The 57671-nt window shown below is 34.4% G+C and carries 57 protein-coding genes (1 of these 57 running past the window's edge); 5 read left to right on the top strand and 52 right to left on the bottom strand.

All coding sequences use genetic code 11. The annotated features are described in order from the left end of the window. The 34 genes from H8707_RS02030 to H8707_RS01865 form a co-directional block, all read right to left on the bottom strand. Positions 1–650: the 5' portion of an APC family permease gene (locus H8707_RS02030; protein ID WP_262428486.1), read on the bottom strand. The gene continues 712 nt to the left of window position 1, outside the view; 650 of the gene's 1362 nt are visible here — the first part of the coding sequence; it begins with the start codon at positions 648–650; the stop codon falls past the left edge of the window. Positions 651–752: 102 nt separating this feature from the next. After that, a complete protein-coding gene (gene alr, locus H8707_RS02025) occupies positions 753–1919 on the bottom strand; it encodes an alanine racemase (RefSeq protein WP_262428485.1) in 1167 nt (388 codons plus the stop codon). Positions 1920–2024: 105 nt separating this feature from the next. Then, a complete protein-coding gene (locus H8707_RS02020) occupies positions 2025–3677 on the bottom strand; it encodes a M20/M25/M40 family metallo-hydrolase (RefSeq protein WP_262428484.1) in 1653 nt (550 codons plus the stop codon). 159 nt (positions 3678–3836) lie between these two features. Next, positions 3837–4769, bottom strand: coding sequence for a zinc-binding metallopeptidase family protein (locus tag H8707_RS02015; RefSeq protein ID WP_262428483.1), 933 nt, complete (start codon positions 4767–4769; stop codon positions 3837–3839). 6 nt (positions 4770–4775) lie between these two features. Further along, complete coding sequence (locus tag H8707_RS02010) at positions 4776–5171, bottom strand: M20/M25/M40 family metallo-hydrolase (RefSeq protein WP_262428482.1); 396 nt, start codon at positions 5169–5171, stop codon at positions 4776–4778. A gap of 135 nt (positions 5172–5306) precedes the next feature. Continuing rightward, a complete protein-coding gene (locus H8707_RS02005; protein ID WP_262428481.1) occupies positions 5307–5477 on the bottom strand; it encodes a hypothetical protein in 171 nt (56 codons plus the stop codon). Between the two features lie 65 nt (positions 5478–5542). Further along, a complete protein-coding gene (locus H8707_RS02000; protein WP_262428480.1) occupies positions 5543–6658 on the bottom strand; it encodes a M20 metallopeptidase family protein in 1116 nt (371 codons plus the stop codon). A 39-nt stretch (positions 6659–6697) separates the two neighbouring features. Continuing rightward, positions 6698–7759, bottom strand: a complete 1062-nt coding sequence (gene orr / locus H8707_RS01995) for an ornithine racemase Orr (protein ID WP_262428479.1) — start codon at positions 7757–7759, stop codon at positions 6698–6700. Continuing rightward, the gene (locus tag H8707_RS01990) at positions 7756–9132 is read right to left on the bottom strand and encodes a GlmL-related ornithine degradation protein (RefSeq protein WP_262428478.1); all 1377 of its coding nucleotides are present in this window, start codon (positions 9130–9132) and stop codon (positions 7756–7758) included. The genes orr and H8707_RS01990 overlap by 4 nt, the downstream gene beginning before the upstream one ends. Then, positions 9122–11332, bottom strand: coding sequence for a D-ornithine 4,5-aminomutase subunit OraE (gene oraE, locus H8707_RS01985; RefSeq protein WP_262428477.1), 2211 nt, complete (start codon positions 11330–11332; stop codon positions 9122–9124). The genes H8707_RS01990 and oraE overlap by 11 nt, the downstream gene beginning before the upstream one ends. After that, complete coding sequence (locus tag H8707_RS01980; RefSeq protein ID WP_262428476.1) at positions 11332–11697, bottom strand: ornithine aminomutase subunit alpha; 366 nt, start codon at positions 11695–11697, stop codon at positions 11332–11334. The genes oraE and H8707_RS01980 overlap by 1 nt, the downstream gene beginning before the upstream one ends. Positions 11698–11706: 9 nt before the next feature. Next, positions 11707–13131: a 2-amino-4-oxopentanoate thiolase subunit OrtB gene (gene ortB, locus H8707_RS01975; RefSeq protein WP_262428475.1), complete on the bottom strand. Its 1425-nt coding sequence runs from the start codon at positions 13129–13131 to the stop codon at positions 11707–11709. After that, a complete protein-coding gene (gene ortA / locus H8707_RS01970) occupies positions 13124–13438 on the bottom strand; it encodes a 2-amino-4-oxopentanoate thiolase subunit OrtA (RefSeq protein WP_262428474.1) in 315 nt (104 codons plus the stop codon). The genes ortB and ortA overlap by 8 nt, the downstream gene beginning before the upstream one ends. A 93-nt stretch (positions 13439–13531) precedes the next feature. After that, on the bottom strand, positions 13532–14581 hold the full coding sequence (ord, locus tag H8707_RS01965) for a 2,4-diaminopentanoate dehydrogenase (protein WP_262428473.1): 1050 nt from the start codon (positions 14579–14581) through the stop codon (positions 13532–13534). A gap of 148 nt (positions 14582–14729) precedes the next feature. Continuing rightward, positions 14730–16142 (bottom strand): sigma-54 interaction domain-containing protein, encoded by a 1413-nt coding sequence (locus tag H8707_RS01960; RefSeq protein ID WP_262428472.1) that lies wholly within the window; start codon positions 16140–16142, stop codon positions 14730–14732. A gap of 106 nt (positions 16143–16248) precedes the next feature. Beyond that, on the bottom strand, positions 16249–17886 hold the full coding sequence (abc-f, locus tag H8707_RS01955; RefSeq protein ID WP_262428471.1) for a ribosomal protection-like ABC-F family protein: 1638 nt from the start codon (positions 17884–17886) through the stop codon (positions 16249–16251). Positions 17887–18172: 286 nt separating this feature from the next. Further along, a complete protein-coding gene (locus tag H8707_RS01950) occupies positions 18173–18817 on the bottom strand; it encodes a V-type ATP synthase subunit D (RefSeq protein ID WP_262428470.1) in 645 nt (214 codons plus the stop codon). Positions 18818–18821: 4 nt separating this feature from the next. Next, positions 18822–20210: a V-type ATP synthase subunit B gene (locus H8707_RS01945; RefSeq protein ID WP_262428469.1), complete on the bottom strand. Its 1389-nt coding sequence runs from the start codon at positions 20208–20210 to the stop codon at positions 18822–18824. Continuing rightward, positions 20203–21966, bottom strand: coding sequence for a V-type ATP synthase subunit A (locus tag H8707_RS01940; protein ID WP_262428468.1), 1764 nt, complete (start codon positions 21964–21966; stop codon positions 20203–20205). The genes H8707_RS01945 and H8707_RS01940 overlap by 8 nt, the downstream gene beginning before the upstream one ends. Before the next feature lie 101 nt (positions 21967–22067). Then, the gene (locus H8707_RS01935; protein ID WP_262428467.1) at positions 22068–22376 is read right to left on the bottom strand and encodes a V-type ATP synthase subunit F; all 309 of its coding nucleotides are present in this window, start codon (positions 22374–22376) and stop codon (positions 22068–22070) included. Then, a complete protein-coding gene (locus H8707_RS01930) occupies positions 22369–23373 on the bottom strand; it encodes a V-type ATP synthase subunit C (protein ID WP_262428466.1) in 1005 nt (334 codons plus the stop codon). Before H8707_RS01930 ends, H8707_RS01935 begins: the two co-directional genes overlap by 8 nt. Before the next feature lie 10 nt (positions 23374–23383). Further along, positions 23384–23941 carry a V-type ATP synthase subunit E gene (locus H8707_RS01925; RefSeq protein WP_262428465.1) on the bottom strand — a complete coding sequence of 186 codons (558 nt, stop codon included), beginning with the start codon at positions 23939–23941 and terminating at the stop codon, positions 23384–23386. Positions 23942–23962: 21 nt separating this feature from the next. Beyond that, entirely contained in the window at positions 23963–24442 is a 480-nt protein-coding gene (locus H8707_RS01920) for a V-type ATP synthase subunit K (protein WP_262428464.1), read from the bottom strand. A 17-nt stretch (positions 24443–24459) separates the two neighbouring features. Continuing rightward, positions 24460–26406 carry a V-type ATP synthase subunit I gene (locus H8707_RS01915; RefSeq protein ID WP_262428463.1) on the bottom strand — a complete coding sequence of 649 codons (1947 nt, stop codon included), beginning with the start codon at positions 26404–26406 and terminating at the stop codon, positions 24460–24462. After that, complete coding sequence (locus H8707_RS01910; RefSeq protein ID WP_262428462.1) at positions 26393–26719, bottom strand: hypothetical protein; 327 nt, start codon at positions 26717–26719, stop codon at positions 26393–26395. Before H8707_RS01910 ends, H8707_RS01915 begins: the two co-directional genes overlap by 14 nt. 221 nt (positions 26720–26940) lie before the next feature. Continuing rightward, positions 26941–27579, bottom strand: coding sequence for an undecaprenyl diphosphate synthase family protein (locus tag H8707_RS01905; protein WP_262428461.1), 639 nt, complete (start codon positions 27577–27579; stop codon positions 26941–26943). Between the two features lie 83 nt (positions 27580–27662). After that, the gene (locus H8707_RS01900) at positions 27663–28865 is read right to left on the bottom strand and encodes a dipeptidase (protein ID WP_262428460.1); all 1203 of its coding nucleotides are present in this window, start codon (positions 28863–28865) and stop codon (positions 27663–27665) included. A gap of 11 nt (positions 28866–28876) precedes the next feature. After that, complete coding sequence (locus tag H8707_RS01895) at positions 28877–30535, bottom strand: ABC transporter substrate-binding protein (RefSeq protein WP_262428459.1); 1659 nt, start codon at positions 30533–30535, stop codon at positions 28877–28879. A gap of 16 nt (positions 30536–30551) precedes the next feature. Further along, positions 30552–32156, bottom strand: coding sequence for an N-acyl-D-amino-acid deacylase family protein (locus H8707_RS01890; RefSeq protein ID WP_262428458.1), 1605 nt, complete (start codon positions 32154–32156; stop codon positions 30552–30554). Positions 32157–32167: 11 nt separating this feature from the next. Continuing rightward, positions 32168–33013, bottom strand: coding sequence for an ABC transporter permease (locus H8707_RS01885; RefSeq protein WP_262428457.1), 846 nt, complete (start codon positions 33011–33013; stop codon positions 32168–32170). Between the two features lie 4 nt (positions 33014–33017). Then, positions 33018–33980: an ABC transporter permease gene (locus tag H8707_RS01880; RefSeq protein WP_262428456.1), complete on the bottom strand. Its 963-nt coding sequence runs from the start codon at positions 33978–33980 to the stop codon at positions 33018–33020. Further along, positions 33965–34954, bottom strand: a complete 990-nt coding sequence (locus H8707_RS01875; protein ID WP_262428455.1) for an ABC transporter ATP-binding protein — start codon at positions 34952–34954, stop codon at positions 33965–33967. The genes H8707_RS01880 and H8707_RS01875 overlap by 16 nt, the downstream gene beginning before the upstream one ends. Beyond that, on the bottom strand, positions 34942–35931 hold the full coding sequence (locus H8707_RS01870) for an ABC transporter ATP-binding protein (RefSeq protein WP_262428454.1): 990 nt from the start codon (positions 35929–35931) through the stop codon (positions 34942–34944). The genes H8707_RS01875 and H8707_RS01870 overlap by 13 nt, the downstream gene beginning before the upstream one ends. Before the next feature lie 321 nt (positions 35932–36252). Further along, positions 36253–37653, bottom strand: a complete 1401-nt coding sequence (locus tag H8707_RS01865) for a dipeptidase (protein ID WP_262428453.1) — start codon at positions 37651–37653, stop codon at positions 36253–36255. 166 nt (positions 37654–37819) lie between these two features. Here H8707_RS01865 and H8707_RS01860 point away from each other — a divergent pair, with 166 nt between their 5' ends. After that, on the top strand, positions 37820–38749 hold the full coding sequence (locus H8707_RS01860) for a DUF4349 domain-containing protein (RefSeq protein WP_262428452.1): 930 nt from the start codon (positions 37820–37822) through the stop codon (positions 38747–38749). Positions 38750–38789: 40 nt separating this feature from the next. On the opposite strand, the gene wrbA is transcribed toward H8707_RS01860, so the two are convergent. The 9 genes from wrbA to H8707_RS01815 all read right to left on the bottom strand — a co-directional run bounded on the left by wrbA (position 38790) and on the right by H8707_RS01815 (position 48139). Next, a complete protein-coding gene (gene wrbA / locus H8707_RS01855; RefSeq protein ID WP_262428451.1) occupies positions 38790–39398 on the bottom strand; it encodes an NAD(P)H:quinone oxidoreductase in 609 nt (202 codons plus the stop codon). A 548-nt stretch (positions 39399–39946) separates the two neighbouring features. After that, positions 39947–40444 (bottom strand): flavin reductase family protein, encoded by a 498-nt coding sequence (locus tag H8707_RS01850; protein ID WP_262428450.1) that lies wholly within the window; start codon positions 40442–40444, stop codon positions 39947–39949. A gap of 31 nt (positions 40445–40475) precedes the next feature. Continuing rightward, positions 40476–41018, bottom strand: coding sequence for a TIGR01440 family protein (locus tag H8707_RS01845; RefSeq protein ID WP_262428449.1), 543 nt, complete (start codon positions 41016–41018; stop codon positions 40476–40478). Positions 41019–41364: 346 nt separating this feature from the next. Beyond that, a complete protein-coding gene (locus H8707_RS01840; protein ID WP_262428448.1) occupies positions 41365–44571 on the bottom strand; it encodes a DEAD/DEAH box helicase in 3207 nt (1068 codons plus the stop codon). Next, the gene (locus H8707_RS01835) at positions 44565–44693 is read right to left on the bottom strand and encodes a hypothetical protein (RefSeq protein WP_262428447.1); all 129 of its coding nucleotides are present in this window, start codon (positions 44691–44693) and stop codon (positions 44565–44567) included. Before H8707_RS01835 ends, H8707_RS01840 begins: the two co-directional genes overlap by 7 nt. Before the next feature lie 37 nt (positions 44694–44730). After that, the gene (locus tag H8707_RS01830) at positions 44731–45315 is read right to left on the bottom strand and encodes a LysM peptidoglycan-binding domain-containing protein (protein WP_262428446.1); all 585 of its coding nucleotides are present in this window, start codon (positions 45313–45315) and stop codon (positions 44731–44733) included. A gap of 90 nt (positions 45316–45405) precedes the next feature. Next, complete coding sequence (locus H8707_RS01825) at positions 45406–45735, bottom strand: tRNA-binding protein (RefSeq protein WP_262428445.1); 330 nt, start codon at positions 45733–45735, stop codon at positions 45406–45408. Between the two features lie 15 nt (positions 45736–45750). Further along, positions 45751–46872 (bottom strand): ArsR/SmtB family transcription factor, encoded by a 1122-nt coding sequence (locus H8707_RS01820; RefSeq protein ID WP_262428444.1) that lies wholly within the window; start codon positions 46870–46872, stop codon positions 45751–45753. After that, on the bottom strand, positions 46862–48139 hold the full coding sequence (locus H8707_RS01815; protein WP_262428443.1) for an MFS transporter: 1278 nt from the start codon (positions 48137–48139) through the stop codon (positions 46862–46864). The genes H8707_RS01820 and H8707_RS01815 overlap by 11 nt, the downstream gene beginning before the upstream one ends. 423 nt (positions 48140–48562) lie before the next feature. On the opposite strand from H8707_RS01815, the gene H8707_RS01810 reads away from it, so the two are divergent. Continuing rightward, complete coding sequence (locus H8707_RS01810) at positions 48563–49141, top strand: GerMN domain-containing protein (RefSeq protein WP_262428442.1); 579 nt, start codon at positions 48563–48565, stop codon at positions 49139–49141. A 104-nt stretch (positions 49142–49245) separates the two neighbouring features. Next, complete coding sequence (ytaF, locus tag H8707_RS01805; RefSeq protein ID WP_262428441.1) at positions 49246–49863, top strand: sporulation membrane protein YtaF; 618 nt, start codon at positions 49246–49248, stop codon at positions 49861–49863. Between the two features lie 27 nt (positions 49864–49890). On the opposite strand, the gene H8707_RS01800 is transcribed toward ytaF, so the two are convergent. Together H8707_RS01800 and H8707_RS01795 are read right to left on the bottom strand one after the other, a co-directional pair. Further along, positions 49891–50091 (bottom strand): DUF3006 domain-containing protein, encoded by a 201-nt coding sequence (locus tag H8707_RS01800; protein ID WP_262428440.1) that lies wholly within the window; start codon positions 50089–50091, stop codon positions 49891–49893. Between the two features lie 8 nt (positions 50092–50099). Next, on the bottom strand, positions 50100–50981 hold the full coding sequence (locus H8707_RS01795) for a ComEC/Rec2 family competence protein (RefSeq protein ID WP_262428439.1): 882 nt from the start codon (positions 50979–50981) through the stop codon (positions 50100–50102). A 180-nt stretch (positions 50982–51161) separates the two neighbouring features. On the opposite strand from H8707_RS01795, the gene H8707_RS01790 reads away from it, so the two are divergent. Further along, entirely contained in the window at positions 51162–51593 is a 432-nt protein-coding gene (locus tag H8707_RS01790; RefSeq protein ID WP_262428438.1) for a YaiI/YqxD family protein, read from the top strand. 42 nt (positions 51594–51635) lie between these two features. Here H8707_RS01790 and H8707_RS01785 read toward each other — a convergent pair whose 3' ends face one another. The 7 genes from H8707_RS01785 to H8707_RS01755 form a co-directional block, all read right to left on the bottom strand. Then, complete coding sequence (locus tag H8707_RS01785) at positions 51636–53063, bottom strand: hypothetical protein (RefSeq protein ID WP_262428437.1); 1428 nt, start codon at positions 53061–53063, stop codon at positions 51636–51638. Beyond that, positions 53050–53604: an RNA polymerase sigma factor gene (locus H8707_RS01780; RefSeq protein ID WP_262428436.1), complete on the bottom strand. Its 555-nt coding sequence runs from the start codon at positions 53602–53604 to the stop codon at positions 53050–53052. Before H8707_RS01780 ends, H8707_RS01785 begins: the two co-directional genes overlap by 14 nt. Positions 53605–53733: 129 nt before the next feature. Beyond that, positions 53734–54495, bottom strand: coding sequence for a DeoR/GlpR family DNA-binding transcription regulator (locus tag H8707_RS01775; RefSeq protein WP_262428435.1), 762 nt, complete (start codon positions 54493–54495; stop codon positions 53734–53736). A gap of 280 nt (positions 54496–54775) precedes the next feature. After that, complete coding sequence (locus H8707_RS01770; RefSeq protein WP_262428434.1) at positions 54776–55216, bottom strand: GNAT family N-acetyltransferase; 441 nt, start codon at positions 55214–55216, stop codon at positions 54776–54778. A gap of 360 nt (positions 55217–55576) precedes the next feature. Continuing rightward, positions 55577–56053 (bottom strand): hypothetical protein, encoded by a 477-nt coding sequence (locus H8707_RS01765; protein WP_262428433.1) that lies wholly within the window; start codon positions 56051–56053, stop codon positions 55577–55579. Next, the gene (locus tag H8707_RS01760) at positions 56041–56379 is read right to left on the bottom strand and encodes a YtrH family sporulation protein (protein ID WP_262428432.1); all 339 of its coding nucleotides are present in this window, start codon (positions 56377–56379) and stop codon (positions 56041–56043) included. Before H8707_RS01760 ends, H8707_RS01765 begins: the two co-directional genes overlap by 13 nt. 88 nt (positions 56380–56467) lie before the next feature. Then, on the bottom strand, positions 56468–57133 hold the full coding sequence (locus H8707_RS01755; RefSeq protein WP_262428431.1) for a GGDEF domain-containing protein: 666 nt from the start codon (positions 57131–57133) through the stop codon (positions 56468–56470). A 185-nt stretch (positions 57134–57318) separates the two neighbouring features. Here H8707_RS01755 and H8707_RS01750 point away from each other — a divergent pair. Beyond that, positions 57319–57671: copper amine oxidase N-terminal domain-containing protein (locus H8707_RS01750; protein WP_262428430.1), on the top strand; the 353-nt coding region annotated here is incomplete at its 3' end.

The raw sequence follows: 57671 nt of genomic DNA, 5'->3' as shown, positions 1-57671 counted from the left end.
CCATCATATGCCCATAAAACTCCCAACAATGCCACACCAAATCCTCCTGCTGCAGTTCCTCCTACCAATGAAAAGTTAACTGCACCTGGTATTTCACCTTTAAACAATCCAAACAAAACAATAGCAAATATAGGAACTAATTTCCCTACAGTAGCTACAACCTGAAGCTTCATGGTTGCTTTCGTAGATAACATCTGAATACCGGCAAAAAATAATACCATAAATATTGCTAAAACTTTAAGCCCTGTATTTGAAAGCGGAACGAAATAAGAAGCAAATGTAGCAAAAGCTATCGCACTTGCTGAAGCTCCGGTCGGAGAACCTATAAGCATATTAATCCAACCATACATAAAACCGACCTTTTCTCCATACAGTTCGTTAAGATAAGTATACATTCCACCTAGTTTTGGAATATATGCAGCTATTTCTGCCATCGTCAATGCACTACACAAGGAAATCAAGCCACCGGCTATCCACAATATAAGTGACATCCCGGTTGAACCGGTATTCATCAGTATGGTGGCAGGCTTTAGAAATATGCCGGTACCAATTACAAATGCTATTGAGTGGATTGTCGCCTCAAATAATGTAAGATTCCTTTTCAAATGTCCTTCTTCCTGTTTGATGTCGTTTTTCTTCTGTTCTGACATAATTATACCCTCCTTAATAAATTTATTTGATGCATTTATTTCATTTATCCCCTAATGAGTTAAGGAAATAATTGAAAGCAATAATATTTAGAAAACCTTCTGCTATATTTCTAACAGATAGTCAACTACCTCTTCTACTTTTCCATCTTTTATATAAACTCTTGGAAGTCTTTTATTCATCATGCAGAATACTTCAGCGGGGATGCCTCCTATTTTCATAGCTATTTCTTCTATCGTGATTTCTTTATCCCCGCTTTTCCCCATGAGTACCACTTCATCGCCCACTTTTACATCCAATTCTGTAACATCTATCATCAATTGGTCCATGCATATACGTCCGACTACAGGTACTATAGTATTTTTTACTATAACACTGCCCTTATTGCTGAGCGATCTACTGTATCCATCTGCATATCCAATAGGTACCGTGGCTATTTTAGATTTTCTTAAGGTTTCATATGTTAAGCCATAGCTTATTTTCTCCCCTTTTTCTATTTCTTTTACATTGGAAATTTGAGCTTTTAAAGATAGAATATTCGTTAGATGAACCGTATCTCTATCTTCATCGGGAGAAGTATAAACCCCATACAATATTATCCCCGCTCTTACCATATCGTAGTCTAGTTCTCTGTATCTCATTATGGCGGCACTGTTGCTTACATGTCTTAAGGGTATCCTTAGCCCAAGTTTTTTTAATCCATCAACTATATAATCGAATTTTTTTGCTTGATTAAATGTGTAGGAAGGATCGTTGTCAGATGCAGCAAAATGAGTAAATATCCCCTCTATTTTTATATTATTCATACTATATATTTTCTGGATTGCCATTATACTTTCCTCTGTAGGCATAAATCCCAGTCTGTTCATTCCGGTTTCGATTTTTATATGAATCAAAGCATCTTTATTGAGTTTTTTAGCCAGCTCAGAAGCTAATTTTGCTTGTTCAACCATATAAACAGTAATATCAATATCTTCCTCGATAGCTTTTTTCATCAGATAATCCGGAGTATACCCCATTATTAAAATCTTTGCCCCTTCAATAGATTTCCTTATATGAAGTGCTTCAGATAAAGTAGCTACTCCAAATTTATCCACGCCTTGTTTCATAAGTTCATTTGCAATCTGTATAGCTCCATTTTCATATGCATCTGCTTTTATTATTGCCATTAAGTCGGTCCCTTTATTCAACGCTTTTCTAATCTGGTTATAGTTACAAGCAAGGTCGTTTAAATTGATCTCTAACCAAGCAGGTCTTGTCAATTCTTTCAAAATACCACCTCTATATACTAAAGTTACCGCTCATTATTATATTGTGGAATGAACTAAAGTTTATTAAATTACTATTAAGCAAATACAATTTGGTTATTTATTATTTTATTTTAAGAGGTTCATAATAGTTTTATACACAAGCACAGGAGTCACTTCGAAAGAATATCTTTTCTCAAGTCTTTCTGTGAATTTATGTGCATCTTTTCCAAATGTTCCTATATCAAGTACAGGTAAATCCAATTTTTGCATGTCTTCTAACGGTAGATTATATTTGGTGCCGAACCCAGGCATGTTATTCTTTAATGCAGCTATAATTTCAGGGTCTTTAGGTGCTGCTCCGTAGCTTAAATCAGATATATAAGGGAAAAATTTCTTATATACAAGTTTATATTCCGATTCAGTCGTATTAACAGCATCTTCAACTGCTTCCAGTAATGCTTTTTCCTTAGGTTGTTTCCCTTCCACATAAATGTGAGGATAATATGGCGGAGCAAAGTAGACTATAACTACAGGCTCCCTGTCAGACCAAAGATTATGAACTAATTCAACAAGCTTAAGTGAAAAATCTCTATTATCAATGGAATCGTCCTTAAGCATTTCTTCAGTAAGTTTTGCAATCTTTTCATCCAACTCATTTCCTATTTCTTCTTTTACTTTTTTGTATAAATCATCATAGGACATAACCCTTGCTTTCCAATCAAATCTCTTGTATTCCCTATCTGTCAATTTACAGAATCTTTCATACTGCTCATTTAAACTATCAATTGTAGACTGGAAAGCTTCCATTGCAGCATCTTTCATCTTTTCCAACACTTCATCCGGTGTACTGCTGTGGGTTGCATAGTTGAAAAATAATGTTGAAGTCTTTGATGTCTGCACAGAATATTCAGTTTTCAAATCCCTTTGCTTTAAAGTAATCGGAGGAAGCGTAACTTCTCCTTCGACTATGTCACAGAAATCCGTATTCAAGTTTATTCTACTTGTTATTGCTGAAGCTATTTGGTTTGAATCTATTCCTTTAAACGCTTCACCAACATGTGTTTCTTTTCCTACTACATAAAAGGAAGGCATCAATTTTCCTACAGTTCCTACATAAACATATTTGTTTTCATCGCCTTCAAATTCAGATGTCATATAATCCGTATCCAGAAGCGCAAGATATTCCAGCCCTTCCTTTTCTTGAAGTTTCACCAGCTCAGGTATTACGGACAGCATTCCTTTAGAATTGCTTTCTTCATCGCAAACAGCAGCATAAATTAAATTGCCTTCAAAATTCTCTATATCTTTTGATATCTCTTCCATGATTGCCATTATTACAGCGTCTCCGGCTTTCATATCAAATAATCCACGTCCAAAGAGATACTTCCCGGACTCTAAATCCCTTCTTGCCTCATCTGGCAATGTATGAGCTATTTCCTTAAACTTTTCTGTAAGCTCATAAGGCTTGCCTGCATACTCTTTAAGGCTGCCGTAATCGGAAATTCCTACGGTATCGGTATGTCCTATTAAGATAACGGTTTTTTTGCTGCTTCCTTTCTTCCCTCTTAATAGCGCAACAACACTTTTTCTTCCAAGTTTATCATCCTCGGCATCGACGAATCTTAAATCTTCAGGGTGATCTTTGTAATAATCCATTTCGGATAATATATCATATACCTTTTGGCTTACATCAAGTTCCCCTTTCGTATCTACTACGCTAACCTGATTCGTTAATTCTACTGCAAGTTGTTCAATTCTTTCTGAACTTATGTTTTTCAACCTTATTCCTCCTACTATTTATTTTATTTAATAATCCTTAATACAAATATCTGATTATTTTTAATATCTAATATACCCAAAATAAAAGGTTACTATTTATAAGTTAATAAGAATTATTATTCTACTTTTGTAGACTCATTTTTATATAGCAAAGATAATTTAATTATTTAACATATTTCGTACAACTAAGTCAATTAATTGAGGGGTTTTATAAAACAAATCCTCTTTCCAAACCCTTTCAGTATATTTGTGCAAGTCTCTGCCAAATGGTCCAACATTGATAACCGGCATTGATAACTCTTTGATTATTTCTAATGGAATATAATAAATATCGTTCCACATTAACATATTGTTAGATATATAATCAATATCTTCTTGGTCGGAAACAAACATTGCATAACTTAAATCTGATATCCCTGTAAAATAATTTTGTACTGTATATTCTTCATTAAAGTTTTCTTTAGCATATAATTTTAGCTTTTTAATGGTTTCATTAATTTTTTCTGACTTTTCACCTAATAAGCTATTATTTGTACTTGGATAATATGGCGGTGCTATTGCCAAAATAACACATGGGTTTTTATCCCTTACAAATTCTAAAGTTTTTTCAATAATTGCATTAGAAGCATCTATAGTAGATATTTTGTTAGAATTAAACTTATCTTTAATATCAGCCATCAGATTGGAATATGCAATTTCAAATTCATTGCCTGAATCTCTTAAAGCTTCTTCATATAATTCTGAATAGAATTTTACACTTGCTTCCCATGGAAGTTTATCATATTCAGTTCCTGCTATTTTATTATAAGTTTTGTAGCTTTCATTCATATCATCTATCACTTGGATAAATGCACTATTGCAAATCTCTTTTAATTCATCCATTATTGACATAGGTGATCTCTTAAGAGGCAATATGCTCATATACCCTGTAGAAGCAATAGGCAGTGATACATCATAAACTTGTTTTCTATCCTTATGATATAACCAAGTTGGTGGCGGATTTGTTGTTGTCCCGACTTTTTCTATAAAATTTGGATTAAGTTCAGTTCTTCTTATGATCTCAGATAGTAAATTTATAGGGTTTAAGCCCAAATATATCTAACCAACATGTGCAAGCTTACCTCGTACATATACTACCGGCATAATTTTGCCTATGGAACCGTCATAAATTGTAGGCTTTAAATCATTTCCTCTTTCATGTGGTTCTGAATTAAGCATCAATATATAATTTAGATTATATTTCTCTTTTAAATCCTTTAATAAATAAGTTGCTCCCCTCATTCCAGCTGATAGGTTTTCTTCATCAGGTACTGAAATCAGGACAATATTTCCGTTAAAATCTTCTTCCTTACTGTACTCTTCAATAAGTGACAGTTGAATTGAGCCCCCGCCCTTCATATCACTGCAGCCCCGTCCAAATAGCCATTTATCACTCATTAAATCATCATAAGCCTGCTTTGGCAATTCCATTTTATTTTGCTTGAAAGCTTCCATCAATTCATATGGCTTTAAGCTTAAATATTCTAATATACCATAATCCTTTGTTTCTACAACGTCATGATGATGAATAAATACAATAGTGTCATCACCCTTGCCTTTTAGTAGACACCAAGGAATTTTTCTATCCAGCTAATCTCCAGGAATATCAAACAAACCACAATACTCAGGATGTTTCTTAAAATAGTCTAGCTTTAAAAAATAATTTTCAAAAAATTTTTCAACATTGTGTTCTTCTTTAGAATTCGTATCGCTTCTGGTGCCTACAAAAGCCAGAAGATTTTCTTCAATAAGATTCTTCATATACTCTTTATCTTTAACCATCATATTCTCCTTTATTTAATCAATACAATGTTAACAAAATTTTATTATAACTCAATTATACCCACAAAAAGATCCACTGCAACTTCTATTAACTCATTACGAAAATCATATTCAAAAGTATGAACATCCGAATAATCTTCGCCATTTCCTAAATAACAATAAGCACCCTTAGTCTCTTTTAAAAAGTGCCCAAAATCATCGGAGCCACGAAATGCTTCCTTCAGTTCAATCAATTCAAAGTCCTTCTCTTTTGCAACTTTTCTTATCTTATCAGAGCTTTCCTTATAATTAGCTGTTTCAGGAAACTCGTCATAATATTCGAAGCTAACTTTTAATCCATATTTTCCAGCTTGATCCTTAGCAATATCTTCTAGGTTTTTTTGTAATGCCATCAGTTCATTCTCATACAAAGCTCGAATGGTTAATAAAAGATCCCCTCTGCCTGCACTTACTCCAAATGCTCTTTCACCTATATCGACTTGAACAACGGTACATAATACCAATCCTTTATTTTTCTTATCATTTATCAAGTCAGGAATGGAATCGATTATTTTAGCTATTGCAAAAGAAGGATTTTTTCCGCGTTCCGGTTCGCTGGCATGTGAAGGCGCCCCTTCCATATGGATAACCATACCTTTCGAAGCGCAATTAACTGTTCCATCCTTAACATTTACAGATTTAAAAGGTCCAACGTTCATATTGTGAAATGCAAATATTTCATCTATGTTATTTTCTTTGATAAATACTGCAGCTTCCTTAGCTCCGGCTCCTATTTCCTCAGCATGCTGGAACAGGAAAAAAACATTTTTATCTGCTCCTTTCTGGTCTACTTCCAATGCTAACCCCGCAAGAGCAGCCGCATGTCCGTCATGTCCGCATTTATGTGATACTCCCTTTATCTTTGAATTGTATGGAATGTCAAGATTCTCATCTATTGGAAGAGCGTCGAAGTCAGCTCTGAAAGCTATATTCTCCTTTGCATTTTTAGCTCTGTATACAGCATAAAACCAGCGGCCTCTATCCACTATTTCAAGCTTTGTATGCTCCTTTAAGAAATCAATTAAATGTTGTTTTGTCCATACTTCTTGGTTTGAAAGTTCAGGATGTGCATGTAATTCATGACGTAATTCAACTGCAAGATCATAATTTTTTTTATCCATATATACCCTCCTTATAATTGTGATAAAAATCAGATTCTATTAGATTATCTTTTTATCAACGTAAGCACTTGTCATAGTCTTTAATATGCTGCCGTATTTAAGTTTAAACTTTATTATATCTCCGGTTTGATAATTTGTTTCACTATCTGTCACATCGACAATTAAATGATCGGAACTTGCTCCCAATATAATTATTTTTTCGTCTAACGGAATAATGCTTGTATCATCCAGATCTTGTTTTCCTACAGCGCAAATTGCTCTTTCACGAATTCCCCTATCTACATAAGAGGGAGTATTCCCAAAGGCATCCATTCCAATTTTACCTGTTGGTACTGAAGGTTTTGTCTTAGCCTCAATAATCTCCGCTTCAAGGATAAATGCATCATTATAAGTATTATCTATTCTTTTTCCATAGGCTGTTTCAGTCCCGCAGACTAAGGACTCCCCGAGTCTCAAATTATTGACCCCATTTAACGCTTTGCTGCCCAGTAGATAAACTGAACTGGAATTTCCTCCGGAAATAATCTGAAGCTTTATACCATATCTTCTTTCTATTTCCTTTCCGATATTTACAAGTCTTCCTATGTTATTTTCATCAGGTATGACCCCTCCATAACATGTTAAATTAGTGCCTATGCCCAATAATTCAATTCCTTTTAGATCTTTTATTTTATCAATTGTTGAAAAAATCTCTTCACCACAATATATACCCTCTCTTAAATCACCTAAATCCACCATTAGAATCACGCCATGAATTTTCCCTTGTTTAATAGCCGATTTTGAAATCGCTTCCAAAACCTTAACTTCCGAATTTAAGGATATATCCGCATATTCAACAACCTCATCTGCCTGCGAAAGCATAGGTAATCTTAATAGTATTTTAGGAAGGTCAAATTCTTTTAGCTTTATAATATTTTCTATTCTTGAATCCGCCAAATATTTTACTCCGCCATCAATAATTGCCTTTGTTATATCTTTATTAGCACAAAATACCTTGGTTACACCTGCCACTTCAATTCCATTTTTTGCAGCTAAGTTTACAAGGGTTTCAGTATTGTGTTTAATTTTTTTTGTATCAATTATAAGTCTTGGATAAGTCATTTTGACTCCTCCTTAAATCCTAAACTATTCTTCAATAGTCTAAGAGCCATTTCAGGATACTTCTTAGACATTACCCCTAATGAAGCCATTATATAATCGTTATCAATTAAAATTGTAGCTTCTGTATTTGGCAATAATTCTGTATCATTAGCGTTTTTAGCTATTTGTTTTAAAATTTCTACTCTTTTAGGCAATCTGGTCAGAGCTCCTCCGGTACCGATTATATATTGAGTCCTCGTCAAATCTTTACCCTCTGCAATTGTCTTTTTGCCCCCAGGTCCATATATTTGTCTAATATGTCCGCAGTGTCTTTTTATAGCTGTTAATGTAGCATGAAGTGTAAGAGCTTCAACAAATTCTTTCTCTTCATCGGATTCAGGAATTGGCTTATGATTGTTAATAAGATTATCAAGCTTTTCAGCGCTAATTTTTAGTTCTTTTTCCAATTCTTCTTTACCTATTAAATCAACTATATTATGCATATTCACATATACACCCAAATCGCCTTCAACTGTCCTTTTTGCTTTTGGCTCCGGACTTAATAATATCCTAGATATTTCTTCGCTTTCATCAGTAACAGAATGTATATCCGTTGTAGCGCCACCTACATCTATTGTAACTAAATCTCCGATATCTTCATACAAAAGCTTGCTTGCTTCCATAACCGCTCCCGGAGTAGGCATTATATTTCCGGTAACCATTTCTCTGATTTTTTCCATTCCCGGAGCATGAATGATATGTTTTTCGAAAACATTTTGTATTACTGCTCTGGTGGGTTCAATATTCAATTCATCTATTCTGGGATAAACGTTATCTACTATATATAGCTCAATTCCTTTATCCTCAAAAATATCCTTCACATCTTCTCTGTTTTCGATATTTCCTGCATAAATTACAGGAGCATTTATTCCTGCTTCAGCAATCATTTCACTGTTATGAAGTGCAGTCTCTCTCTCTCCGTAATCTACCCCGCCGGCAATCAAGATTATATTTGGCTTTATATCAATAATTTTTCTAATGTCTGATTTCCTAAGCTTACCGGAAGTAATCATCTTTATATTGGCTCCGGCACCTAACGCCGCTTCTTTTGCAGCCCTTACTGTCATATCATATACAAGACCATGCACCGTCATCTTCAAACCGCCGGCTGCAGAAGACGTTGCTATGAGCTCATCATATTCTATATCATCTGAATTTAAATTCCGTTTTAAGTCTTCTATCGCATTTCTAAGTCCTATATTTACATCTTCTTCATTAACTGTGGTAGGGGCTTGACCCTGCCCTAAAAATTTAGGGCATGAGTCAAAACTGCCAAAAGCATTCATTACCGTAGTTGTTGATCCGATTTCAGCTACAAGTAAATTAACTAGCATGCATTTCACGTCTCTTCTTTACTAAGAATGTGGCTACCTGTTCTCCCTTGGTTCCCCTACCGAACCCGGCATCTACTCCGGTTTTAACAGCCAATTCATTAGAAACTTGAGTACCGCCTGCTATTACAATTACCTTGTCTCTGATTCCTTTTTCTATAGCTATTTCATTTAATTTCTGCATATTCTTATAGTTGATATCATCATGAGATATAATGGCTGAAGCTAATATTGCATCAGCTTTCAATTCTATAGCGGCATCTACCAATTTTTCTACAGGAACGGATGTCCCAAGCATATGACATTCTATACCATATTTTTCAATTCCGCCATGCTTGATATCTATAATCTCTCTTAATCCAACTGAGTGCTCATCTTCCCCTACAGTAGCTGCAACTATCTTCATTGGATGAGCCTTGATATCATTCCTGATTTCATCTTCAGTCATTATCTCAGGTTTTGGAGGTATAACTAATTTATCCAAATCAATTGTAAAGTCCACTCTGCCTTTGATCTCTACTCTTGTACCTTCCGCTTCTTGCATTATTTCTTTGTGGATTACTTCCACATCCACAAGTCCTAATTTCTTTCCTATTTCAATAGCTGCAAATTCTGCAGTTCTCTCATCAGTTGGCAGGAACATAGTAGTGTGGACAATACCATCACCCATCCATTCCATTTCAGGTTTTATCTTAGAAGACTTTCTTAATTCTTCAACTTCTTTAAGCCTTACATTTACATTATCTGTATCATCCAATTCATCAATATAAATAATCTTTGAAGGATCCTCAAAGGTTCCCCCGCCTATTAATTTTGCAGGGTCATCAACCAAACTCGGATCATATTGTTGAACGTTGTTGTAGCCAAAGTGCGCTGTAACCGGCGCCATATAATCTTCGTCTCTTTCATATACCGTGCCTACACCTACGCCGGCATCACTCTTTCTGATGATGCCGTCTCCGTTCCTTTCAGGATACTGTCCGGAGTCAACAAAAAATCCTTCTTCTACAGCCTTAAAATATCCGCCTACTTCTAATATTTCTTCCATGAACAGAACTGCTCTTTCTTTTAGTTCACGTACCTTTGTTCCTAATTCACCATCTCTTTTAATTTCAACCATTTCCTTAAGCCCATCCATGCCTGTAAAAGCCTGTTTAGCAGTATCTACAGCTTCAATATTGTAAATATGCCATGGGACATTTCTTCCCTCATCAGGTGTAATGGTTGATTGAATATCAGCACTGGTCAATTCCGAAATTAGCAGATTCAATACATGTGTTACCGTTGCTTCTCTTGTGGAAGACTCCATATATTTTGTATTTTGTTGTGCGCGCATTCTATATTCTCTAAACAATTCTCTTAATGCTACCGCATATGGTAAATCTATTCTCATACATGGCGCAGGCGGTGCTGTCGGCGGCACCGTTGAAAGGCAAATATTTTCTTTTTTCATGCCGACTTTAACGGAAAATATGGAATTAATAGCATGCTGTACCATTAGTTCCGGCATTACTTTCCATGCTTCTCTTGCAGTTGCATTGGCATTATGAGCGCCGTCGATTTGGGCCATGTCTGCCCAAGCCATTACACTCTTAGCTTCAGCTGCATCTACAAATGACCTCACCATGTTAATATTTCTGTAAAGAACATTATATTGCGGATCTTGATGAGCTCCGTTAACCCCTTCTTCAGCAAACATTACTGCAATTTCCGGTCCGGCAACGCCTGATACGTAACTATGATAGTTTATCGGTCTGCCGACTTCATCTTCTATAGCATCAATTGCCTTTCTTTGGGCTCTAACTTGTTTTCTCGTTATGGGGATACCGCCAACTCCTTGAGGAGTTCCTTCGATTAATCCGTCAAAATGGGATTGTCCGGCAGTTCTGATAACCATCAAGTGATCTGCACCATGCCAAGCGGCCATTCTCATTCTTCTTATATCATCCTCAAATCTACCTGATGCTATCTCCGTAGTAATAACCGGTGATGGCTGAGGATCTATATTGGAAAAGTATTTTGCAGCAGGCAATGGTTGACTTTGCTTTAAAGGGTCTGATGTTTCATAGAATTCAAATTTACCCATCTGTCGTTTCTCGTTTGCTCCGTCTCTCCAGTGCCAGCCTCTTCTTCTGGGTCTATAATGTTCAAGATCATTTAATATCTCTTCAATATCCAGTTTTTCATTTCTCTTCAGTTCCATTAATTGGCGCCTCCCTTAAACAAGCTGACCACTTCATCCCAACTATCGCCGTCAACTAATGATAATCCTGCATCCCTATAATCAATATTTTTAGCCTTTGCCAATTTATATACTATATGTCCTGCACCCTTGCCTATCAGTCCTCTATCAATTGCATTTTCAACTATCGCCGTTGATTCAGGACTTGAGAAACCCATTCTTAACAAGACACTTCTTTCTATAGAAGGTGTTGTATGCTTCTCGGCTAACTCAATAATCGGATCAACTATTTTACCAGCCAGTTCCCAGAATCTACTTTCCAACTCTTCTTCAGATAGATTCTTAAGATGCTGCCTTCTAATATCAAAATCGTCTTCTCTACTCATATTTTCCTCCTATGCATCAATTGAAACCTTTAAATCCGTAAGTGCTTTTCTAACAAATTCTTCATTGGATTTAGTTTCAGCTATTAAAAATTCTATATCATTTTTATTTACCTTAGTTGTACCTGTGTTTTTGACACTATGTTTAATTAATGATAATTTTAACTTATCAACATCTAAATCTTTGATTTGTACATAACTAGGATCTTTAGGCAAAATAATGTTTTTGCCCGGAACTTCTTCAGTAGGATCACCTACTAAAATCTCAATGCCATTTTCCCTTGCAAAAGTTAACTGCGGAAGTATGTGCTTACCAGCTCCGGTATATTCCGTTTCTTGAACTACGATAATTTGGTCTTCATCCATTTCTTGAGCAAGTTTAAAGGCAGCTGATAATGCAGTATTTCCAGCAGGACCTCTCTCTAGTCCTTCTACCTGAGCTAATAATTCAGTCATATAAAATACAGTACCTTGATTCATAGTAACATATCTATCTAAATATCTTAATGGTCTTGCTGCTGATCTAGGAACATCGGATCTATCCGGCCATGTAGCATATGGAACTCCGAATCCTGTATGACCCGTTGTAAATGATTTTCTGTTGAATTGAGTATCACTGGCCATATGAAGTCCTGATAAATCAACACTTGCACCTATTACTCGGGTATCTGTTGCACCAGCTTTTAATAAACCTCTTGCTGTGCCTGTAAGATTTCCGCCGCCTGCATTAGTTACAACAACAACATCAGGATCTTTTCCTTCTCTTTCCCTAAACTCCAATGCCAATTCATAGCCAAGGGTCTCTACTCCCGCTATAGCAAACGGAGTATATAATGAAGCATTGAAATATCCTGTATCTTCAAGCAATAATAAGAATGAATAGAAAAGCTCAGGTCCTACAGTAAGTTGCACAACTTCCGCACCGTATGCTTCGCAGGCTCTTGCTTTTTCAATTATTTCCGGTTGCCCTACACCTCTTGAATCATAGCACTCTTGAACTATAATAGATTTTAAGCCTTTCATAGAACATTGAGAAGCTACAGCTGCTCCATAGTTTCCGGAAGTTGCTGCAATGGCTCCTTTATAACCCAATTTCTTTGCATGATAAATTGATGTTGCTGCACGTCTTGCTTTAAAACTTCCGGATGGATTTGCTGCTTCATCTTTTACAAATATTCTTGCTCCTTTACCTTTTGGAGCGCACTTTCTAGCTAATGCGGTTAAATTCCTTAATTCGTAAAGAGGTGTATCTCCAACGCCTACTTCTTTTTGAATCTCTTCAATCTCTTGGATAGAATAACCGGTCTCCCTCATCATTTTTTCATAATCGAAGGCTAAACCACCTAATTCGAATTGATCAAAATCAATTCCTACAGCCTTCTTCATGATCTCGCCTTTTCTTGCCGTTACGGCTTCATAGCTCCTATCCTTAGTCATTTAGTCCACCCTCTCTGCTTAATATTTCCTTTGCTTGTCGTCCTATATAAAGGATTTCCGGTACTGCTTTCCCAAAATTATGTTTCCAGTAAGGATTTTTTTCAATTAATGTTCCTGTTACTTTACGTCCAATATATGTTTCAACTTCAACTTCATCTCCGAAGTTAGCATCTTCATTTAATAAAAATCCTTTATCCCACATTTCAAGAGGTACTTTTTGAGTATCCTCTGGTATTCCGGGGGCTCTTTCTCCGGCATTAAGCACTATTTTATGAATACGAACCCAATCTCCACGTTTTGCATCCATTGTCAAACATCCTTTCTATTTAAATTCACAGTTCACAATAGCACATTTCATTCTAATATAACTAAAAAACTCTATTTACTTTATAAGATATTACTAGTCTTCTATAAGATCCCTCATATCTCCCATAATTGCTCTTGGCACAGGTAGATCGATCATAGTTTTTAATCCGGGCCTTGAATTAATAACTTGCGGAATCATATTTACACACATTGCTATTGTACCAATTCCACCGGGAACTTCCGGATTAATTGCCATACTTATATCTGGATTCCCTTTAATTTTGATATAATCTCCTGTTTCAACGCCTTCCAATTGAGGTTCAACTTGTTGTGGATGAATCATTTCAATCTTCAATTCTCCATCAACATAACCATATCCTAACATATTAACTCCGGCAACATCTCCCGCTTGGACTTCAGCGTTAGGAGCTTTTCTGTATACATTAGATACTATAGGTGATTTTGATAATTTAACTTTATCAGACAATTTCCACCCTAAAGCATCGGTTATCATATTAACGGATTCGGCAAAGCCTACATGCCCTGCTAATTTCCCCGACTCATTCTTTTCATTAAAATCTTTTACAGTTAAACCAACACCTTGTTCATGCATTACTGCAGGTCCAAATGGGGATAGGTTATTAACTCTCTTTGCCTCTATATGTTCTACATCATAGCATGCTCCAGTCAATGTAATTACAAGTAAATCCATTATCAATCCCGGATTAATACCGGTTCCAAGTACTGTAACACCGTTTTCTTTAGCTATCTTATCCAGCTTCTTAGACAATTCAGGTTCTTGAGCTTGTGGATATGCCATTTCTTCTGCAGTAGTTATTACGTTAATTTTCTTTTCCATTACAAATTTACATTTGTCAAATACGTCTTTTGTAAATGAATCAGTGCAGATTAGAACTACATCAGCAGCCTTTTCTGTTATTATGTCTTCATAAGAGCCCATTATTACATCTTTTCTATTTCCTTTTTCCATTCCTAAGTGCTCATACATACTCTTTCCTATCTTTTCTCCTCTTGCTACAGCTCCTACTATATCAACGCCTTTCTTAGTTAATAGTAGTTCTGCCATTCCTTTACCCATTGATCCTAAACCCCAGATGATAATCTTAACATTGTCCTTTCTCATATACAAACACCTCCAAATTTTTGTTATAATTTATATTATTGCAAATAGCATGCCAAATATTTATAACTTTATAAATACCCATTATGGGACAAAATGATACCCGCGATACATAAAAAATTGCAATAATATTTGCATATTGGTGCAAATATTATTGCAATCGATTGCTCTTCTTCAACTTATGCTGCAAGGTTTGCCTTTTAATCCCAAGATGCTTTGATGTTTTTGTAATATTATAATTATATTTTTCAAGCGTATTCTTAATCAATTCATTTTCAATATTATCTAATATTTCCGGAAGTGATTTCTCATCCAATTGATAGTCTAGATTTAAAGGATATAATCTATCGGTGGAAATAAATTTCGATGACACAAAATAATCCTCAGTTAATATAACATCATCAAAAGAAGCAAAATTCATTGCGCTTTCTATAAAATTCTCCAGCTCTCTTACATTCCCCGGCCATGCATATTCTTTAAATTTATTGATTACATCCCCTGAAATACTTTCAATATTTTTATTCAAAACTTTATTATATTTTTTTATAAAATAATTACATAACATTTCTATATCATTTATTCTTTCCCTTAGAGGTGGAATAAATACATTTATAACGCTTAATCTATAGTACAAATCTTTTCTCATAGTGCCCTGTCTAATGCAATCATTAGGGTCTTCATTTGTCGTTGCTATTATTCTTACATCTATAGGAATATCTTTTGTACCACCTACTCTTCTTATATATCCCTCCTGCAATACCCTAAGTAATTTAGCCTGTAAGGATAAAGACATAGAGTTAAGTTCATCAAATAATAATGTCCCTCCATTGGCCTGTTCAAACAATCCTTCACGTTCTACTGCGCCGGTAAACCCTCCTTTTGCAGTCCCAAATAATAAACTCTCAAGCAAGGATTCCGGTATTGCAGCGCAACTCTGTGCAATAAAAGGCTTATTTCCTCTAATCCCGCTATAATGTATGCTTTGAGCAAATAATTCCTTACCAGTACCGGTTTCACCATAAATAAGCACACTGGAAGAAGAATCACCTGCCCTCTCAGCTATTCTTTTAGCCGATTTAAACCCGTCGCTATCACCTATAATGTCATCAAAATGATATCTCCTAATTTTATTTTTGGTATTTGTATCACCTTTAATGCCTGATTCCTTCTGAATTTTAATTAATCTTTCAGAAAGATCCATTATTGTAGTTATGTTTTGGGCCAATTCAACAGCTCCAATTATTTTTTCATTATGTTTTAAAGGGAGAGTGGAACTCATTGTCGTTATGCTTTTACCCTTATAATTCAGATATGTTTGTATATTATTTATTATTGGTTCACCTGAATTGGCAACCTTAACAAGGGTGGATGTTCTTTCATTTAAACTCGGGAATATATCAAAAATATCTCTATCCATTACCTGATCTATTTTTAATCCTTCCAATTCTCCCATCTTCTTATTATAGACAATAGTTCTTCCATTCGCATCTATCGCATGAACTCCAGAATACCCGTAGTGCAAAATATTTTGCATCAATATTGAATCAATATTAACCTCTTGCATAATATCACTCCACATTAATTTAATTTCTCCATATTTTAATTTTTATTTCTCAATTATTAATAAAATTGCTAAATATATAGTTTGAACCATCCGGTTTAAAAATAATTCAACATTTAAGTTTTTTCAACTTCCTAAGTATCTCTTGATATTCCTTATCCAAGTGATCTACATCATCCCTCTTTGATGGCATTGAAAGTTTGCCTATGATTTCCGAAAGCTTATTTTCTAATATAAATATCTCCTGTTCTTTTCTCTCCTTATTATAATCATATACCCTATTTATGACTTTTAAATATTCATCTAAATTGCCATTGAATATTTTTATCTTTTTATTTTCAATAGTCATTATATGGTCTGCGATTGTTCTTACAAAACTCCTATCGTGGGATACAAAAAATATCGTCCTATTATATGCCCTCAGAGCTTCTTCCACTATTTCCATGGAGTTGATATCCAGATAATTTGTTGGCTCATCTAAAATTAAAATATTTATATCCTGTAACATAAGTTTTGCAAAGGATACCTTCACCCTCTCTCCTCCACTTAGCAGACTGACTTTTTTATATACATCTTCTTTCCTAAACAAAAGCCTTGCGAGAAGAGTCCTTGTAAAAGTTTCATCATAGATACTTGTGTCCATTACATTTTCCAGTATAGATTTTTCATCGTCTAAAATATTCATATCTTGACTAAAATATCCTACTTTTGCGCCCTTTGCTACTTTGATACCATCTTCGCTATCCATAATCATTTTAATCAAGGTGCTTTTACCACAGCCGTTATCCCCTATGAGAGCCACCTTCCAGCCATTGTAAATATTAAGTTCTGCATCTTTAAAGATGATTTTCTTATCAAATGCCTTGCTTATCTTTCTCCCCTCAATGATTATTTTACTATGAAGTCTACTTACATCTTGAATATCAAAGTTAATGATGCCCTGCTCTTTTGGTTTTTCTTTTACTTCTAAATGCTCTACCCTTTTTCTTAAGTTTTTAACCGCATTATCCAAACCCTTTTTTGCCTTTTGTCCACCCATCTTATGGAGTCTTGCCTCAGAATTGCCCATCCTTTTTGGAGCCCCTTTTATGGATGCTGCCTTTTGTCTTGTATTTGCTATCACTCCTTCCAACCTTTTCTTTTCACTTATATATTGTTCATATTCAAATTCAGCACGTATCTTTTCTTCTTCTTTTAATTCCCTATATTTTGAGAAGTTTCCATTATATATTTTTATTTTCCCAAAACTTACTTCTATTATTTTATTACATACTTTATCCAATAAAGTTCTATCATGTGATATTATTACCAATGCCCCATTAAAATCTTGAAGTCCCTTTTCTAATAACTCTATTCCATTTATATCCAGATTAGAGGTAGGCTCATCTGCAAATAACATATCCGCCCTTTTATCAAAAACCGATGCTAGCTTAAATCTGGTCTTTTCTCCTCCACTCATATCCTCATTCCAAGTATTTGAAATATTGAATCTTGAGGCCATTTCATCACTAATATTTATTGCTTCGGATTCTTCAAGCTGAGATACAAATGCGTAGTCGCAATTAAGTTTAACACAGCCTTCGTCAGGCTCAAGCCTTTTCATCAAAATATTTATAAGAGTGGTCTTGCCCACTCCATTTACACCGACAATTCCGATTTTATCATCTGAATATATTTTTAAATCTTCAATATCAAGTAAAAGCCTATCTCCAAAATATTTTTTTATATCATTACATTCTATCAACAAAACAAAATCCCCTCCTATATCTCTTGGAGAGGATAGCATTAACTAATAAAACCAATAAAAAACATTATAATAAGGTTAAATTAATTAAGGAACTATCCACTCATATTTTATGCATCACAAAAAAACCCTATAGGCAAGTTGATACATATTAAAAAAATAATTTTAGTGGATTATTATATAATCATTTTCCCCAATACCTTAACCTTTAATTTATTTGTACTGTTTGTATTATTTATTATATTAATTTATTTTAATTATGTCAACTAATAGAAAATGTCACTGAAAACTAATCCTCAGTGGCATTTATTATCTCCTTAACCTTCATTAGACGCGTTATTGTACTTCTTTCGTTTTCGTCCAATTTCATTCGAATAAATCTGATTGTTTCTTCCAAATCAGGTATCGTCCTATATTCCAATGCATTTACCCTTCTTCTTGTCTTCTCAATTTCATCCGCCATCAATTGACAAGCCTTTTCCACTTCAGCCAACTCTAACAATTTTGGCATAATTCCATACAGTTTGGCTATCGCATCATCTAATTCAGAAGATGTTTGTGCAAAGCCGTATGGATAGATGCTTCCCTCATCATCTTCTAATTTTCTCAAAAAATTCATTACCGGAATGTTGACACTCATTACATTTTTTTTCTTTATATCTACAGTTATAGTCTCCTTTGGAAAAGCCACGGCTTCTTCCAGCATCTCAGGAGACATAACTGCACTTGCCAATAGAAATTCTTTAAATGAATCCTTAAGCTCTTCCTCAACTTCCACTCTCAGTTCCTTGTTTCTCCTAATAAGCTCAATAAATCTTCTCATAAGCTCATCCTGTTTATCCTTTAGTAGCTTATGCCCTCTTGTTGCGGTTGAAAGTCTTCCTTTGAGCTCCGTAAGTTGCATTCTGGTAGGGTTAACATTTAGTTTTGTCATCTAATTACTCAACCCCTTTGTCACCTTTATCCAGATATTTTTCAAGAAATTCTTCACTTATTCTCTTAAGCTCTGTTCTTGGAATAATCTGTAATAATTCCCATCCTAAATCTAAAGTTTCGATGATATCTCGATTTGTATAATATCCTTGATTGACATATCTTTTGTCAAATTCTTCGGCAAATTTGGCAAAAGCTTTATCTGCATCGGATAATGCTGATTCTCCTAAGATGGTAGCAAGCTCTCTAGCTTCTCTACCTGCTGTATATGCTGCATAAATCTGGTTCATCGTATCCGCGTGATCCTCTCTGGTCTTCCCCTCGCCTATGCCTTTGTCCTTTAATCTGGATAGCGAAGGCACCACGTTTATTGGCGGTTCAATACCTTTTTTATATAATTCTCTGGATAGTATAATCTGACCTTCCGTTATATATCCTGTCAAATCCGGAATAGGATGAGTTATATCATCTTCAGGCATGGTTAAAATCGGTATCTGAGTTATGGAACCTTTCCTTCCTCTAATCCTGCCTGCCCTTTCGTATATGGTCGAAAGGTCAGTATATAGATACCCGGGATATCCACGCCTTCCGGGTACTTCTCTTCTGGCTGCAGAGGTCTCTCGAAGTGCTTCTGCGTAATTTGTCATATCAGTTAATATTACAAGTACATGCATATCCTTTTCAAAAGCCAAATACTCTGCACAAGTAAGCGCCATACGCGGAGTTGCAATTCTCTCAATTACCGGGTCATCAGCCAGATTCATGAATAGTACCGCTCTGTCTATGGCACCTGTTTTTGTAAAGTCATCTATAAAGAAAGTAGCCTCTTCAAAGGTAATACCCATTGCAGCAAATACTACCGCAAAGTTTTCTCCACTACCAAGCACCTTTGATTGTCTGGCAATCTGTGCTGCTACTTCATTGTGCGGAAGTCCGGATCCTGAGAATATCGGGAGTTTTTGACCTCTTACCAAGGTATTTAATCCATCTATACAGGATATCCCCGTCTGAATAAATTCATCGGGATAATCCCTTGAAACCGGATTTATCGGTACACCGTTTATATCTATTTTCTTTTCGGGAATAATAGCCGGACCATCGTCCTTTGGACGACCAAGCCCATCAAATATTCTGCCTATCATATCGAAGGATACACCTAATTCAAGAGGTCTGCCCAAGAATCTTACAGTAGTTGATTGAAGATTGATCCCTGCAGAACCTTCAAACAGCTGAAGAGTTGCTTTATCTCCGTTTATTTCCAATACTCTGCCTCTTCTTTTTTCTCCATTTCTTAATTCTATCTCTACTAATTCGTCAAATTGGGCTCCTTCAACACCCTCTACTACCATCAACGGCCCTACAACTTCTTTAACTGTTTGATACTCTTTAAGCATTAAGGATCCCTCCTTTACTTATTAATTTGTCCATACTTGTTTTTATTTCCTGTGTAATTTCATCTATTTCAGATATATTGTCCTCTGGTATATATTTTGCCCTTGTAATTCTCTCCCTTACGCTCATATGTTCAATTTCTTTTAGATAAACTCCATTATCCAAGCCTCGTTTGCCTTGTTCATAAAATTCCAAAACCATCTTCAACATTTTATCCTGTTTTTGTAATGAACAAAAAGTATCCACATCGTGGAAGGCATTTTGTTGCAGATAATCTTCTCTTATGGACTTAGTTGCTTCAAGTTTCAATTGATCCAGCTCTGACAGAGAATCCCTGCCTACCAATCTTACTATCTCCAACAATCCCTGCTCCTCTTGAAGCAAATTCATCGCCTGTGCCCTGTTGCAGGAAAATTCTCTGCTAATATTTTCATTCATCCACTTATCCATACCGGATTGATACAATGTATATGAATCCAACCAGTTAATAGCCGGAAAATGCCTACTGTAAGAAAGGGCATAGTCAAGTCCCCAGAACACTTTAACTATCCTAAGGGTAGCTTGCGAAACGGGCTCGGATATATCCCCGCCAGGTGGTGACACTGCACCAATTACCGTAATAGCACCTTCCCTATTATCACTTCCATAACAAATTACTTTGCCAGCTCGTTCGTAAAACTCAGCAACACGAGAACTCAGATATGCAGGATAGCCTTCTTCTCCGGGCATTTCCTCAAGGCGTCCCGACATCTCTCTTAAGGCTTCCGCCCATCTGGATGTTGAGTCTGCCATTATAGCTACTGAATATCCCATATCTCTAAAATATTCTCCTATTGTAATTCCCGTATAAATAGAAGCTTCTCTGGCAGCTACCGGCATATTGGATGTGTTGGCAATTAAAACAGTCCTTTTCATCAATGATTCACCGGTTGACGGATCTATTATTTCAGGAAATTCCATAAGAACATCCGTCATTTCATTGCCACGTTCACCACAACCTACGTATACCACTATTTCAGTATCAGCCCATTTGGCAAGTTGATGCTGAATAACCGTCTTTCCGGATCCAAAGGGTCCGGGTATTGCAGCAGTTCCGCCTTTTGCTACAGGGAAAAAGGTATCTATAACTCTTTGTCCTGTAACTAAAGGAACCGTTGGATTTATTTTGCGTTGATATCCTCTTCCTCGCCTTACAGGCCATTTTTGCATCATTTGAAGTTTCCTGCCATTATCCAATGTGCAGATATCATCAACAACTGTAAAATCTCCTGATTCTATGCTATTTATTACACCTGACACTCCATATGGAACCATTATCTTGTGCAGTACTATCGGGGTTTCTTGTACCGTTCCGATAATATCACCTTGTGCTACCCTGTCCCCAACCTTCGCCGTCGGTGTAAATGTCCATTTTTTCTCTCTATCCAAATTTTTAACTTCCGTTCCTCTAGACAAAAAATCTCCTGTTAAATTTTTTATATCTTTAAGAGGTCTTTGAATTCCATCAAACATAGACTCTATAAGTCCGGGTCCAAGCTCTACTGAAAGAGGCTCTCCGGTTGTATAAACGGGATCCCCAGGTCCGATTCCTGTTGTCTCCTCGTATACTTGAATAGAGGCTCTATCACCTCTCATTTCTATTATTTCGCCAATAAGTTTATAATCTGAAACATGAACAACGTCATATACGTTAGCTTCTTCCATCCCCTCTGCAACAACTAAGGGGCCTGATACCTTAATTATTTTTCCAACATTCAAGATTAGCCCTCTCCTTTATATATCAAGATTTTAATTCAAGGTTCTTTGCATCTTTGCAAAAAACTTACCCCATACGTTTAGCGAGGCTCACCTTTGCCTAGTTATAATATATTTGTTCCTACTGCCTTTTCCACTCTTTCGTTAATTTTATCCATGCCAATATTTAAGCTTCCACGGTTGCTCGGTATAAGGATTACCGCAGGGATTATCTCTTTATTATATCTCTCTATGGTGTCCGGAATAAGCTTTGCCAACTCTTCAGTAATAAAAATTATTCCATAGTTATTGTGGGCAATAAAGTCCACAATCTTTCTAGTCTCTTCACTTTCATAGGCAGTAAATACATCTACCCCCAATGCCTTGAAAGCCAGTATTGAATCTTTATCTCCTACAACAGCAATCTTAAACATATAAATCACGCAGCCTTTCTCTTATATCTTCCGGAGAAAGATCATTTAATTTTGAAACCATGATTATCCTTAGGACTTTAATTTCAGTCTCTTTGGCTATTATATAGGAAAATATTGGTTCCGGACCAAAGATTATATTTTTAGACCTTTTGTTTAACTCCATTAAATAATCATCCATGTATTTTTCAAAATCCGATAGATGATTAGTCTCTTGATATGATTCTAACCCTTTTTTAAGTTCTTCACTAATTCTATAGTTTTTAAATTTATTTATAATTATATCTATAGAATCATTTAAAGACAGTACAATATCATTTTTATCAATTTTACCATTTGGTAATAGGACATCCTCTAGAAAATTTATGTCTTTATTTTGTTTTTTTATTCTAATTAATGTTTTGACATTTATAAAATCTATCGAATCTTCCACATATTCTATAAATAACTCAATTCCCGTACTTTTAGCCATTTTGTATAAATGACTGAAATATATTTTATCAAGTACTATATCTATCCTTTGGGGGTCATTTGTCTCATCATAATCCTTGATTGCAGTTTCCAAAGCTTCCCTAAATTCTTTTTTGATTTCCTCATAATTATCAGTTAAAAAATCATTTTTTAACTTTTGAATGTCTATGGTCCCAATTGGAATATAATTTTGGGATAAATCAGTATTGAGTATTTTTTCTTTTAATAATACCTTTAGATTATGATAATCGTACTTTAGAGCAAGTAAGTCCACCACAATTTGATCTTCCTTAGCTATCTCTCTCATTAATTTATATACCCTTTTAAGCTCCTCGGATAAGATTTTTTCATAATCCTCAGAGCGAGAAATATTAGCTATCCCATTTGAGTATTCAGTTTCATTAAGCATCCTAAAAACTTCATCTATATCCTTAGCATCCACCATTCTATCAATTTGCGCTTTTGAGAGAAGCCTTTTTTCAATGACTTTGGTTCTGACAACACCTTGGACAAAATCCATCCTATCCATGAAATCACTCCTATTCTTTAAAAAGGCTATGGACTATACTAGACTCAAGTTCATCTCTTAAGTAATCTACAATGGAATCAAAAGTATAATTCAATATCGTATTTTTGTCCTTTATCATAAAACCCGAATCTACGGTTTCCGTATCGGATATTTGTAATGCAAATCCTGCATTCTTTACACTATCTCTCATATTTTCAGAAACAATTAAATTTTCAGTTCCTTTCAATTTTAAATTCCCAATATTGCTTTTAAGAAAATTTAAATAATCTTTTTCATTCATATTTGTAAAACTTGACTTAGCTAATTGAAAAGTTCTTTCCATTGTATTTCTCTTTGCTGATATCTTTTTATCTCTTGCCTTAAGCTTTGCATTTGATACTATTCCGTATCTAATTGCCTCAGCTTCATTGTTTGCGCGTTCCAGTATCTCTTCAGCTAATCTTTCTGCTTCTTCTAGCCTAGAACTTACTAAACCCTCTTTCTTTTTTTCAGCTTCCTTTATGATTCCCTCAGCTGAACTTTTGGCATCATCAATGATCTTTTGCGTTAAGTTTTCTAAATTTGACATCACTTCACATCCTTAATTTTTCTAGAAACCTACTGCGTTTACAAGGATTAAAGACATAACAAATGATAATAACGCATAAGTTTCTACCATTACCGCATAGATGATACCTTTTGTAGCCTGCTCTCCATTCTTTGCCAATATAGTAATTCCGGCAATAGCAACCCTACCTTGATAAATGGCCGATAGCCATCCTACAACAGCCACAGGGACACATGAAATTAATAAATATAATCCCTGCGCCAATTCCATGCTAGTATTTAATTTACCCATTACCAGCAACCCTATAACAAATCCGTAAAGACCTTGTGTGCCCGGTAATAACTGCAATACAAGTGATCTACCAAACTTTTCCGGTTCCTCAATAATAAGCCCCGATGCTGCCTCTCCAACTAATCCTACATTTTTAGCTGAGCCTATACCCGGACATAAGACTGCTAACACAGCACCTAAACATCCAAAAAATAAACCACCATGTTCAATTAAAAATTCTGAAAATTTCATCTATTGCTCCTCCTTAACTATTTTAAGTTTATATATTTGGGATTGCTTCTAAACAATTTAAACTGTACGCCTCCGCCTTCATAAAATTTACCAAAAAACTCTACAAAGGTAAGTCTAATAGCATGGACATAAGCACCTAACATAGAAAGTCCCATATTGAAGACATGTCCACCTACAAAAACCACTGCTCCAAATATTATGCCTATTAAGCCTTTACTATTCAACATCTGTACCATCATATTTATAGCGCTTGCAATAAAACTTCCTGACAATCCAAGTGCCATAAGTCTCGAATAAGATACCAAGTCACCTATATACCCGGATATTCCATATAGGGAATATAAACCTCCTGCCAATTTTCCTCCTATGCTTTTATAATCTCTGCCTCCGGTAAGTAATATTCCAACCATACCTATTAACATTATGTCAAATGATATAGTCTTTACTATAGGGGGAAAAGGCATAAAAGATGAAAGTAAATAAAGTATACTGCATGTTAATGCCATATACCAAAATCCTACATCATAAATAGCATCTTTAAAGTGTCCATCCCTTATATTTAGATAGGCCTTTATACCTAATCCAAAAAATATATGAATTAATCCAAGTGCGATTGAAAGTATCAATACACTTTGATAATCCTTCGAAAGGTCCAATAATCCCTTCATTGGAATAATTCCACCAAAGAATGACCCAAATATTACACCCCAAAAGATTATTGCAAAGCTTATATAATAAAGAAATCTTATGAATCTCTTAGTAGACTCCGGGAAATTAAATACCCTTAAGGCTACAAAAGTACCAATTAACATCAGTAGACCATATCCAATGTCTGCAGCCATCATCCCAAAGAAGCATATATAAAATGGCGCTAATAACGGTGTAGGATCTATCTCATTATATTTTGGAAATGAATACATAGCTGTTAATGATTCAAAGGATTTATTGAATTTTGAGTTGTCTAACAATATAGGTACATTTTCATCATTCTTGTCCGCATCCTTAACTTCAAGATAATATGGATTATTCAAAGAATCGCTTACAACTTTCTTAAACTCTTGAATCATGTGAGATGGAATATATCCCTTTATTATATCTACATTAGGAGTTTTAAGAAATTTTTCCGATGCTGAAATCCTTAACCTTTTGTTCTGAAGGTATTCATAAATAATTTCTAAATCAGATATATTTGCAGCCAGTTTTTTTGTTTCATTTTCATAATTTTCTATTTCATTTTTAATATTGCTAATTTCATTCCTAGTTTTTTCTATTTCATTTTTAGGAGTATCTTCTCCGGACAATTTCACTTTTATAAAACCATTATTTCGAAGAATATCACTCACTATTTCATACTCCGAGATATCCGATATAGCCAATAAATATAAATTTTCTTTATCAAAACCTAAATTTTCAAAATACGTATATTTTGTATCGGATAAATCATTGTTCAATTTATTCATATATTTAATGGGAATTGAACCTATGAAGACTTTACTTATTTCAAATTTATCTAAATCCTTAATTGCACAATTTAATTTTATCCAAGGGTTTAACTCGAAAATCAGGGCATCTAATTTATTTAATTCTTGAGCTAAGTTCTCCTTTTTTGCTGAGTACTCTCTTATCTCATTATATAAAGGAAGATAATCTATTCCCAATGCCTTTTCTTCAAGCTGATTAAAATCATATGTTTCAAGACCATTATTTAGGGCTTTAATTCCGGTAGGCTTTTCAGTATAATTTGATAAAATATCTATTAAATATTTTACCTTACGAACTTCCTCATCAATAGCTGCAATTCTCTCCGGAACCTCAACACTTTCTAATCCATCTTCTTTTAATTCTTCATTTTCATCTAGATTAAGGAAATGAACATATTCAAATTGTTGAAGCTTCTGAAGAAGCTTTTCCCTATCATGATCAAAAGCAAACAAGTTGAATTCGCTCATATTAACTATTGCCATTTACATTCACAACCCTCTTAATAATAATGCCAACTGCATTTATTAAATCTTCATCTTTCAAATTTAATAGATCGGATGCTTCCTTGGATCCTCTTTCAATAATTGATTTTGCCGAATTTTCGCCTTCTTCTATAGCCTTGTCTTTAATTTCTTTGGCCTTTTTTTCTGCGTTTTCTATAATTTTTTTGTATTCGTTTTCTCCCTGTATTTCAGCCTCCTGTCCTAATTTCTCAGCTTCTTTAGTTGCATTGTTTAAAAGTTCTTTTGCCTTTTCTTCGGCTTCTTTTACCATTTGCATTGCATCCTTTGCCACATCACCACCACCTAGTTTGATTGTTTTAAAAACATTTCTATAAGTATATATTTACTATAAGTATATATTTTATTACAAATAGGAAAATATTGCAATATGAGGTGCCTATTTAACACGGCAATCGCATGAAAAGTTTACTTTACTAAAACTTCTTTAAACTATCTAAAAAAAGACCGGCCCCAAAAAGCCGGTCATATGATATCCTTCGGAGATACCCCTAACTATCCACCCAAGGTTATATCTTGAATTTGATACCAATCCAATGCCTTATTAAATTGCTCTTCGGTAAAATCAGGCCAAAACTCATCTATTATATAAAAATCGGAGTAAACTGATTGTAATGGGAGAAATCCACTGAGCCTTCTCCTACCGCCCCATCTGATTATTAAATCCACCCTGGATATATCTTTGGATTTTATGGAGCCAATTAAGTCATTTTTTTCTTCCATTTTTAAATAGCTTTCAATATCCCATTCCCAATCATAATTGACTAAAAAATTAACCTTTACTCCCCCTGAGCCAAATTTCTTTCTCTCTATATATGGAAATAACTCTTTGGGAAACATAGGTGATTCGTAATTTCCCATAACTAAAAGTTCTGCATTTTCTCTTGATAACATCTCAACAGCATCAATGCATGCCCTTGTAAATGCTAATCGTTGAAATTTAGGTCTTTTGGTATTGTCAACTGTAAACCCGTAGAAGGTAAGCTCCTTGATTCCATATCTTTCACAAAGTTTAAAAACATGTAACCCCGGATCCAAGCCCCTATCATAGCCCTTTTCCTTTGTTAAGCCATTGGTCAAAGCCCAGCGACGATTGCCATCAGGAATAATTCCTATATGTTTCGGCACTCTCATCTTAAATTCCTCCCTTTTTGTATCTTTACCAATAATAATTAAAAAATACATTATTTTCAAAATATATAAGGGAGATAAAACTCTTATTTCCAGACTTCTTTTAATACTCTAAGAGCATTGCCACCTATTACCTTTTCTATATCCTCATCAGAATAATTATGTTTGACCAGCCATCTTAAAATATTCCAGGATGCTTCTGTGGGATTCTCAAGCCCCTTTACATATTCGACTTCATCATAAGCCACACCCTTGTTGCTCGTTTCTTCTTTTGATAGACTGGCTGAAAATACATGATGCAGACCTACGTGATCTCCATATAAAGAATCAATCCCAAAGGACACATGATCTATCCCTACCAAATTGGCTATATATTCAAAATGTTCCATTACCGATTCAATATCATGAGTCATATTTGTCTTTGTCATGGTGGTATGAGGAGCTGATTCTACTCCGATTACTCCTCCTTTTTCAGCAATTGCCTTTATCAAATCATCATGGAACAATCTCTTACTATCCCATAAAGCTCTTGCTCCTACATGGCTTGCAATAATCGGTTTTTGCGAATGTACGACTGAATCGAAGGCTGTTTTAGGTCCGCAGTGAGAAACATCTATCAACATTCCCACTTTATTCATTCTCTCTACTGCCTGCTTGCCAAACTTTGTAAGCCCTCCGTCATTATCCTCCTTAAGTCCGTTTCCTAAGGCATTTGACTCGGAATATGTGATGCCAAGCTGTCTTACTCCAAGACCATATAGTATATCAATCCTATCCAATTCATTCTCTATCGGTGCCGCCCCTTCGATTACAGCTACCCATGCTATCTTTCCTTCTTCATGGGCTTTATATATATCCTCTACTCTTTTACAATGGATCAAAAAATCTTGATGGGCTAAATCACAAAGACGCATGCCCAAATCATGGATTATATCTCGCCATTTCCACCCATATTTTGAAGAGATGGTATTTGTTCCATCCATCATATTGTCAAATACACAATCCAAATAAGACTTTGAAAGTGCCTCATATGCACAGAATTCTCTCCCGGCAGTATTATATGCTGCAGTTTCGGCTATATTCTTTGGATAAAGCGCCGGATGCTCATGAAGAGCAATAAATATCTTCTCCTGAGCTAATTTTTGTACCCGTTCTTCCTCTGTTTCTGACAGAGGAATTAAATATTCCCCTGCCCAATTCCAATCAGCAAATTCAAATACAGGATAATCCTTCCCGGCTTCTAAATATGAATATGCTTTATATCCTTTATATTCAGTTCCTTTACGCATTTTATTTCCTCCTATTTTTTGTATACTTTAACTAAATCCTTCACATCCATCAGACCATATAACCCGGGTGTTATTTCCCAGCCATCAAAATCTTTTGAATATCCATAAGCATTTATTCTAACCCAAGTGTTTATTGATGGAAGTTCCTTTACAAATTCTTTCTGAAATTCGTTCATTATCTCTATACGCTTTTCATAATTTGGTTCAGATGCTGACTTTTCAAGCAATTCATCTAACTTATCATTTTTATAGCTCATAATATTTAGAGCTGCATCCGATTTATAAATTGTACTCAATGATGAATCGGGGTCGTCTATTACTCCCCAGTCAATAACATTTATATCAAATGTTTTTTGCTTTACAACCTTATCTGTATATGTTGCAGGATCTACAGGTTGCAGGTTAATTTTTATACCGGCCTTTTCAGCATTGGCTTTAAATATATTTGCAATTGAATCTATATTTGCTGTGGATGTACGATATATTAAGTCAAATTCCAGTAGTTTTCCATTCTTTCCTTCTCTTACGCCATCTCCATTGGTATCTGAATATCCTGCCTCATCTAATAATTTATTAGCTCCTTCAATGTCAAATGCCGGATATTTTATATCTGATTTTACCAAATCAGGAAAAACAGGTGATATCGGTGTATCCATCTTAATAGCTCCGCCTTGTATCGCTATGTTGACCAATGCATCTCTGTCAATTGTCATAGCAATTGCTTCCCTAACCTTTTGGTCGCTTAAAAGTTCATTTTTATAATTGAAACTGAAGTATCCAAATCCCAATGAGTTGACCTTTTCAATACCAAATTTATCGGGTTCAGCCTCCAATTGTTTTTGAGCTGCAATAGGCAATGCCGAACCGGATACATCTACTTCTCCATTCATAATAGCCAATACCAATGCATTTGCATCCGGAAATACTCTAAAGGTTATAGTGTCCAGATATGCACCTTGTCCATCATTAGCCAATGGCCAATTCTCTACTCTTTCAAGCACATAATATTGCCCTTTTACATAATCCTTTACCTTGTATGGCCCAAATCCCAAACCATCATAGTCATAATTTGCCGGATCATCTACATTTTCAAATACATGTTTCGGCATTATATCCACCCAGAAACCCATCTGTGATAGGAAGTTTACCTGAGGTGATGATAAATAATATTTTATAGTTGTATCATCTACGATTTCAGTTTTTTCGACGGATGCATACATATCTGCACCATAGCCTAATTTATACTTTACAGCATAGTCAGCTGTAAAAGCCAAGTCTTCCACTGTAAATGGGACTCCGTCATGCCAGCTTAAGCCATCATGTATTGTAACCGTATAAACCAAAGCATCATCGCTGATATTATAGTCCTTTACTATATACGGAACTTTGTTTGCATTTTCATCTGTTACCATCAATGCGGGTAAAACCAAATTCATTATCATTGAGGAATTCATATCATTTGAATTCCAAGTTGCAAGGCTATATGGATCTCCGGTGATTCCTACTACCAATTCCCCTCCTACTTTTGGTTCAGATGCTGTGTTATCCGCAGGTGTTTGTCCCGGATCTTCAGAATTGTTTGCAGGTGTATTGTCATTAGCACAACCGGATACAAAAGCCGATATTATAATTGATACCATTAGAATTGCTAATATTTTTCTCTTTTTCATCTTTATCCTCCTTAAGTTATATTTTTTTTAATACTCGTCCTGAAAATGTATTTGTCAAATTGCCTTCATATATTGTCAATTGTCCATTAACGATAACATAATCCACACCTGTAGCAACGGTTAAAGGTTTCTTATAGTCCACCTCATCAGGTGAAGGGAAGTTATAGTTCTCTAAATCAATTATTGATATGTCAGCAAAGTAGCCTTCTTTTAATTCGCCTCTTTTTTCTATTCCAAAATGTTTAGCTACCATAGATGTATTTCTTCTTACAATCTCTTCATATGGAACTCCTTTTTCCAAATACATATTTGCAAATATAGGAAATCCCCCTCTTCTAAGCAATTCATACCAATCAAATGGATCTTCCGGGTCTCCTAGGATTTCATCTGTGCCAACACATACATAGGGATTGTCAATTATTGATTGTACATGTCCGTTTTTGGGAAAATCCGGTCTGATTCGTCCGCCCAACCAAAAAGTATAATTGTTGTCGTCTGCTAATAAGTCAAGTATGCATTCATCCGGGTCCTGATTTCTTTCATCTGCTATGTCTTGAATCGATCTATATTCCAGTTCGGGTATATCTGAATTGATTATAAATTTATCCGACTTATCTCCCGCAAATATATATGCATCTTTTTTTATTGTTTCCCTGCCTTCTTTTGTTTTTAATGCCGCCTTAACTCCTTCTTCACCTTTGGAAAACAGATCATCTGATATTGCCATGACAAATTGTATTAACCTCGACTTACTGGTACAATGTCCGGTACTTAAAGGTATAGTATCCACCAAGACTCTCAATCCGTCTTTTGCAGCATTTAAAGCAACATCGAATGCTTCTGGACAAGTTGACTTCAAATGCGATACCTGTATTTTTACTCCGCTTCTTTTACCCACTTCAATAAATTCTTCTGTAGCTTCTTTGATTCCAATCATATGTCTCAGATGTGCTGCAGCCACACCGTCATATTCTTCAATTATTTTAGCTACATCTGTTAATTCATCAATATCTGCATATCTGCTCGGAACATAATCCAATCCAAATGATATCCCCCACGCTCCTTGTTCCATATTGTGTCTTAATATTGATTCGATTTCCTTTTTTTCATCTTCACTTGGAGGTCTATTGTGAGCGCCGTCCATGACAGCCCATCTAATAGTTCCATGTCCCATCAAAGTTACGAAATTTAATGTACTGCCTTTTTCTTGAACAGCCTCGGCATAGCCTTTAAAATCATTCCATTTGGGAAAACTTTTTTTATACTCATCCCTTTGTTTAGTGCTCATAAGCCCATTTCCCCAATAATAATCTATTATTTTTTCCGTAGGTCCGGGTACTATTGAATGACCGCAATTGCCATTTACAACGGTGGTTACTCCTTGTCTTAAACAATATTCATAAGTGCCGTCTATTAAGCATATCCATTCCTCATGTACATGTGGGTCTATTAACCCCGGAATTACCATTCTTCCAGTTGCATCTATTTCTCTTACTCCTTTTTCATCTATCGAATTTGATATTTTTTCAATTCTATCCCCTTCTATAGCTATATCGCCTTTATAAGGCTTTTTCCCTGTTCCGTCAACAATCAATCCATTCCTGATAACTACATCGTACATTTGACCACTCCTTATTCTCTAGATTTTGGATTTAATATTTCGTTTATTCCGGTACCTAACAGATTAAAACTAATTACATAAAACATTATAAAAACGCTGGGCCATAACCACCACCACCATGGATTGGGCGTATCTATTACCGCACTTGCATCCCATGCTTTCTTTAGAATAGCACCCCATGACCAGGTAGTGGGATCTCCCAAACCTAAAAAGCTTAACCCGGATTCGGATAATACTGCAGTTGCCATAATCAACGTTAGGTTTACCAATACAGGTCCGGCTACATTGATTAAGATGTGTTTAAATATAATCCTATAGGAAGGAATCCCTAAACATTTTGCAGCTTCAATATATTGCATTTCCGATATCCTCAATGTCGCATTTCTGGTTACCTTTGCTAAGGAAGGCCATGAAAATAAACCGATTACTACGGCCACATTTATTATGGACGAACCTACGATAGCAGCGATAACTATCATCAATGGCAAAACAGGCAAAGTAAGAAATATATCAATAAGCCCATCTATTACGGACCCTATTTTCCCCTTTTTATAACCTGAAATAAGTCCGGCAGGTAACCCTATAACCGCTGCTACAAGGACAGCTATTGCCGATACATATAATGATGACCTTGCTCCCCATACTACCTCTGCAAATACATTTAACCCCAGATTATCAGTACCAAACAACATTCCGCTACCGGGAGCTACCAAAATTTCAGTACCATATCCTTTAGGATAAGCGGCAATCGTTGGTGCAAATATACCTAATAAAACTATAAGTAAAACTCCGAAAAATCCTATCATGCCCATGGGATTTCTTATGAAGGATTGAAAAAAAGTTCTATTGTTTTGCATAATCTTATCCCTCCAGTTTTATTCTTGGATCTATCCATGCAATTATTAAATCCGTAATTATATTCATAATAATTACACTGAGTGCCAAAATTATAAATGAGCCTTGAAGTACAGGATAGTCAAGTGCTGATACGGAATCATAAATCAGTCTTCCTATCCCCGGCCAAGAAAAAATACTTTCTGTCATAACGGCGCCTCCTACCATTGAACCCATCATAAGTCCGGTGACGGTTATCGTGGGTATCATAGCATTTTTGAGAGCATGGACTTTTATAACCTTATTTTCCTTAACTCCTTTGGAATATGCCGTTCTTATATAATCTTCTTCAAGTACATCTATCATGCTGTTTCTGGTATACATTAAAATACTTGCCACATTAGCAGTAAATAGCGTAAGAGATGGTAAAATTGCGTGCTTTAGCACATCAATAACATAGCGTATCCCCTTTGCAGGCGGCGGAGTATATGCGCCTCCTGTCGGCAGCAATTTAAAGTAATAAGAAAATAAATATAAAAATAAAAATGCAAGAAAAGGAACAAAAACGGATATCCCTACCATCACTACAATATTTATCAATTTGTCCGAAAACTTTCCTCTATGCTTAGCTGAATATACACCTATAGGAATGCCCACCGCTAATGATAAGATAACTACTATAAACAAAAGTAATAAGGTCCAAGGAAGCTTTTGCATAATAACTTGACTTACAGGCTCTCTTGATTTAAACGAAGTCCCAAGATTTCCTTGTAATAGCTGTTTCAAAAATATTATATATTGTTCCCCTTTTGTTTTATCCAGTCCGAACTCCTCCATCATAGCCTCTTGTACCTCCGGTCCCATTTTGGGATCGATTAGAAGATCAACCGGATTTGAGGGCATAAACCTGATAATAAAAAATGTAATAGTAATGGAAACAAAAAATATTAAAAAAGCTTTTAACAATCTCTTTGTTATATATCTAGCCATTTATTTCCCCCCTTTTCCGAGAAATGACATCTGACAAAATGGTCCGTATCTATTTCTCTTAATTCAGGATGTGTTTTCCCGCATTTATCTTGTGCTTTAAAACATCTGGAGTAAAACCTGCATCCTTCCGGTGGATTTACGGGGCTGGGTATATCTCCTTTTAGGATAATTCTCTCCTTGATTCCTTTGGATTTTACTTCAGGTATTGCTGAAATCAATGCCTTGGTATAAGGATGTTGTGTATTTATAAAGATATCTTCCGTATTGGCAATTTCCATGATCTCACCTAAATACATAACCAAAATCCGATTGCTGACATACTTTACAACAGATAAATCATGCCCTATAAAGATATAAGTTAGATTTAACTCATCTTTTAATCTGTTAAATAGATTTAGAACTTGCGCCTGAACTGATACGTCTAAAGCCGATACTGCCTCATCGCAAATCAGGACCTTGGGATTAAGCGACAATGCTCTTGCTATCCCTATCCTTTGCCTTTGTCCCCCGGAGAATTCATGTGGATATCTGTCATACATCTCCGGCTGCAAACCTACCAGATTAAGCAGCTCCTCTACCCTAAGACGAACATCTTTTTTATTTTTAATCAGTTTATTCACAATTATCGGTTCAGCAATGGATTCTCCTATCTTTATCCTTGGATTTAGTGATGCATATGGATCTTGAAATACCATTTGAATGTCACTTCTAACTTTGGACGCATATTTCCCTTTTACTCCGGTTATTTCATCTCCTTCGTAATATACCTTCCCTGATGTAACCGGTATAAGTCCAAGTATAAGTCTTGCAAGGGTAGATTTCCCAGAACCCGATTCACCTACTATGCCCAGCGTTTCCGATTTATGGAGCTCAAAGGATACATCTTCAACTGCATGTACATATTTCTTGGTTCCAAAAGAGCCTATATCAAAATATTTAGTTAGATTTTGTATATCAAGTATTATTTCTGACATGGGCTTCCCTCCGAATTGTTATATTTCCAGCATTCTACAAAGTGATTATCTCCAACCCTTGTTAGTTCAGGTTTTATACCCTTACAGGCTTCTGAGCTTTCTTCACATCTGGGTGAAAATCTACATCCCTTTTCAAAGTTCTTTACCGTTGGCACTATTCCCGGTATTGTATACAACTCTTTTCCCTTTGAATCCAAGCTTGGAACAGCTGCCATAAGCCCCTTGGTATATGGATGCTTTGGATTTTCAAATACTTCACCTATATTACCTCTTTCAACAACACAACCTGCATACATCACTACTATTTCATCACAAAGTTCTGAAACGACGCCTAAATTGTGAGTAACCAGCATCATGGAACCTTTTTGTTTTATATTTTTCATCAACTCTAAGACTTGAGCTTGTATAGTGACATCTAATGCGGTAGTGGGTTCATCTGCAATTAAAAGTTTAGGATTGCATATAAGTGCCATGGCAATCATTACCCTCTGTCTCATTCCACCTGAAAATTGATGCGGATATTGATAATATCTGGTTTCAGGATTAGGTATACCTACCAATTCCAATTGCTCCAGTACATTAGCTTTTATTTCACTGTTTTTCATACCGGGAAAATGTACCTTTAAGGCTTCCCCTACTTGGAATCCAATTGTATGTACAGGATTAAGAGCAGTCATAGGTTCCTGAAATATCATAGAAATATCCTTTCCTCTAATATCTTCCATTTGTTCTTGGTTCATATCAAGAATACTGTCCCCTTTATATAAAATGTCCCCTCCTTGTATTGTTACACCGGAGGGAAGAAGTTTTAATACAGAAAGGCTAGTCATGCTTTTACCGCATCCTGATTCTCCTACAACACCCAGCGCAACGCCTTCTTTGATTTCAAAAGAGATATCATCCAATAGATTGAACTCATTTCCGCTTTCATCTTTAAACCCCATTCTGAAATTCTTAAATTCGATAATATTGTTCACCTTAGCACCTCCTTGCCTACTTTACCCCTTGATGGTGATAAATAGTCAAAATATATTTTTACTATATTACAACAGGTCAAAATGATTGTCAATAGCTGATAAACACTAGCTTTTAGTAGAAATCGTTTGCCCGTTTTCTGAAATTAGCAAATAGTGTTGAAATTCAAACATTCTGATAATTTAAAAAATATTTTTTTAAAAAAGAAAAACTCCTATAAATTTAAAAATTTATAAGAGTTTATACACAGCTTATTCAATTCACAATTCACAGTTCACAATTCACAATTCACAGTTCACAATTCACAATTCACAGTTCACAGTTCACAATTCACAATTATAAAATATTCTGCTTTCCCTTTGAATTTCTCCGTCGGTGTTTTTAGCCTCAAAGGTCACCACATAAAACTTTTCAATCAAAGGGTTTTTAATCTTATAGGATAAAGTACTTGTTTCTTTGTCAAATGTAGGATTGTGAACTATCCCATTTATGATTATTCTAAACCCTGCTTGATCTATTTCATTTCCTTCAATTTTTGCCTTTAACAACGGAGTCCCATCCTTTATGATTTCTCCCATCTCCAGGAATGGTTCTATTCTAATATTACTGGCCTTATTTGGTACTTCTGCTAATTTATCACATTCCTTTATTACCCTTAAAAAATTCTTACCTAATATTTTTTGTATTTCTTCTTTTTTATAGTTTCTTCTAACTAATTCTTCAGTAATTTTATATATTTTTGAAGAATCCTTTAAATCCTTCGGCATAGTAGCTCCATCAAAGTCAGAACCAATGCCTACATGGTCAACTCCAATTAATTTAACAGCATAATCTATATGGTCCACAAAATCTTTTATAAAGGTTTCTTTTTTGTCTGTTAAAAATTCAGGGTATAAAACTATGCCTATTACTCCACCATTTTTAGCGAGGGCCTTCAGCTGTTCATCATTTAAGTTTCTCTGATGTGCCTTCATAGCATAGACTCCTGAATGCGAGGCTATCACAGGTGCTTTTGTGGTATTGATTACATCCCAAAAAGTGCTTTCAGCCATATGAGATACATCTACTATCATTCCAAGTTCATTCATCCGTTCAACAACTTCCGCTCCAAGCTCTGTAAGCCCTCCCGACGAATGTGTCCCGTCTCTATCAGCATAGGCTCTATAAGCCCCTTCCCCCAGATCATTGGAATAATTCCATGTAAATCCGATGACTTTTACACCTAAATCATGGTATTGTTCCAACAATTCCATAGCATTGTCTTCTACCAAAGAATAGGCTCCTTCCATGGTAGGAACTGCCGCAATCTTTTTTGCCAATATGCCTTTTTCAATTTCATCATATGTAGACGAAATTTCAAATATATCTGCATTGTTTTTTTCCGTCCAATACAGTGCATTTATCAGGGCAAGCGTTCTGCTTGCACTTTTGTTTGGATTTCCATAATAGGCGGAAGTATATGCCGAGAAAAATGGAACCTTCAAATTCCCTGCTCTAAGTTTAGGAATATCGATTTGATTTTGTGTTTCTCGTCTTATATCTATATTGGGTAACCAAGTTGTTTCATCGATTATTTTCATCATGGTGTCATTGTGACCATCGACTACAATTGAATCAATATGCAATTTTAATGGATTTATTTTTTTATCCGTTACTGCAAAGGACTTAACAGAAAAATTCAGCAACAAGACGATTATAGTAAAAATTGAAATTATAGTATCCACTTATAATTCACCTCTTTAATTATTATACATTATTGGAATCGCTATTTACAGCCTGCAATCAAAATTCATATATAACTTAAAAATGTAATCCAAAAAAATTTAATGTAACTTTTTTGTATCTTTTTTTACCACTACAGTGTATAATCAAAATAAAGGGGTGAGTTATGTGAAAGGATCTAAAAAATTATTGGCCTTTAGTATAAGTATATTGATGATACTATTGCTTCTAGCAAGCTGCAGTGGTAAATCCAGCGAACATACCGCGCTATCCGAGAATACAACCGCCATATCTGAACCGGCCTCAGCTTTACCTGATATAACTTCAGAAGCTGAAGAATCTGATTCACAGAAATCCTTTGGGAACGGACTAAATTCAAAATCAAGTCCTCTGGAACCCAAGAAAGTTATTACCACTATCCAGCTATCCTTTGAAACTACGGAATTTGAAAAATCTAATGAAGAATTAAATAAAATAATAGATAAGTATAATGCCTATGTGGAAAATTCCAATATATCCTATAACCATTATTATAATCAGCAAATGTATAGATATGGAGAATTTACTATACGCGTGCCGAAAGATAAAATAGTAAGTTTTAAGACGGAGCTAAACCTGATAGGACATATGGTAAGCGAGAATACCAACAAACAAGATGTAACAAAACAATATCAGGACACTGAAGCCCGACTTAAAGTTATAACTACTAAGGAAGAAAGAATACTAGCCCTATTGGAAAAAGCGGAAAAAATTGAAGATATCATAACCCTTGAAAAAGAGCTTAGCGAAATCATCTATGAAAAAGAAAATCTAAAAACAAATTTGATGGATTTAGATGACAAGATTGATTATAATACATTTTATATTAGCTTACAGGAAGTTCAAAAGGTTTCAGATACAGAAACAAAGGATACTTCCTTCGGAATCAGAATTAAAAATGCATTTAAAAACTCACTTTATTCTTTTAAAAAAGGCATCGAAAACTTTATAATTACTATTATTTACAATTTACCGTTTATATTAATTATTGGGATAATATTTTTCATAGCTTATAAATTGTTTAAGAAAAAGAAAAAGAAGATAGATAAAATAGAGTAGAATATAAAATCCTAGGCCTATGCCTAGGATTTAACTATATTTATTTGCCTTTTTTAATCCAGGATGCTACTTCTACTACCCTTTTTGCCTGATGTTTTACTGCATCTTTTACATCTTCAATCATATTGCCATCTTGTCCTTGGGTGACTGAGGTACCATATGGATTGCCACCTGCTTTAAATATAGCAGGGTCTGTAAAACCGGGTGCTACGATTATTGCTCCCCAATGCATCATAGAGGTATATAGTGATAAAATAGTATGCTCTTGACCTCCATGAGGATTTTGAGCTGAAGACATAGCAGATACAACCTTGTTTGCCAGTTTCCCTTCCGCCCATAAGCCGCCTTGTCTATCTATAAAATTTTTCATTTGTGAAGCCATATTGCCAAATCTCGTTGGTACACTAAAGATTATAGCATCAGCCCATTCCAGATCATCATGACCTGCAATAGGAACGTCCTTAGTAGCCTCAGCATTCGCTTTCATTCCCTGATCCTTATTGATTACATCTTCCGGAATCAATTCATCCACTTTTAACAGCCTTACTTCTGCACCTGCTTCTATTGCCCCTTCTTCTGCCCACTTAGAGAGTTGATAGTTAGTACCATAAGCACTATAGTAAATAACTGCCAGTTTAACCTTTTCCATTAATTTTGCTCCCTTCAATTTATATTAATTAAGTATTATCCATTAGTATTTATAATATACCCAAGTGTTATATGAACAAACAAAGTATTCACTGTTATATGGATAAAGAAAATGCCACGGGAATTATCCCAATGGCATAATGAATTTGGTTGTTTATTGAAGGGTAAAATATACTTTGCTCCTTCTTTTTCATTAGATCCTTTATCAATAAAAACATTATTATTAAAATACAGACCAGAAAAAATATCGTCTTAATCCTTCCGGAAAATTTAAACATGATAACATTCCTCCTCTATACATACTATTCAAATGTATGAATTTGCTCCAAGAAAGAAAATGAACTTTTTATGGGTTATAATACTCTTATATATAGATAGGGGTGAAATGAGGTTGAAATTTAAGTTATTGGTTAAGAAAGCAAAAAAGAAGATAAGGTTAAATTCAAAATATAATCGAACTAGGATTGGATTAAATATATTCTCATAGTATTAACTAAAATAAGCGGGACTTATACTACCTTAAGTCCCGTTATTTATACAACTTTCCTATTAATATCTGTCTAAAATTTCTCCATAATATAACTTATGGAAATCCATATCTCCATATACTTCTTTGCTTACTTCCTCATCAAATGCACTAGCATCCATAAATTGAGAATACAAAATTTTGCACTCAAAATGAAGATCACATTCTTTAATAATTGGTGAATTTACCTTTTTACTCTTCCCAATGGTTAAATTAGCAGCCTTAAATTTATCAATGTCTCTCCCCGACTTAGTTCCGCATATTTCAATAGCTTCACTTAAATCAACATTGATAGGTATACTTACGGTAAAATCTTTGCTATTATTAATTATATCATAAGTATATCTGGATTTTCTTACTGCTACCATCATAATAGGTCTATTCCAAATAATCCCCATTGTAGCCCAGCCAATTGTCATTGTATTTAGCCTTTCACCATCTGAAACCGTTAGGAAAGCGCCCTTCGGAAATTGATTAAATATTTCATTAGTGTTTCCAATCAGATTCATTTTATCTTTCATAGAAATCCCCTTTCTTATGCTTTAGTTCAATCTAAAAATGTTTTGCCCTCTCTCCTCCAATAAGTTTCGGTCTTGTACGTATCATGCTTAAATGTGCTTCTCCGATTGTTTTGATTTCACTTCTCACTACAACTCCTATATTTTTGAGATGCATTCCTATAAATACATCGCCAATATCTATACCTGCACTGACCTTAGCTGATTCTACTACTACCGGATCATCTAATGTTTCCATAGCCACAGTTGCAAATCCTCCGCCTGCATGCATAACGGGAATTACGTTCACAGGCTCAAGATTATGCTTCTCTGCGAATGCCCTTTCAACAACCAATGCTCTATTGATATGTTCACATCCTTGGATTACAGGATATATCTTATGTTCCTTTAATATGGAGACAATCGTTCCTACAACTACCTTTGCAACTTCAAGGTTGGTAGCCGTACCCAATTTTTGTCCTGCTATTTCGCTTGTACTTCCCCCTACTACCAAAGCTTCATAGGGTTTTAAATTTGCCGCTTCTAATAATTCTAATGTAACACTCCTTACATCCTCTTCAATTTTGTTTAAATCCATAATATACCTCCTTAATTCAATTCATAATTCACAAATCACAGTTCACAATTGTTGAGGTCGGGCTTTAGGGTCATAAAAACAATTCAATTATAGAACATTTATGGCTTTGAAACAGATTCATTAAGCAACTTTTGGTCACTGCACTTAAAAGGATGCCGCAGGAAAATGTTAGTAGACTGATATGACCATATAGATAGACCCTTGAGGGAATTATCAAGTCCCTACATTTTACAAGGCAGACTTTTATTGTGTAGTCAAAAGTTGATTAGAAGATGATTCAAAGTCTAAATGGAGGACATTCTTCCCTATTACCCATTACCTATCTTTTTTATTGTTCACTGCTTCTCTATACCTCAAACAAGGACATTATCTCCTCTTCGCTTAATTTTGTTATAAGGGTTTCTCCTTCCGTGATTACCTTGTCTATCATCTCCTTTTTCTTCTCTTGCAACTTAAATATCTTTTCTTCAATTGTTCCCTTGGTAATAAGTTTTATTACTTGAACTATGTTTTTTTGCCCTATTCTATGAGCTCTATCTGTAGCTTGGTCTTCTACAGCCGGGTTCCACCATGGGTCAAAGTGGATTACCATGTCTGCTGAAGTTAAGTTAAGTCCAGTACCGCCTGCCTTAAGAGAAATTAAAAATACATCTGAGACTCCTCTATTAAAATCTCGAACTAAATTACCGCGTTCAATGGTTGGAGTGCTGCCGTCCAAATATAAATACTCTATATTTTTAGAGATAAATAATTTTTTAATCTTTTCCAACATTGAAGTGAATTGTGAAAATATAAGTATCCTTCGACCATTGTTTATGGCTTCTTCCACTATTTCACCTAAGGTTTCCAGTTTTCCGCTATCCCCTTTATAATCCTCTATAAAAATACCCGGATGACAGCATAATTGTCTAAGTCTCGTTAATCCCGCCAATATTTTGATCTGGCTTTTGTTATAACCGTTTGTACTTATCTCCTCACTCAATTCTCCCTTTATTGCCTGCAAATATGCTAAATACAGCTTTTTCTGCTCCTTCGTCATTTCCACTATTATTTTTTGTTCAATTTTATCAGGCAATTCTTTCAGCACATCTTTTTTCATTCTCCTCAATATAAAAGGCCTTATATGGTTGTTCAATTCCTTCAGCTTTTTATTGTCCTGTTCCTTCGCTATTGGTCTTTCAAATTTTTCGGAAAACTTGCTGTTTGTAAGTAAATACCCAGGCATAAGGAAATCAAATATAGACCAAAGCTCTGAAAGTGAATTCTCCATTGGAGTACCGGTTAACGCAAATCTATTTTTAGAATTTATTGATTTTACAGACTTTGCATTTAATGAATTATAATTTTTTATATATTGCGCCTCATCAAGTACGCAATACCTGAAACTTATATTACTATATTCTTCTATATCCCTTCTTACTAGGGGATATGAAGTTACAACCAAATCATATTCATTTGCTGTTTTTATGAGGTCTCTGCGCTCATCTTTGCTTCCGACTACAATAAGTGTTTTTAAACTTGGTGCAAATTTTTTAACCTCTTCTTCCCAATTATATACAAGAGACGTCGGTACTATAATTAAATTTGCCTCCTGTCCCTTTTCTTCTTTCTCAGACAGTAGGAAGGTTATCATTTGAATGGTCTTTCCCAACCCCATATCATCAGCCAATATTCCTCCCAATCCATATTTTGATAATGTTTTTAACCACTTGAATCCAAATTTCTGGTAATCTCTTAAATTTCCATTTAGTCCTTCAGGTATCTCAAAATCCATATCTTCAGGATCGCTTATATCCCGAACCATCTTTCTGAAATCACTGTTTTTCTTAATAAAATCCAGTTCTCTATCCTTTAAAAATTTATCAAGATACATAGTCCTGAATCTTGGAATGGCAGTATGCCCATCTTTTAGATCTCTTCCGCCTATATTCAAATAATCCATCATATCCACAATATCGGCAAATTCATTGTTTTCCAGCGATAAAAAGGATCCGTCTTTTAATTTGTAATATTTCCTTTTTTCTTTTACTGAATTAAATATAGTATCTAATTCCGAAACATCTATCCCATCTATATCAAAACTGAATTCCAACATATCTAGATCGCTATTCAATTTAACGGCACCGGAAAATGTTTCTGAACCGATCAATTTGATCCTTTTAAAACTATCAGAATAATAAATTTCACAATATTTCTGTAATTGGGGAATTATTTCATTGATGAAATCAAAAATTAACTCCTCCTCTTCCAGATAAAATCCTCCATTTCCCACTTTAAAATCACATTGCTCAAGTAAGTATAATATATCTCCTTCCTTTTCCATATCTCTCAATAATATTCTGCCTAAATCTCTTTTAGGGCTATTGGACGAAAAAGGATTGATTTCAATGTCTCCATAATTAAAATATAGCTTCCCCACAACTGTTTGTTCAACTCTATCGAAATATATGGAGGCATTTAATGGCGGTGTATAAATAGATTGTTCCACGTTTTTATCCAAATTAATCCTTGAATGTTTCTTAATCTTTGGCAAAACTTCAGAAACAAATGCTTCTTTTAAATCCTTATCTATTTTTATTTCCTTTATATCCTTATACATCATCTCATTGTAAATTGGCATTATAGCGCCAACTTGTTCATCGGATAATTTATAAATTATATCATCATAAAAAAAGTATTTGCCATTAGGTGTTAAAGGCATAATGGAAGAGTCATCTTCTGAATATAAGATTAAATCATCTTCTTCTTGACTAATACCCATTTTAAATTCAAAAGGTTCTTCCGAAATATAAATATCCTTAATTTTATGATCATAAAAGTCCATATTAAATTTTCTATTGTGCATTAAATCTAAAAACTTTTCTATGGATTTTGGCTCTAAATACACCTTTTTGTCTGCAAATGTACTGTTCCACCTGCTTCCATAATTGCTATTTGACTTATAATTTTCATACAATAGGATTAAAAAGTCTATAAATTCCTTGTCTTCGTCACTAAATTTATAACCTTCCGTTGGAAAGGTAAAATATTTACCAAATTCAACTTCTCTATTGTCAATTACTGCTGAAATGAAATTTCCTAAATTTTTAACAATATATAACCTGTCTTCTCCAATTCTCAAAGTAACATATGGTCTTGTATCTTCGACTCCATAAGTTATTTCAAGATTTACCGTTTTCTCTTGAATATCTTCGTAAGTTCTATACTGACTTAAAATATTTTCTATTCTCCCAAAACTCTCCTTTGGCAACAACTTACCCGTTCTATCAAGATCCCTTAAAAGAAGCAATAAAGCAACAATATGTTTGCAGTCCCCATTATATTTCCAATATGCCGGACAATCACAGGAAGTATCCTCTATACATCCATTTTCGTCAAAACTGGCAGAGACCTCATATATAGAATTCCCTTGAACATTCCCAACATAATAATCGTAGTTTTTGTTTGTCCTTATTTCTTTAACTTTCCCAGCCTCATAATATTGTTTTCCCTTTCTATAGGAATCAAAATAACCTACTCTATCCAAAATTATCTTATCTGTAAGTTTTAGCATATTCCACCGCCATTTATATTTATATAAATCATTTCAATATTTTGATTATTTCCTAAATAAATAAAAAGCCCACCTTTTATTATACCATAAACGCACTTTTCCCCAACATATTTCCTCTTCAAAATATAAATACCCCCAAAATTGGGGGTATCATATTTATTATGGTATGCAAATTCGTTGACCTATTCTCAAATCATTCGGATTTACATTTGGATTTGCTCTTTGGATAGCTGCCACAGTAGTATTAAACCTGATTGCAAGTGTATAGAAGGTGTCTCCTGCCCTTACCTCGTAACTTCTTGTTCCCGGAGGACAGGTCTGAGGTGGTGGTGTAGGTGTAGTGCCACAGTTTACACCAAGTGCAGTCCAAGTCAATACTCCAACTATCCCATCCTGTACAAGTCCTCTGCTCCTTTGGAATGCTATTACTGCCGCATGAGTTCTATTGCCAAAAATACCATCTATAGGACCCGGGTCAAACCCATTGTTTCTTAATAGAGTCTGAAGTTGCCTTACAGATGCTCCTTGGCTTCCCAATCTAAGGGTAGGACAAGCACCCGGTTGTGGTCCCGGTCCCGGTGATGTTGGAATACATATTACTTGCCCAATCTGTAATCTGTCCGGATTAACTCCCGGATTTGCAGCGATTAGAGCATCTAATGAAACTCCATGGGCTCTAGCTATTAAATAAAAGGTATCTCCTGCCCTTATAGTATAGGCAAAAGTTCCTGATGGACATGCCATATTATTAACCTCCTTTTTATTGATACATAAAATAGATTCTCTATAATAATATATTCAAATAAAAAGGATTGGTTCTAAATAAATAAACTTCTACCCTAATTTATCACCTTTATTAACCTTTCTTTCAGGTTGGATTAATGCTACCCCACCCTCCGCATATACACCCAATATCAATACTTCCGATTGAAAACCTGCTATATTTCTTGGCGGAAAATTTACTACTCCAAGGACCTGTTTGCCAATTAAATTTTCAGGTGTATAAAATTCAGTAATTTGAGCGCTGGAATTTTTTATGCCTATTTCCTCACCAAAGTCCACTATAAGCTTATAGGCCGGATTTCTCGCCCTTTCAAAAACTTTTGCTTCTATTATTTCACCAACTCTTATATCAAGTTTTTGAAAATCATCAAATGTTGCCATTACATCCTCCTTAAATTATTCTGGAAATTTTAAATCCTCTTTAAATTCTTCTATTGTTCTATTAAGCAGTTCATAATCAACTACATATACATATTTATTATCTATCTTATCCATCTTAACCACTTTTGACGTTAAAAAGTTGTTTATATGATATGAGATCGTAGCACTTGACACTCCCAACGCTTCTGCAATTACTTTAGTTGAAGTTTCCCCGGATGAGATTAATTTCAATACCTCATATCTGGTTTTGTCTCCTAGATTTTTAAATATTTGAACCCTTTCATTGATCTTATTCTCATTGATTTCTTTCAATTGTCTAATGGCATCTTCAACCTTCAATCCCCAACCAATATAGTTGTCCTTTCCTCTAAGTGAAATAGAAATAGCATAGGAAAATACTACAGAAATCAAAATACTTACTTCTTCTTGTTCAATTATCTTAGGATCTAATATATAATCAGTTAATTCACTTACTGCATTGGAGCCATTTTTATTTAGGTAATCTTCCAAATGATTACCATAATCACATACTTCCCTCTCTATGGAATTATAAAACTCATTAAATATTGGAATTATCTCCAGCATAAGTTCAACATATTTCTTTGTATAGTCTAAAGGGTCTTCTATCATCATAAACAAATTCCATTTAAGAGCAGAATCTATGGGTAAATCTTTTATAAAGGATATTATCTTTTCTTTGTTTGAACTTATTTCTTTCGCTTTATCCTTTATCTCTTCGATATAAGGCTCATTCTCTTCACAGATTAATATTAAAGAGGTAACTATGCTATTATTAATTTCATGGTCTTTCAAGTCTAATAATGAATATAAAAATTCTTTTTCATTACTATACCCGAAAATAGTCTCCGTTCTAGTGATTAAATCTATGAAATTATTGCTGTTAAGTAATAAGGGCTTAAAATAAAATTTTTCTATTTCTAATGCAAAGGGTTTTAATCTATCCTCAGCTCTTTGAGCAAAATCCAAATAATTGCTCATAGACACTTCTCTATAATTTTGACCGGTTAACGATTCTTTATATTCATCTTTTTCATATTCCTCTTTGTAAAATAACAACCTTGGAAACCTTAAAAAATCATACAATTTGCTTTCTTTAGGATAAAATCTAAATTTCATCTTGAACATCTCCCATTGGCTTGGTATAAGTAACATCTCCATATTCAATTAAGGGTTTTCTATATTTTAATGTAGTAATTAGGACGATTGCACCTGCTAATGCTATAACATAATTAGGTATTATTATATCATAAAGGTATCCAAATATCATTTGACCTATAGGAATTAATATAGTCATTGAAAGATTCATAATAGTGGAAATGCGTCCCATCAATTCTAAAGGTACAATCTGGTCAAAAAATGTCCCCAAGGCAATATTGGCAAATGTAGTTGACATTCCGATCAAGAATGAGGTCAATAAAATCAATATATAAGGAACTATACTTGGCTTAAAATTAAATGGTATCAATGCCATAGCCAAAACTATAGCCGCTACAGAAATGAAACTTAAGTACAATAATCTGCCTACTTTAATCTTTCCAATATGCTTGCCGCCAATAAGCGGGGCTATAATAAATGATGAAGATAAAATCATCTGAAACAATCCAAATTGAAAATCAGAAGCTTTCATTATTTCCTTAATTATGTATAATAGCCCAATTGAAGCTAATGGAGAAATACAAAAATTTAAAATGCCTCCGGAAGCAATAATTATCCTGATGAATTTATTGTCCTTTATAAGCTTTGTACCTTCAATGAGATCATATTTAAAGGACTTTAAATCAATTTCCTCAGGTTTATTATGATTCTTGGGAATATTAATAAACATTTTGCTTATTGAGGACAATAAAAAGCAAATAGAGGTAAAAATCAAAATTGCTTTCATCCCAAAAATACCATAGATTAAAGCGCCTATGGCAGGTGCCAATAAATTCCCAATATTCATAACCATGGAATTAAGTGAATTTGCGTCCAATAATTCTTCTTTGGAAACAATGCTTGGTAATACTGCTGCCATTGCTGAATGAAAAAATATCTCTGTCGTCTCCAATAAAATAACTAGAGCATAAATCATAGCTATGCTTAAATTACCTTTAATTATGAAAGTCAATGCAAATAACCCTATGATAAATGCATTTAACATATCAAGCGTAACTATGGACTTCTTTCTGTCAAACCAATCCCCAAATACTCCTGCAAAGGGTGAAAATATTAGTCTGGGAATTATCAGTATTGACAAAATAGAAGCGAAAACAGTCGCAGACCCGGTAAGGTCTAGGACGTATAGAGATAAGGCAAACTGTAACATATTGCTTCCCAATAGTGACACTAATTTACCACATATAAGCAAGGCAAAATCTTTTTGTCTGATTAGCTTTGCATTCATTAAATTACCTCCATTTAATAGTTGACAATTTGCGTTGATAGTTGATAGTAAAATAACTAATTGCCTTATTATCATTATATGATATGATTATCAAATGTCAATAGAATAATTAGATGATTATCTAATTATTTGATATATAATTGTCGTTTATAATTCATAATTATTAAGAATTGGCAAGTTTACTCTTAGATTACTAATTTACTACTTATTCCACTATATCCATATATTGTATAAAGTTATAATGCGTATATTTTTGACGATTTTAACATTATATACTATAATTATATGAGTAAGAAAATTCCACTGAAAGTTCTACTTTAATTAAACGTTATGGAACTTTACGTTATGAATTTCAAGAAAGGCTTCACTAAATCTTATAACGCTTCAATAGAAGCTTTTCTGGAAATGAAGGGAGAGATTAAGATGAAAAAATATATCAGTATTTTGCTAACTTTAATCATGGTTTTAACATTTGCCGTAGCATGTTCACCAAAAAATTCACCAAATGATGATGTCAACCCTCCAAGTGAAAATCCCGAAGATTCGGGAAATAATGAGGATGAAGAAGACGTTCCGACAGAATCTAAGGAAGTAACATTATATTTTGCAAACAAAAAATATGCAGATACTGCTGATGAAAGCCTTGAAAAACTTATTGGTGAAAAAAGAAATATTAAATATAGCGATATATCATTAGAAGAAGCAATAATTGCAGAGTTGATGAAGGGACCTGAAGATGAAGATAATCTCTATACAGAAATCCCTCCTACAGCAAAATTAATTGATGTAAAGGTGGAAGACAGCCTAGCTTCCGTAAATTTTGCATCTGAGGGCATGAATGGTGGTTCTATGCAAGAAGCATTCACCATCAATCAAATTGTTGCAAGCCTTTTGGAATTAGATAATATAGACAAGGTTCAATTTTTATTAGATGGTGAAAAAACAGAATCTTTGATGGGTCACTATGGTATAGATCAACCATTTGATGAGGTAACATTTTAATATATCCATGGGGTAGTTTTTTAAACTGCCCCTTTTATATTATGTAACACTTATATATCCATTTAAATAATATAGTTAATATCATACTAGAAAGGAGCACACCCTTGGAAACTATATTATTGGTGTTAATTTTATCTTTGGACTCTTTTTTAACCAGTATAGCCTATGGAACAAACAAAATCAAAATCCCCTTTTCTTCAATTATAATTATAAACATTGTCTGCACATTTTTCTTATCAATCTCATTACTCTTAGGTTCTCAAATTAGAAAAATCTTACCGGGAAACATTGCTGTAATAGTCAGTTTTGCTCTTCTATTTTTAATGGGACTATATTATTTATTTGAAGGCTTAATTAAATCCCATATAGAAAAGAAATCTGTTAAAAGTAAAATCAAGTTAAAAATATTTAATATATATATAATTGTAGATATATATCTTGATGAAACCAAGGCAGATTTTAATAAATCAAAAAAGCTAGATTCAATAGAAGCTATAGCCCTTGCCACTACTCTTTCTATAGATTCATTGGCTATTGGATTTGGCAGTAGCTTATCAAATGTAAATGGCATATATATTTTGGGTCTGTCATTTTTGTTTGGAATATTTTCTGTATGGAGCGGTCAATTAATAGGTAGAAAACTTATTGAAAATAGCAAGTTAAATCTATCATGGTTAGCAGGTGTGATTTTAATAATATTGGCATTTTTAAAGATTCTATAAATGAGCAATAAACCAGCAAATGCTGGTTTATTCTTTTCTTTTAAGCCTTTCAAACAGGCTCATTATTTCCTCTGTTCTTTCTTCTTTTGCGGCCTCATCCTTACAAATTTCATATATGTCACCTTCACTCACATCTTCAAATAGGTCCTTCAATACTTCAATAAACCTTCCATCCTCTAATTCAACTATGGCAAAATCGCCTTCAAGTCTATCAATTGTAACTTTCATGTTTTCATCTACCTCTCAGTTTTTATATCCAAATTTACTCCATCGGAAGTTATGGTAATATTTCCACTCTCATCAGTTCTTAATATCTTTGCCCCAATGTTATTGAGTCTCTTTATGACCTCTGATGATGGGTGATTGTATTTGTTATCTTTTCCGACCGAGATAACAGCAATCTGTGGTGAAGCCTTATCTAAAAACTCTTTAGAACTGGATGTATCGCTTCCGTGATGCCCAACTTTAAGAACATCCACATCTATATTGGCATCTATTAATTTTTCGGCTTTTGCTTCCATATCTCCAGTAAACAAAAAGGATGTATCTTTATATATCAATCTTAAAACAGCTGAAGTATTATTTAAATCAGCAAAATCTCCATTGGGAGAAACAAAAGTTAAATTGAGAGCCTCATCCAAATCCATTTTTACTCCGGCTTCCGCTATGTCAATTTCTAATCCTTTCTCCTCTATTGCTAACAATAGGTTTTCAAAGGTCTTTGATGTATGTATCTTATCCGGCATATATATTTTCCCTATTTCAAAATTTCTTATTATCTGTTCCATTCCGCCTATATGATCGGCATGAGGATGAGTTGCTATGACTGCATCTATTTTATTTATATTATACTTATATAATGTGTCTTTTATCTTTTCATAATTCCCTGATTCTCCTGCATCGATTAATATGGTCTTTTTATTTGGAGTCATAATTAAAATACTATCGCCTTGACCTACATCGATAAATTCTACTGTTAATTCACTTTTGACTGAATCGCTTATCGGCTCTTGATGCTGACCTTTTGAAGGAAGAGTTATAAACAAATATCCTCCTAATATAAATGCGATTATTATTAAATATGATAAACCATTGGATGTCCTTTTCTTCTTTGCCATTATTTACCCCCTATTTATCTTTTCAATATGCTATTATTCTACCATAGGTTGACAGCATCGTAAAATAATAAAAATTACATTCCCCACTGTAAATAGACTAGTATAGTATATTATATCAATAAATTATGATATGATAATAATTGTTAGTTAATGCTAATATTTTAAAATCAGGTGACTTAAATGGAAATATTTGTAGATGCAGATGGATGTCCCGTTGTCGATATAGCTATTGAAGTAGCTAAAAAATATAATATCCATATTGTCGTTGTCAAAAACTTTGCAGTAGAAATTGATGACGGATATGCGGAGATAGTTACTGTAGATATATCACAGGACAGTGCAGATTATTATATTGTTAATAGAATAAAAAAGGGTGATATAGTCATCTCCCAAGATCATGGACTTGCTGCAATGTGCCTTGCAAGGGGTGCTAAATGTATCAATCAAAATGGATTGATTATCAATTCCGACAACATAGACGGAATGCTGAATAGACGTTATATAAATCAAAAGATGAGGCGAGAAAAAAGTATCTATACAAAATTCAAAAAAAGAAATCCTCAAGCTAATGAGGATTTCAGAAAAAGCTTGATAAATTTAATTGGTTACTAATTCAAGACCTAGACCTTCTTCTTAATAGACAATCTTATCTGATTATTTAATGGAAATTCGAGTGCCCTCTATAATTATAGCTGAAACCTTTGTGACATCAAGCGGCTCTTTAACATTCCAATTAGAATTGAAGGTATGCTTTTCAGGGTCCTCACTTCCACCTCCGCCTTCCAACGGAATAATACCATCTGCAGTTTCAATTTCAACTTTCATACTGCTTGCCATGCAGTTCTCTCCCTCATAGGTACCTCTCACTTGCAATCCTAAAGGACTCAATGTTATATATTCAAAGATATGTCCTTCAACCGGAATGTCATTTGTCCAAGTGCGAATGTCTTTGTTTGAATCGCTTAAATTTGCCGCAACCCTCCATCTTCCTTCAACTCCTGTATAAACTGAACCTGAATAATAAAGAGTATATTTATTTAGATTTTCTTTACTTACAGAAAATACATATTCATTGTATTTGTATTCCGTATTATAAGCATCATCCTCTTTAACGCCTAACAGATGATTGTCTTTATCCCCATATAGCATCAATTCATAATCAGGAGAAATTATATTCCCTTTTGAATCTGCAAGAGCAAGATTCGCATCATTTGGACCAAACTCTCCTCCGGAAAATCTTCCTATTTGAACATGTAGTTTTCCGTCTATAATTCCAACATTTGAAACCCATTGTTCTTTTTCACCGTGAGGCATATCAGTATAGTATCCCGGTGTAAGCACTTCTGTAAATGAACTATAATCATCAAATCTTATACCAACTCCCCCCCAAATATTATCTTCTATGATAGGAGTAGTTTCACCTTCTTTGATTTCTGCAAGAGATATATCAATAGGTTCTTCATATGATTTTTTACCTAAATAAATTAGAAAACTACCAAGTTCTAGTGGATTAGACATGGGTGAATCTGCATCAGCCGTTATATTAAATTCATAATAAACTTTATTTGTATCCTTATCAAAATAAATCATCTTTTCTCTCCATGACATGCTCGATAAGGTTTCTCCGTCCTCTCCTATTTCCCGTGGATTCATTTTTACACTGAACCCATCTCTAAAATCAGTCTGTTCCGTTATCCGATTTTGACCTGTCATATCTTGAAGTGATAAATAAACAATTGCCTTATTCCCGTATTTTTGTGCGCCGATTACTTCCATTCGGATTCCTTGATCTTCGCTATAGTTTTCAACCGGCTCTACAATCTTACCAAAGTCGGGATTAAATCTCTCTATAAACCAATCAAAGCCTCCCAAAGCCGTAGCTGTTGCTGTAGCAACCAGCACAACTGACATCACTATAGCTGCAACCGCTGACTTTGACCAGCGTCTATGGTTCTTAATGGGTATTTTAACGTTCTCTTCGTGCAATTTAATCTTAACTCCATCTGCAATTTTACTTGAATCAACAGCGATTTGGGAAAACATATCATATATATTTTGTTCATCAATATCAAATTTGCTCATACTTAGACTCCTTTCTCCCATTTTCAGAATTTATATACTTGGCTAATTTATTTTTAGCTCGCTGATATTGTTTACGTAAAGTAGAAGGCGTAATACCGGTTATAAGAGATATTTCCTCATAACTTCTTTCATCCATTATTCGATTATACAATAATGCCCTCTCCTTTGGTTTGAGCTTTCGTAAAGCATGAAGAGTTTCATCACTCAAGCCTTCATCCCTCTCCGGCAAAACTGCCTCTCCTCTTATTTCACTAAAATAGAATATCTTCCGCTTTTTTAGCTGGTTTAAACTTCGATTATATGTGATCTTATATAGCCACGCCGAAAGATTATTTCCATCAAATTTATCTCGATTTTGATATGCTGCAATAAAACTTTCCTGTACTATGTCTTCTGCTTCCTGATAATCGCATAATATTGCAGTTGCATAGCGAAGAAGTTTTTCACTATAGAAATTGATTACTTCTTCCAATGTATCCTCGCCACCAGTCACAAATTCTTTGCCAAGATCCTCCATGGCCTCACCTCTTTCGTTTCTCATCAGTCGACTGTACCTTTATAACCATCTATATAATGATTTTGTGACATATTTCAAGTTTTAAAAAAATAGATGAAGAAAAATTCATCTCTTCACCTATTATCTTATCAAATAATTCCTTTTAAATAATAACTATATTAACTTCACAGATAATTTTTTTAGCTTATATCTGATCTCGTCTGTAATGTCCGAATCAGTAATTATAGCGCTAAATTCCTCTAAGGCCGCAAATCTATAAGTGCTGTCCAGATTAAACTTTTCCTTCTCCACAAGCAAATATGCTTCTTTGCTATTGGAAATTACAAGTTCCTTAACGTTCCCATCTTCTAACGTTCCACTATATACGCTGTTTGTAATTAAATTGACTCCTGAACTTCCTACAAAGCCTTTATTAAAATTATATTTGGATATGCTTCTATTGACCTCCGAGCCCAGAACACCGCCGGACCTTTTATCATATATCCCGCCTAAGCATATCAATTTTACAGTTGTATTATCGTTAAATAGTGAAGGTATTATTGACATATTGGTTATTAGCGTAATCCTTTTATTGCTGTTTGCTATCAATTTAGACAGAAAAAAGTTAATGCTTGAGGATTCTAAAAAAACTACATCTCCATCTGCTATAAGAGTGAAGGCTTTTTTAGCTATTAACTCCTTGGTGTCTGTGTTTACTTTTATTCTATTGTCAATAGGGACAATTTCAGAAAATCTTCTGTTAAGAATTGCTCCGCCGTATGTCCTTTGAATAGTCCCATTTACCTCCAGCTTTTTCAAATCTTTTCGTATCATGCTTTCCGAAACCTTGAATAGCTCACTAAGTTCTTTAACTTTGACTCTACCATTTTCATTAAGTATATCCAAAATTTGTTCAAGTCTCTCTTCAGTAAACATCTAAACACCTCGCTAACTATTATCATTTATTCCTACTCTTGATTGTTATTATAACATTATCAATAAAATATTACAGAATAACTTGAATAATAGTCCCAAATAGTATAGAATGATAATAAATAGGAATGATCGATTATTTATACTCATACAATCATTCTAATTATCTTATAATTTAGCGTAATAGGGTAATGCCTAGCGTTATATTTTATATTTAGGTATCCTTAATTAGCTGGACAACAGCTATTCTCAAAAGGATGCCTATTTCTTTAATATCAAAACACTATCTTAAGTCTTTATACATTACAATATGTGGTCCTATAGGAGGATAATCAAAGACTTCGCCAAAAGGCGAAAATCCTAATCTTTCATAATATCCTTGTACAGTAGTTCTGCCCTTACACCATAGAATATCATAACCTTTGACTTTTATTATGTTTTCACCATAATTTACTATTTCTCTTCCTGCTCCCATTTTTCTAAATTCAGGGAGAGTAGCCATTGCACGTAGGCGATATTGTTTTTCAATTGAAAAATCAGGGTTGTCCTCTATGCAAAAAGATACAATGCTTATTAGCTTGTCCATATAAAATGCTCCGATATGGAATGATCCGTCCTGCTTATCCGTATCGTATATGCAATAATTCATTGTCTGATGAGGTCTTAATATTCTATGTCTTATATCATATGTCATTTCAGGAGTAATCTCTTTTATTTCAAACATATTTACCCTCCAATTTAAAAATAATTTACAATATTTATTTTAGTATAGCATTACAGTTCACAATTCACAATTCACAGTTCACAATGCACAATTCACAATTCATACCCACTCAGTGAAATATCACAAGACAAAAATCTTGTCTTGGATATTTCTACTGTCGGGCACACGGCAATTCACAGTGAAAAACAGTTAATAGTCAAGCTTTAGGGTCATTAACATAGATTCTTCACTTCCGTTCCAGAATGACTCCTGCAGTGATTATTTTGCCTTTATTAGAGACCCCTCCACGTTGGTCGGGTAACACCTACGGTGTCAATTCACTTATAGGACATTTATGGATTTAGGGGCAGATTATATCTTTTAACTATTAACAACACGAACATCCACATAAATCTTTAAGCTTTCTGTCAATATCAGCTTCCTAATATTTACTCTATATTCCTTTTTATCAATTTTTAAGATTCTTTTATCAACTACTTCTACCAATATATCCGGATCCATAGTTTTTACTTCTTTACCTAATAATGTAGCGTACTTTTCCTTTATTGCTTTTTCAATATCTATTTTATCCAGCTCATCAATCTCTTCATTATCTAAAATATAGATTTCAACATTTTTAAGTACAACAGCATAGGAATTGATTGAGTTTTCTAGTTTTTCCAGTTTTGCATCCCTATCTTGAATAGTATTTTCTAAAGAAATTATTTTTTTATACTGTTCATCCATTCTATAGCTTATTAAAACGGTAATAATAGCTGTTCCAATCAATGTTCCTACCAACAGTCCGGTTATAAAACATATACAGAATCCATAGCTTTTACTTTTTATTTTCCCCATATTTCACTACACCTTTGTATAAGTTTCATTACACTATAACCTGCATTTGCTCCTAGAAGTGCTACAACTATGTATATTATCTGTTTTATAATGGATTTAATCTCGCCTTCAAATAACCCCTTGTCTATTATGGCAAAAGAGGAAAAAGTACCGCCCAATGCAATTGCCATTGCCCATATTTTGATTGAACCGGCTATATCAATCATGGTTCTAAGGGGTGGTGTATCGGTTATAATCGCTCCTATCCCCGCAAAAATACTTCCTCCGATAACTACACCAAAAGCAATAAAAAAGTTTTGTATTAAACTTACAAAAAAAATAGGCATATCATCACTTCCATAATAAAGGATATGATGATGCCTATAGTCTTATGAAAAAATGAAGTTATAAAATTTCTTCCAAGGAATCTTTGATCTATTTTGCATATACAGCTATTCGGTTTTTTCTCTTCTTTGCCTTATAAAGTGCCTTGTCAGCCATCTCTATGAGTTTCTCCGGTTCTATATATTCATTAACAAAGGCAATACCTCCGGATACAGTAATTTTGCACCCAAAATCATATTTTTCTATCTTTTCTCTTATCCTATTAAAAACTACTTTTGCTGATTTTACTTCAGTATTTGGCAGTACTATGATAAATTCTTCCCCACCCCATCTGGCAATAATGTCATCTTTCCGGAGATTATTTTTTAATATGTCAGCTATCTCTTTTAATACCTTGTCCCCAAATAGATGCCCAAAAGTATCATTTACGCTCTTAAAATCATCTATATCCACTATTGCAAGCGATAGGATGGTATTATGTCTTAGTCTTTTTATTTCACCTTTAAGCCTAATGTACAAATATTTTCGATTCCATAAATTAGTCAATTCATCTTGGTACGCAGATATATATACCTTCTTAAAAAAATATCCTAATAATAGCCACAGTAAAACCTGAATAGCTAGATATGCATTCATAAATGCACTTTTCTCATATGTTCTATACAAATATAACGATAGGGTTCCCGAAAATAATCCTGCCCCCAGCCACAAAAAAGATATCGGAAATAATCTCAATAAATAAGCCCTTTTGAACAACAGTCTCCACCACCAATAAATCCTTTTATTAAATAACATTGTACAACAAAGATATGCTATAAGCAATCCATTAAATATGCTTATAGCGCATATAGTGAAGTATATGGGTGGTATATACATATATATTTACATCTTGTAAAATATGATATACTGGTATTAAATTACAGTTTGTTCAGGAGGCAAATATGAGAAGATCTACAAAAAATTTAATAATTAGTTTTTTAATATTAATAACAATCATTATTTCTAGTTGTACCACATATGCTAATACTCAAATCATACCTAACCAAAGCTTTGTTGTTACAATAGATGGCAAAAAAGTAAACTTTAATGACAATCTTGGCTATCCATTGCTGTTATCAACTGAAAGGACTTTTGTTCCAATCAGAATAATATCAGAGAACTTAGGCTTTGGTGTTAATTGGGATAACGAAGCTAAGAAAGTAACTATAAATAAAGATGATACCAATATTGAAATAACAATAAACGAAGCAAAAGCATTGGTAAATGGCAAGGAAATCTATATTGACACAAAAGA

This window comes from Paratissierella segnis (genome assembly GCF_014385195.1).
GTDB lineage: Bacteria > Bacillota > Clostridia > Tissierellales > Tissierellaceae > Paratissierella > Paratissierella segnis.
The sequence above is the reverse complement of the archived record's forward strand: the minus strand, read 5'-3'. Positions and strand labels throughout refer to the sequence as shown.

What these genes read in the sequence shown, in the direction of transcription:
- H8707_RS02010 (WP_262428482.1), bottom strand. Translation starts at nt 5,171, where the DNA reads ATGGAAGCTTTCAAGCAAAATAAAATGGAATTGCCAAAGCAGGCTTAT.
- H8707_RS02005 (WP_262428481.1), bottom strand. Translation starts at nt 5,477, where the DNA reads ATGAAGAATCTTATTGAAGAAAATCTTCTGGCTTTTGTAGGCACCAGA.
- H8707_RS02000 (WP_262428480.1), bottom strand. Translation starts at nt 6,658, where the DNA reads ATGGATAAAAAAAATTATGATCTTGCAGTTGAATTACGTCATGAATTA.
- orr (WP_262428479.1), bottom strand. Translation starts at nt 7,759, where the DNA reads ATGACTTATCCAAGACTTATAATTGATACAAAAAAAATTAAACACAAT.
- H8707_RS01990 (WP_262428478.1), bottom strand. Translation starts at nt 9,132, where the DNA reads ATGCTAGTTAATTTACTTGTAGCTGAAATCGGATCAACAACTACGGTA.
- oraE (WP_262428477.1), bottom strand. Translation starts at nt 11,332, where the DNA reads ATGGAACTGAAGAGAAATGAAAAACTGGATATTGAAGAGATATTAAAT.
- H8707_RS01980 (WP_262428476.1), bottom strand. Translation starts at nt 11,697, where the DNA reads ATGAGTAGAGAAGACGATTTTGATATTAGAAGGCAGCATCTTAAGAAT.
- ortB (WP_262428475.1), bottom strand. Translation starts at nt 13,131, where the DNA reads ATGACTAAGGATAGGAGCTATGAAGCCGTAACGGCAAGAAAAGGCGAG.
- ortA (WP_262428474.1), bottom strand. Translation starts at nt 13,438, where the DNA reads ATGGATGCAAAACGTGGAGATTGGGTTCGTATTCATAAAATAGTGCTT.
- ord (WP_262428473.1), bottom strand. Translation starts at nt 14,581, where the DNA reads ATGAGAAAGGACAATGTTAAGATTATCATCTGGGGTTTAGGATCAATG.
- H8707_RS01960 (WP_262428472.1), bottom strand. Translation starts at nt 16,142, where the DNA reads ATGCAAGAGGTTAATATTGATTCAATATTGATGCAAAATATTTTGCAC.
- H8707_RS01950 (WP_262428470.1), bottom strand. Translation starts at nt 18,817, where the DNA reads ATGACAAAACTAAATGTTAACCCTACCAGAATGCAACTTACGGAGCTC.
- H8707_RS01945 (WP_262428469.1), bottom strand. Translation starts at nt 20,210, where the DNA reads ATGCTTAAAGAGTATCAAACAGTTAAAGAAGTTGTAGGGCCGTTGATG.
- H8707_RS01935 (WP_262428467.1), bottom strand. Translation starts at nt 22,376, where the DNA reads ATGTTTAAGATTGCTGTTGTAGGAGATAAAGATTCAATACTGGCTTTC.
- H8707_RS01930 (WP_262428466.1), bottom strand. Translation starts at nt 23,373, where the DNA reads ATGGATAGGATGGATTTTGTCCAAGGTGTTGTCAGAACCAAAGTCATT.
- H8707_RS01925 (WP_262428465.1), bottom strand. Translation starts at nt 23,941, where the DNA reads ATGTCAAATTTAGAAAACTTAACGCAAAAGATCATTGATGATGCCAAA.
- H8707_RS01920 (WP_262428464.1), bottom strand. Translation starts at nt 24,442, where the DNA reads ATGAAATTTTCAGAATTTTTAATTGAACATGGTGGTTTATTTTTTGGA.
- H8707_RS01915 (WP_262428463.1), bottom strand. Translation starts at nt 26,406, where the DNA reads ATGGCAATAGTTAATATGAGCGAATTCAACTTGTTTGCTTTTGATCAT.
- H8707_RS01905 (WP_262428461.1), bottom strand. Translation starts at nt 27,579, where the DNA reads ATGAGAGTGCCGAAACATATAGGAATTATTCCTGATGGCAATCGTCGC.
- H8707_RS01900 (WP_262428460.1), bottom strand. Translation starts at nt 28,865, where the DNA reads ATGCGTAAAGGAACTGAATATAAAGGATATAAAGCATATTCATATTTA.
- H8707_RS01895 (WP_262428459.1), bottom strand. Translation starts at nt 30,535, where the DNA reads ATGAAAAAGAGAAAAATATTAGCAATTCTAATGGTATCAATTATAATA.
- H8707_RS01890 (WP_262428458.1), bottom strand. Translation starts at nt 32,156, where the DNA reads ATGTACGATGTAGTTATCAGGAATGGATTGATTGTTGACGGAACAGGG.
- H8707_RS01885 (WP_262428457.1), bottom strand. Translation starts at nt 33,013, where the DNA reads ATGCAAAACAATAGAACTTTTTTTCAATCCTTCATAAGAAATCCCATG.
- H8707_RS01880 (WP_262428456.1), bottom strand. Translation starts at nt 33,980, where the DNA reads ATGGCTAGATATATAACAAAGAGATTGTTAAAAGCTTTTTTAATATTT.
- H8707_RS01875 (WP_262428455.1), bottom strand. Translation starts at nt 34,954, where the DNA reads ATGTCAGAAATAATACTTGATATACAAAATCTAACTAAATATTTTGAT.
- wrbA (WP_262428451.1), bottom strand. Translation starts at nt 39,398, where the DNA reads ATGGAAAAGGTTAAACTGGCAGTTATTTACTATAGTGCTTATGGTACT.
- H8707_RS01850 (WP_262428450.1), bottom strand. Translation starts at nt 40,444, where the DNA reads ATGAAAGATAAAATGAATCTGATTGGAAACACTAATGAAATATTTAAT.
- H8707_RS01845 (WP_262428449.1), bottom strand. Translation starts at nt 41,018, where the DNA reads ATGGATTTAAACAAAATTGAAGAGGATGTAAGGAGTGTTACATTAGAA.
- H8707_RS01840 (WP_262428448.1), bottom strand. Translation starts at nt 44,571, where the DNA reads ATGCTAAAACTTACAGATAAGATAATTTTGGATAGAGTAGGTTATTTT.
- H8707_RS01830 (WP_262428446.1), bottom strand. Translation starts at nt 45,315, where the DNA reads ATGGCATGTCCATCAGGAACTTTTGCCTATACTATAAGGGCAGGAGAT.
- H8707_RS01825 (WP_262428445.1), bottom strand. Translation starts at nt 45,735, where the DNA reads ATGGCAACATTTGATGATTTTCAAAAACTTGATATAAGAGTTGGTGAA.
- H8707_RS01820 (WP_262428444.1), bottom strand. Translation starts at nt 46,872, where the DNA reads ATGAAATTTAGATTTTATCCTAAAGAAAGCAAATTGTATGATTTTTTA.
- H8707_RS01815 (WP_262428443.1), bottom strand. Translation starts at nt 48,139, where the DNA reads ATGAATGCAAAGCTAATCAGACAAAAAGATTTTGCCTTGCTTATATGT.
- H8707_RS01810 (WP_262428442.1), top strand. Translation starts at nt 48,563, where the DNA reads ATGAAAAAATATATCAGTATTTTGCTAACTTTAATCATGGTTTTAACA.
- H8707_RS01800 (WP_262428440.1), bottom strand. Translation starts at nt 50,091, where the DNA reads ATGAAAGTTACAATTGATAGACTTGAAGGCGATTTTGCCATAGTTGAA.
- H8707_RS01795 (WP_262428439.1), bottom strand. Translation starts at nt 50,981, where the DNA reads ATGGCAAAGAAGAAAAGGACATCCAATGGTTTATCATATTTAATAATA.
- H8707_RS01790 (WP_262428438.1), top strand. Translation starts at nt 51,162, where the DNA reads ATGGAAATATTTGTAGATGCAGATGGATGTCCCGTTGTCGATATAGCT.
- H8707_RS01785 (WP_262428437.1), bottom strand. Translation starts at nt 53,063, where the DNA reads ATGAGCAAATTTGATATTGATGAACAAAATATATATGATATGTTTTCC.
- H8707_RS01780 (WP_262428436.1), bottom strand. Translation starts at nt 53,604, where the DNA reads ATGAGAAACGAAAGAGGTGAGGCCATGGAGGATCTTGGCAAAGAATTT.
- H8707_RS01775 (WP_262428435.1), bottom strand. Translation starts at nt 54,495, where the DNA reads ATGTTTACTGAAGAGAGACTTGAACAAATTTTGGATATACTTAATGAA.
- H8707_RS01770 (WP_262428434.1), bottom strand. Translation starts at nt 55,216, where the DNA reads ATGTTTGAAATAAAAGAGATTACTCCTGAAATGACATATGATATAAGA.
- H8707_RS01765 (WP_262428433.1), bottom strand. Translation starts at nt 56,053, where the DNA reads ATGGGGAAAATAAAAAGTAAAAGCTATGGATTCTGTATATGTTTTATA.
- H8707_RS01760 (WP_262428432.1), bottom strand. Translation starts at nt 56,379, where the DNA reads ATGCCTATTTTTTTTGTAAGTTTAATACAAAACTTTTTTATTGCTTTT.